Source organism: Limosilactobacillus reuteri (genome assembly GCF_002254085.1).
GTDB lineage: Bacteria > Bacillota > Bacilli > Lactobacillales > Lactobacillaceae > Limosilactobacillus > Limosilactobacillus reuteri_K.
This window is the reverse complement of sequence record NZ_NGPY01000092.1, coordinates 1-57,671: the sequence shown is the minus strand read 5'-3', so window position 1 is coordinate 57,671 and position 57,671 is coordinate 1. Positions and strand designations below refer to the sequence as shown.

Sequence of the window (57,671 nt, the reverse complement as noted above, 5' to 3'; positions counted from 1 at the left end):
ATGACAACAGTTGATTGGCAATCGGTTAAAAATTATTCTGAAATTATTTTTGAACGAGCAGGAAAGATTGCAAAAATTACAATGAATCGTCCAGAAAAGATGAACGCCTTTACCCCCGTTACAATTCAAGAAATGATCGACGCGTTTACCATCTGTCGTGATGATAGCACAATTGGGGTGATTATCCTAACCGGTGCCGGTGATAAGGCTTTCTCATCTGGTGGTGACCAAGGAGTTCGAGGTAACGGCGGATATGTCGGTCCCGATAAGATTGCCCGTCTCAATGTCCTTGACTTGCAGCATTTAATCCGGATTATCCCTAAACCAGTCATTGCAATGGTAAAAGGCTGGTCAGTTGGTGGCGGAAACATCTTGCAACTTGTCTGTGACTTAACAATTGCTGCTGACAATGCTAAATTTGGGCAAACTGGTCCCAAGGTCGGCAGTTTTGATGCTGGCTATGGATCTGGTTACCTTGCCCGCGTGATCGGTCACAAACGGGCAAAGGAAGTCTGGTTCTTAAACCACTTCTACAGTGCCGAAGAAGCCTACCAGATGAACTGGATTAACAAAGTTGTGCCATTAGACCAAGTTGAATCGGTTACCTTGGACTGGTGTAACGAAATCTTGAAGAAGTCACCAACGGCATTACGGTTTATTAAGGCTGCCATGAATGCTGATACTGATGGACTAGCTGGCCTCCAACAACTCGGTGGTGATGCGACGATGCTCTTCTACACCACTGATGAAGGTAAAGAAGGGCGCGATGCCTTTAACGAAAAACGGGACCCTGATTTTGACCAGTTCCCTAAATTCCCATAAAAAGAGGCAATTTAAATGGAAACACAAAACTGGCTATTAAAGCAAGCGGCAACTCAGCCAAACCAGATTGCAATTGATGACGGTAATGAGCGCCTATCATTTGCTGAATTAAAAAAACAAGTAGAGGTACTTGTGGGAAAAATTGACCACTTTAATCCTGGTTCGCGGGTAGGACTCCTAGCTACTAATACTCTGATGAGCTATAAATTAGCATTAGCAGTCATGTGTAGTGGCCGCACGATTGTCTGGTTGAACTGGCGGCTTGCTGGTGAAGAGCTTGAACGACAAATTAAAGATAGTGGCCTTCAATTGTGCTTGGTTGAAAATTCTCTCTGGCAATCAGGAATGACGAATCCTTTTAAGTCTTACAGTGCATTCTTGATAACAAATGCCGATCCAGGAGAGTTGATTCCGGTATTTAAATCAGACTGGGCAGCCAGCATCATGTATACTTCTGGGACGACCGGTAAGCCGAAAGGAGTTTTGCAAACTTTCGGCAACCATTTTTATTCAGCAGTCTCTTCTGCATTGAATTTGGGCTTGTCGTCCGCAGATAAGTGGTTATGTGTAGCACCGATCTTCCATATTAGTGGCTTTTCGATTATTATGCGGGGATTAATTTACGGGATGACTGTTCGCTTGGTTGAGAAGTTCGGTGCTGAAGAAATTGAACGGATTTTAGCAAATGAAACGGTCACCATTATGTCGGTTGTGCCTTTTATGCTGAAAAAGCTCATTCAGCAGCAAAATAAGACTAATACGCACTATAATTCAGCATTTCGTTGTATGTTACTTGGGGGCGGAACGATTGATCGAGAAACGCTTAAAACGTGTTTGCAACGGTCAATTCCTGTTGTTCAATGTTATGGGATGACGGAAACATGTTCCCAAATTATTGCATTACGGTCGGCCGATGCACTCCTAAAATTAGGATCAGTTGGACAACCTCTATTCTCAACCCAACTAAAACTTAGTAAAGATGGTGAAATTCTGCTGAAAACACCGGCTCTAACTCCTGGCTATCTTAACCTGCCTGATAAATTACCTTCTAAGATGATTGACGGTTGGTACCGGACGGGAGATATTGGTCATCTGGACAAAGAAGGGTACCTCTATATCGATGGTCGTGCAGATGAAATGTTGATTTCGGGTGGCGAAAATATTTTTCCCCAAGAAGTTGAGCAGGTCTACCAACGTTACCCACAAATTAATGAAGTGGCAGTCGTTGGCCAAACTGATCCTGTCTGGGGACAAGTACCAGTTGCCTTTGTTGTCAGTGATCGTCGTCTTTCTACAACCAAGCTAATGAATTATGGTTATGAACATCTGGCGCGCTATAAGGTTCCTCAACACTATATTTTCGTTTCGGAATTGCCGAAAAACGCGAGTGGCAAGATTCGCCGGTTTATGTTACGAGAAAAATTGAATAATCAATAAAAAATCTGGAGACATGGAATGAACAAATTCCACACGTCTCCAGATTTTTATAATTGCTTTTTATTCTTTGCCAGCTTTTTGATTTCACAATCGTAGTCACAAGCTGCACATCTACCCTGCTTGCCTCGTTGAAAAGTCTTAACAAGGAGGTAAAAGGCTAACGCAATAATTGCAGCAATAATAATAACGTTAATAATTAATCTCATTTTAAATCACCCAATAAACAATCGACCAACCTGAAAGATAATAAATGCAAGCCCATATGCAACGACTAAACTGGATGCAACAGAATAAAGCATCCACTTAGTCGAACCAGTTTCTTGTTTAATAGTTGCTAACGTTGCGAAACATGGTGCATATAAGAGAATAAAGACTAGTAACGTGTAAGCCGAAAGCGGAGTCATAAACTGACCAAGTGAAGCGATGAGGAATGCTTTACTGCTTGTATGGAACATTACCATCATACTAGAAGTAATAACCTCTTTGGCAAGGATCCCTGTAAACAAAGCACTAATTGGCTGCCACTGGTCAATACCAATTGGCTTAAAGATCGGAACAAGGATGTGTCCAAGGTCGGCGGCAAAACTATTAGCCGAATTAGTAACAAAACCACTAGTACCAAAACTTGATAAGATCCAGATTAAAACAGTTCCGGCAAAAATAATTGTTCCAGCTTTTTTAATAAATCCCTTACCTTTATCCCATGTGCCATGCCAAATTATATCAAGGCGGGGAAGATGGTAGTGCGGAAGTTCAACTACAAAAACTGAGCTTTCTTTTACCTTAAAGATTACTTGATAGAATTTTGCCATTGCTAAAGCCACGACAATCCCTAAGAAGTAGACTGATAAAACAATCAGTGCTTGGTGACGGGGAAAGAAGGCAGCAACGAATAAGCTATAAATCGGCAGGCGGGCGGAACAGCTCATAAACGGCATGATTAAGGTAGTAATCAGTCGTTCTTTAGGCTGCTCAATTGTTCGCGCGGCCATGATTCCCGTAACGTTACAACCAAAACCGATAATTAATGGAATAAAGGATTTACCGTTTAAACCAATCATCTGCATAACCCGGTCTGTTACTAAGGCTGCCCGCGCCATGTAACCAGAGTCCTCAAGCAGGGAAATACAGGCAAAGAGCATGAAGATTTGCGGAATAAAGGCTAAAACTCCTCCAACTCCGGCAATAATACCGTTAACGACTAGCGACCGTAATGCGGGAATTGCCCCTAGACTAGCTAGGGTTTGGTCGGCAGTAGTTGAAACCGGGCCTGAGATAAATTGATCAAGCATATCTGAAAGGGGCGTGCCAACCCAATCAAAGGACAGTTTAAACATTACAAAGAAAATTAAGACGAAAATTGGTAAGCCGAGAACCGGGTTAGTAACGATCTTGTCGATTCGACTTGTTATCTCAACTTGGCCACCGTTGTTAAGGGGTTGACCAGCCTGGTCGAGCGTATCCTCAATAAACTGTAATCGGACTTCAAAAATCTGGTCAGCAAACTTTTGCGCATCATAATATTTTTGTTGCGAAAGCAGGGGAGTTAGCTCTTTTTCCTGGGCAAATTTGCGGATTACTTTATTCTTACTTATGAATTGAATCGCTAACCAACGCGCAACTTGGGGTGCAAAAGAATAATCGCTTTCCAGCGCTGTACTTGCCTGCCTGATTGCCTGTTTGATCATCGGGGGATAATCTAAATCTAGTTGGGTAGGATAGAGCGAATTACAATTGATAGTTTCTTTTCGTAATTGATCAATTCCTTGGTGTCCGCGCGCATTTGTTGTCATTACTTTACAACTCAGCCTTTTTTCAAGCAGGTCAAGGTCGTAGTCGTACCCTGATCGACGGAGGTCATCAATCATGTTAAGAACCAATACAACAGGATAGCCGAGTTCCAATACCTCGATTGTTAACAAAAGGTTTCGTTTTAACTGACTAGCATTTGTAATATTTAAGACCATATTAGGTTGATTATGCATTAAGTAGTTAGTTACCACTGCTTCATCTTTTGTCAAAGGATCGAGTGAATATACACCAGGTAAATCGATGATAACAATATCTGTTCCCTTAAGCGTCCCTTGTTTCTTTTCAACTGTGACTCCTGTCCAATTACCGACATAGGCGTATTTATCAGTGAGCGAGTTAAACAGGGTCGTTTTGCCAGTATTAGGGTTTCCAATCAGCGCAACTGTTGTCATCTCACTTTGCCTCCGTAAGCAATGCGAAAACGGTGTACCGCAAACCGATTCGTTGGTGGTCATTTTCGATTATCACTGGGCCATGAAAGGGGTATTTTTGAACTACTTTAATCGGACACCCTTCACACAAGCCCATATCATGTAACCGGGCGGCAGTGGCTGTATTTAAACAGTCAAATGAGTGAAGAATATAATTTTGTTGCATTATTATTGCCACCTGCCTCGCTGAATATTCCTAAATTATATAAACACTATATTATATCTTCATTATACACTCAAAATATTTTTTGAGGAAGCGCTTAAAATAAATTGAGATGAATAGTTTTATTTTTTTATTATTCGGATATAATAAGAATGTAAAGAATTTATTGATATTTATGGAATATTTACCGAGAATATTTTGGAATATTTCGGTCAGGAGGATGAATTTTATGGCAACACTAGAAATAAAGGATCTTCACGTTTCAGTTAAAGATGAAGAAAGCAAAGAAGAAAAGGAGATCCTTAAAGGGGTTAACCTCAAGATGAAGACTGGAGAAATTCATGCGATTATGGGACCAAATGGAACTGGTAAATCTACTCTTTCTCAAACCATCATGGGTCATCCTAATTATCATGTTACGCAAGGAGATATTCTTCTTGACGGGGAGAGTATTGTTGATATGCCGGTTGATGAACGGGCACGAAAAGGCCTCTTTCTTGCAATGCAATATCCAGCTGAAATTCAAGGGGTTACTAATGCTGAATTCCTTCGTGCTGCGATCAATGCTCGTCGTCCTGAAGATGATCAGATTTCAGTTATGGACTTTATTAAGAAACTCGATAAGAACTTGGAATTACTTGATATGAGTCAATCAATGACTGAACGTTATCTTAATGAGGGATTCTCGGGTGGTGAAAAGAAGCGGAATGAAATTTTGCAGCTTTTAATGATTGAACCCAGTTTTGCGATTCTTGATGAGATTGACTCTGGACTTGATATTGATGCCCTTAAGGTGGTTTCAAAGGGCGTTAACTCAATGCGCGGCGACAATTTTGGTTCATTGATTATTACTCACTATCAACGCCTCTTGAACTACATCGTTCCTGATACAGTTCACGTAATGATGGGTGGTCGAATTGTTAAAACTGGCGGTCCTGACCTCGCGAAGAAACTTGAAGATGAGGGGTACGCTGGTTTACGTGATGAATTAGGTCTTGATATCAAACTTGTAGATGATGAAGACTAGGAGGCAGTTTGATGACAGAATTAAACTCAGCAAAAGAACAAATACTTGCTGCTAGTAAGGCAAATAATGAACCTCAGCAATTGATTGATCGCCGGCTTAATGCTCGTGAGCTAATGGAAAAGCTCCGTTTGCCACGGATGCAACGGTTCGATTTTCGGACTTGGCCCCTGATTGCGGATCAGCCATTGAAATGGATTAAATCAGACACTAACCTAGTTGAAAAACCTACCGCCGATGATGAAGTAATTAAGGTAACCCAGTTTGGGCAAACTTTGCTCCATGTTAACTTGCCACAAAAGCTTCAAGAGCAAGGTGTTATTTTAACAGATATCTTTACTGCTGCTCGCAAATATCCTGAACTTTTCAATAAGTACTTCATGACTGCAATCAACCCTGAAGAAAACCGCTTAACTGCTTATCATCTTGCTTACCTTAATGCTGGTCTCTTCCTCTATATTCCAAAAAACGTTGAAATTGAAAAACCAATTGAGGCCGAGATTATTCAGGATAGCACTCAAGACGAGCCCCTGATTTCGCATATTCTAGTAATTGCCGATCGTGGCAGCCGAATTAAATTTATCCAACACCTTACAACGGTTGGTGATCATGAAAATGCCGCTAATATGATGATTGAATTAATGGCGCAGGAAAATAGTGAGATCGACTTTTCTTCCTTAGATGAATTCGGCCCTCATACCCATACTTACTTTAAGCGACGTGCCGATATTGGCAAAGATGCACATGTTGAATGGGCAGTCGGCTTGATGAATGATGGTGCCACAGTTGGTGACATGGATTCCGAATTACTAGGTGATGGGGGTTATGCTAATTCAAAGATGATTGCCGTAACTACTCGTGACCAAGAAGTTGGCGTCAACAACCGCGTTACTAACCACGGCAAGCATACTACCGGATTGATAAACCAGCGAGGTGTCATTCTTGAAAAGTCTGAATTGATTTTTAATGGAATTGGGCAAATTATTCATGGTGCTCATGGTGCGAAGGCTGACCAACAAAATCGGGTATTGATTATGTCAGATCAAGCACGGGGGGATGCTAACCCAATTCTGCTGATTGACGAAAATGATGTTGAGGCTGGACACGCAGCTAGCGTTGGCCCGGTTGATCAGCAACAAATGTATTACTTAATGAGCCGGGGAATTCCGCGTGCACAAGCAGAACGAATGGTTATTCGAGGATTCCTAGGAGCAGTCTTGAGTGCAATCCCAGCAGCGGACGTCCGGAATAAGTTGATTACAATTCTTGAAAGGAAGCTCGCCGATGGACAACAATACGAATAATTATTTAGCTGATTTTCCAGCGCTTAATCAGCGGGTTAATGATGAACGCTTAGCCTACCTTGATAATGCTGCGACCGTTCAGCGTCCGCGTCAGGTAATTCAGGCACTTGTTAATTTTTATGATCAAGATAATGCAAATGTTCATCGAGGAGTTCATACCCTAGCAGAACGTGCCACTAAGGATTATGAAGAAGCGCGAAAAAAAGTGCAAAAGTTTATTAACGCGTCGAGTGCTAATGAGATTATCTTTACAAAGGGGTGTACGGATGGGTTGAATCTCGTCGCTACAACCTATGGCGAACAAAATATTCAGCCTGGTGATGAGATTGTCATTTCAATTATGGAACACCATAGTAACCTTATTCCTTGGCAACAATTAGCTAAGAAAAAGGGTGCTACCCTGAAGTATATTGAATTAACTCCAGATGGCGAACTTGATCTTGCAGATGCTAAAAAGAAAATTACCGATATGACAAAGATTGTGGCAGTAGCTCATGCCAGTAATGTATTAGGGACAGTGACACCCTTGAAAGAATTAGCAACGCTTGCGCACCAACATGGGGCAATCGTTGTCGGTGATGGAGCGCAAGCGGTTCCTCATATGCCAGTCGATGTACAAGACCTTGATGTTGACTTCTATGCTTTCTCTGGTCATAAGATGATGAGTCCAATGGGAATTGGGGTTTTATACGGAAAAGAGAATTTATTACGAGCGATGCCTCCTTACCAATATGGTGGGGAAATGATTAACGATGTTCACCGTGATGAGAGTACATGGGCTGATATCCCGTTTAAGTTTGAAGCCGGAACCCAAAATATTGCGGGGGCAGTTGGGCTAGGAGCCGCGATTGATTATTTAAATGGTGTTGGAATGGATAGAATTGTGCAAAAAGAACAGGAACTTGTTAACTATGTTTTGCCCAAGTTAATCGCTATTCCAGATGTCGAAGTTTATGGTCCACAATCACCAGCAAAGCATACGGGGGTAATTGCCTTTAATATCAAAGGCCTTCATCCCCATGATGTTGCTACGGCTCTTGATATGGATGGGGTAGCAGTTCGCGCTGGTCACCACTGTGCGCAACCGCTCATGGAAGACTTAGGAGTAGCGGCAACCGCGCGTGCCAGTTTCTATTTTTACAATACTAAAGAAGATGCTGATCAATTAATTAACGCAATCAAGGAAACAAAGGAGTTCTTTAACATTGGGACTATCTAAGTTAAATGGTTTATACCGTGAAGTGATTCTCGATTATGCTGATCATCCACATAATAAAGGGCAATTAGCAACTACTACGAATGCAATGACCCTTCATAATCCTACTTGTGGAGATACGATTAATCTTCAGGTCGAAGTAGAAGATAACAAAATCAAAAATATTGCCTATACTGGTGATGGCTGTACCATTAGTCAAGCATCGGCAAGCATGATGACCGATGCTGTTAAGGGAAAAACAACTGAAGAAGCCCTTGCGATGGCTAAAACTTTTTCTGATATGGCAATTGGTAAAGAACATTCAAAAGCTGATTTGGATCAACTAGGGGATGCCCAAATTCTTACCAGTATCATGGAATTTCCAGCTCGAATAAAGTGTGCCACGCTTTCATGGTGGGCATTACAACGAGCACTGTTGAAAGATAGCAAGGAGGAAGAAAATAATGAGTAATGATGCAGCTAGCATTATAAATAATAGTGACCAGTATGAATACGGCTTTCACGATGACGTTGAGCCGGAATATTCAACTGGAAGAGGATTAACAGAAGAAACCGTCCGCAAAATTTCAGCTGCTAAGCATGAACCTAAATGGATGCTAGATTACCGGCTTAAGGCCTACAAGATTTATAAAGAATTGCCGATGCCAAAATTTGGGCCAGATTTATCAGAGTTAGACCTGAAGAACATGCTTTACTACCAAAAGATGACCGATAAAAAGTTTCGCGACTGGGATGATGTGCCTGAAGATTTAAAACGGACTTTTGATCGATTAGGAGTTCCAGAAGCAGAACGAAAATACCTTGCCGGTTCATCTGCTCAATATGAATCCGAAGTTGTCTATCATAATATGAAAAATGAATTTGAAAAGCTGGGGATTATTTTTACTGATACGGATACAGCCTTAAAAGAATACCCAGAATTATTTAAGAAATGGTTTGGTAAATTAGTTCAACCAACTGATAATAAGTTTGCGGCCCTAAATGCATCAGTATGGTCGGGTGGCTCATTCATTTATGTACCAAAGGGCGTTAAGACAAAGACACCAATTCAATCATACTTCCGGCTTAATGCGGAGAACTCAGGACAATTTGAACGAACCTTGATTATTGTTGACGAAGGAGCAAGTGTTGATTATGTTGAAGGATGTACTGCTCCTAATTACTCTTCTGATAGTCTCCATGCTGCGGTTGTTGAGGTTAATGTCTGCAAGGATGCCTATTGCCGCTACACAACTATTCAAAACTGGTCTGATAATGTTTATAGTCTGGAAACAAAACGGGCTGCAGCGGCAGAAAATGCAACCATGGAATGGGTCGATGGGAACCTTGGCTCAAAAGTCACGATGAAGTACCCAAGCGTCTACCTTAATGGTGAGGGGGCACGGGGAACCATGCTTTCCATCGCAGTTGCCAGCGACGGAATCCACCAAGATTCGGGAGCCCGAATGATCCACAATGCTAAAAACACATCTAGTTCAATTGTTTCAAAATCAATTGCTAAGACGGGTGGCTCAACTGATTATCGTGGAACAGTCCGCTTTGGTAAGCACTCTGATGGCTCTAAAGCCCACGTTGAATGTGATACGATCATTATGGACGACCAATCATCATCAGATACGATTCCATATAATGAAATTGACAATGCCCATGTCGCAATGGAACATGAGGCTAAAGTATCTAAGATCTCTGAAGAACAACTTTACTATCTTATGAGTAGGGGGATTTCAGAAGCAAAGGCAACTGAAATGATTATTATGGGCTTCGTGGAACCATTTACAAAGCAATTACCAATGGAATATGCAGTTGAATTGAACCGTTTGATTAGCTTTGAGATGGAAGGTTCAATTGGTTAATTGAATTAACAAATAAGTTTGGAGGAACGTTTATGGCTGACGAAAAAGATACCCCCTTTTCACCAATTGAAAATAAAGTGATGGATGCTTTGGAAGAAGTTATTGATCCAGAATTGGGAATTGACCTTGTTAATCTTGGCCTTATTTACGATGTTAAGGTTGATAGTAATGGTGAATGTACGGTTACAATGACTTTAACGACAATGGGCTGTCCATTAGGCGATATCTTAAACCGGGATATTACCAATGCAGTTACTTCTGTTGAAGGTGTAACTAAATGTAATATTAACCTTGTGTGGGAGCCAGTCTGGGATTTGTCAAGAATGAGCAGATTTGCTAAAATTGCATTAGGAATTCACGGTTAGATATAGGAGGTCAGACATGGATATTAAACGCTTTGTTTATCAACGAAAAAGACTCGGCTACTCACAAGTTGCCTTAAGCAAGGGGATTTGTACCCAGTCGACCTTAAGTAAGTTTGAGAGTAATGGTCAGGTACCATCACTTACAATTCTAGCGCAGCTTTGCGACCGGCTAGGACTAACGATTGATGATTTAAGTAAAGACAATACGTCTTCAATTCGTTATATCCGGAGTTTGCTTGACCAGATTGAGTTAGCTTTAATGATTGAGCACTTTCCACAGGCAGTTAGCAACCTTAAGAAGATTCGGCTTGAAGGTTTGAAATCGCCGCAAGATCGGATGCAATATTATTATTTAAAAGGGATGATTTACACTTTAACTAATAATAACGCGTCGACAAGTCTCTTTAACTTTACTAAGATTTTAGATGAACTAGATGAGCAACATCGGACGATCTTTTCGCCATTAGCATATTTAGGATCAGGGATCTTATATGCACGGCAAAATTCAATGGAACATGCTGATTTCTTTTTCTCAAAGGTTATTGCATTCCTAAGATCAAAGGCAGATGAAGACTTAGCAGGTGTTGATCGAAACTATTATCTCCGGATTGTAACGATGATGTACTATGCTGCCGAGTACCATTCATTAAATAAGCGGCTAGAGGTTAGTAATCAAGTTTTGGAGGCTACGACAAAGATCTGTGCTAGCAATCATGTTACTTATTTCTTACCACGAATCAAATTACTAGAAGCAAATAATGCAATTGAGTTAGGAGAAAGCTCGAAAAAAATACGCCAACTTTTAACTGAAGCAGAGGTATTTGCTCGCTTCAATAAAAATAATGTTGTTGAAGTTCAAGTAGCTGCTCTCTTAAATAACTTTGATAAGACAATTAGTAATAAATGAAAATAATGGGAGCGAGGCAAAAGTCAGAGGTGACTTCTGTTTCACTCCCATTATCTATAGGTCTACTAATTGATGTTTAACTGCATAGTGGAGAAGTTCTGCGTGTGAAGCAAGATTTAATTTTTGCATAATCTTTGTCTTATGGGCTTCAACAGTTTTAGGGGATATAAACATCTTAGTAGCAATTTCTTTGTTAGTATATCCGAGAACAATTAACGGTAAGATTTCTTGCTCACGTTTTGAAAGAGCAATGTAATTTCCTAAATCGAAGTGTGGAGACCCGCCTTTGATAACTAATAAATCTTTCTTTGTTACCATAATATTATTGTCTAAGTATTTTTGACTATTAATAGCATGGCTTAGAGCGTGAACTAGTTCTTTTGGCGAGGAACTTTTAAAGATATAGCCATTTGCGCCATTATAAATTGCCTGATTGATGTATTGAGGTTCATTACGAGAAGAAAAAATAATAATTTTGATATTAGGGAAATGTTCGTGAATTCGTTTGATTGTGATTAGGCCATTTTCACCAGGGGGCATCGTCAAATCCATGATAACGATATCAATATCACCTTGTTCAACCCGTAATGAGGCATCTATTCCGGTTGCTTCTTCAGCAATTACTTTGAAATTATCCAGTTGCTCAACCAGATTTTTAACTGCCATTCGAATGATTGGATAATTATCCGCCACAAGTACTCTATACATCAATAAACCTGCTTTCATTCTTAAAGTTATCTCTTCTTCAGTATCTTCTTTTTGCTCATAATTATCAAGATACGAAGGTTATTTTTCACACTTGCTGAAATAGTTTCAATAAACGGCTGGAATAATTGTGAAAATTTATTGCAGAATAAAACTAATGCTGTAAAATAAAAGAGGATCATTGATGACATGACAACATCAATGGTCCACAGTAGAAGTATGTTGGCGAAAGTGATTGCAGAATCACCTTCGCCTTTTATTATACCAATTTTTTGTACTAATGTAATAAAGATTATCTTTTTATCTATAAATTATTTTATGAAAAGAATGGAAAAGGCAAGAAGAGCAATCAAAAAGCCGATTTTAATAATTTTATTAAGTTGATTGAAGAAAAAATAATAATCATCTAATAATTAATGCATTTATGGATTGTTTGATCTAGAATGTAATTATTAGCTATTCTTGAATCAGAGAAAGGTGAAGCATTGATGGCAGAAAAAACATTTACAACAACCGAGCTCGCTGAGTTCGATGGTCGAAATGGACATCCCGCATACGTTGCCGTTAAAGGGATTGTTTACGATGTCTCTAACGTTCCGCAATGGAAGGATGGTAAACACCATGGAAACCTTGCTGGTCGTGATTTAACTTCAGTAATGCCTCGTTCTATCCATCTGGAATCAGTTCTTGAAGGTATCCCTGTTGTTGGCAAACTAGTTGACTAGGAATAACTATGTAAAAAGCTAGGAATTGGTAGTTTTAAACTATCTCTTCCTAGCTTTTTATATTGTAACCTTAAAATAATCGCGTAAGTATTTTGCCAGCCCATTGTGTTCGTTATCAATTGGTGTCACATCATTGGCAATGCTCTTCAACTCAGGAATCGCGTTATGCATTGCAACACCACGTCCCGCTGCATCAAGCATTTCCAAATCATTATGTTCGTCACCAAACGCAATAATATTTTGGCGGTCAATTTGGTACTGTTTAGCAATATAGAACATTCCTGATTCTTTATGCGTGCCACGATGGATCAGTTCTAAGATGTTGTAAGGGCCACCCCATACTCGTGGTTCAACGAAATCGCCGTATTTTTTATTAACTGCCTTAATGATTTCTTCTTGGTGTTCCGGTTCATATTGGATTGTCATTGCAATTGGATTGCCTGATAAGTTAGCCGCAGTTAGGATTTGATCATCGCGCAACTTGTTTGGTAAGAATTCAGGTAAATCATTACTAGCTTGATTAGCCCATACATGATGTTTATTTTCAACGGTAATTGTTTTAATCCCTAGTTCTTTCCGGTGGGCTAGGAGGTCTAAGGCTAGCTCTCGTGTTAATTCAACATCATATTCTTTATCCCAGTGTTCATGAGGTATATGTGTTAAGGCCCCATTAAAGTTTACCATCGGGGTCTTAATTCCAATTTCATCGTAAATGTGTTTGGCAATCCGGTAAGGACGACCAGTAATGATGCTGACAATATGTCCATCCCGGGCAAGGGCACGTAAAGTTATAATTGTCTCATTTGTTAATTTTGATTGATTATTTAATGTTGTGCCATCAAGATCAAGCGCGATCAAGTGTTGATCCATTACCATCTCACTTCTCTTTCCATAAAAAATTCAATTACAATATTGTAAACAAAAACTTAACACTTTGCCAAGTATTTTGACTTAAAAAGACTAAAAAATACGTTACAATAAAGATATTACGATAAAGAGGAGCGAAAAATAACGTGCAATTACCAAATGAATTTGTCACGAAATACAAAAAACTAATGGGAGCAGAGGCCGATGAGTTTTTATCAGCACTTGCCCAGTCAAGTTATAGTGGTTTTCGCGAGAATCCATTAAAGAACGGACAACCAGTTGCAACAATTGAAAAAGCTACGGGGAAAGTACCATATGTGCCGACAGGATATTATGGCCAAGTGAATGGAAAATCATTAGACCATGTTACTGGATGGGTATATAGTCAAGAGCCGTCAGCAATGTTTGTAGGAGAAGTGGTTAACCCACAAGCAGGAGAACGTGTGCTAGACTTGTGTGCAGCTCCAGGAGGCAAAACAACCCACCTCATCGCTAAAATGAACAATCAGGGGCTATTAGTTGCTAATGAAATTTTCCCTAAACGGGCGAAGATTTTGGCGGAAAACTTGGAACGATGGGGTGCAAAAAATGCAGTTGTCACTAGTGAAAGTCCCGCAGATTTAGAAAAACAATTTCCCCAATATTTTGACCGAATTCTTGTTGACGCGCCTTGTTCTGGAGAAGGAATGTTTAGAAAAGAGCCCGCTGGAATTGAATATTGGTCACCAGAATACCCCGCTGAGTGTGCTAACCGCCAGCAAAAGATCTTAGCATCCGCAATGAAAATGCTAAAGCCAGGAGGAACATTAGTCTATTCGACCTGTACTTTTGCACCAGAAGAGGATGAACAAAACATTTCATGGCTGCTCAATAACTATCCAGACTTGAAACTTATCCCAATCGAAAAGGTGTCCGGAATGGATGATGGCCGTCCGGAATGGGGGGATGGCAATGAAGAGTTGAAAAAGACAGTCCGATTATTCCCGCACCATCTCAAGGGGGAAGGACATTTCATTGCTAAGTTAGTAAATGGTGAACCAGAGTCAACTGATAAAAAGCGCAAAAAGAAGAATAAGCGGAAAAAACAATCGATTGTTAAACCAGACAAAGAACAGGTCAAACTCTTTAACCAGTTTGCTACAAGCGTTTTTCCAGACTATCAACCACACCAACTGATTTTATTTGGTGACCAGCTCTATGATTTGCCATTAGAAGAGGACAAGATCGAGGGACTAAATGTACTCCGACCTGGACTTCACCTCGGCACTTTTAAGAAAAAGCGATTTGAACCAGCGTTGGCATGGGCTCTTGCCAGCTTACCACAGGAGGCAAACCGGATCATTGAACTAAGCCAGGAACAGTGGCATCAATATGTCCATGGGGATGTAATCAATATTGATGCTGACCTTCCGAATGGTTGGTACTTATTAGTATGTGAGGAACATACTACTGGATTTGGAAAGTTGGTCGGTAAAACAATCAAAAACTTTTATCCCAAGGGGTTACGTTTTTAAATTAGGAGGATTATCGAATATGAAGGAAAAAGTAGCCTTTCACGTTAACGGCTACCTCGGGTTACTCGGGGCGATTATTATCGGTTTAATTAGTCTCTGGTTGATGTTTGTTGGTTTTACGCGTAATTTTCCGGTGATTCTGACAATTGGAATTATTTTATTCTTGATTGTGATTCTTTTTAGTACATCATTGACAATTATTCAGCCAAATGAAGCCAAAGTTTTAACTTTTTTTGGTAATTATATTGGAACTATTCGTGATGCAGGCTTATTTATGACGGTACCATTTACAAATAAGGAGACTGTTTCTCTACGTGTTTGCAATTTTAATAGTCAGATTTTAAAGGTCAATGATTCAAAGGGTAATCCAGTTGAAATTGCGGCCGTTATTGTCTACAAAGTTGTTGATACCGCAAAAGCGCTATTTTCGGTTGATGATTATGAGCAATTTGTTCAAATTCAAAGCGAGTCTGCGGTTCGTCATGTTGCTAGTGAATATCCATATGATAGTTTTGAAGATCAAGATGCAATTACCCTTCGCGGGAATCCAACCGAAGTATCAGAGCGGTTAACTGCTGAACTGCAAGAACGGTTAAACGTAGCGGGGGTCAAAATTATTGAAACACGGTTGACCCACTTAGCCTACGCAACTGAAATAGCCAGTGCCATGCTGCAAAAACAACAGTCATCGGCAATCCTATCAGCGCGAAAGATAATTGTTGAAGGAGCTGTTTCAATTACTGAAGAAGCAATTGAACGACTAAGCAAGGAAGCCAACCTTGATTTAACAGATGAGCAACGTTTGCAAATCATCAATAACATTATGGTAGCAATTATTAGTGAACGGGGCACGCAACCAGTAATAAATACAGGGACACAAGGATAAATGATATATTTAACAATTTTAATGGCAGAGCGGGTTGGTTTAATTATTATTCTAGCGTTTTTGCTAGTTAGTGTGCCCTTATTCCGCCGCCTGTTATTTAATCAAACCATTAGTGCCAAAATTCAACTAACGATTCTTTTTTCTATTTTTGCTATTATGGCTAATATGACCGGAATAGAGATTGACGCAAATAACCAGTTGCATAACAAAATCATTCTTACGGCCATTTCAACAAATGACTCGATTGTTAATGCCCGAATTTTAGCTGTTTCAGTTGCTGGAATTATCGGTGGGCCATGGGTCGGTAGTTTAGTAGGGTTAGTAGCAGGGGTCCATCGGATTATTCAAGGTGCACCCCTGCAAGGTTGGTTTTATGTGCCCAGCTCAGTTTTGATTGGGGCGCTTTCTGGTTTTTTGTATCATGATCGAAAAAGTTATTTTAAGGTAATGACGCCGTGGCATGGTTTTATTGTGGGAATTTTGATGGAAAGTATTCAAATGCTTTTTATCTTACTGTTCAGTCCCACGGGATGGGTCTTAGTTAAATATATTGCCCTGCCAATGATCTTGGTTAATTCGCTGGGGACATCAATTTTCTTATCAATCATCTCAATGTACCTTCACCAAGAAGAAGAACTGCGCGCTATGCAAACTCATTCTGTCTTGCAATTAACAAATGAAACCTTGCCTTATTTTCGTCAAGGATTAAATAAAAGCTCAGCGCAACAAGTAGTCAAAATCATTAAAAAATATACTAATTTCGATGCAGTGAGTATCACCGACAGACAACGAATACTGGCGCATATTGGGGCTGGTGATGATCACCATATCCCAGGAAATAGACTAGAAACTTCTTTATCCAGTAATGTAATTAAAACGGGTCAAATAAAGATCGCAAATAATAGTAAAATGATTGGTTGTATCGATCCCAATTGTCCTCTAGAAGCCGCGATTGTTGCCCCTCTGCGAATTGGAAATGAAGTTATCGGAACGTTAAAAATGTATTATACTGATCAATGGCATTTAACACCGGTTGAAATTCAATTAACAATCGGTCTATGTGAGATTTTTGCTAACCAAATTGCATTGGGTGAAGCAGAAGTACAGGCGCAATTAGTTCGAGATGCTAAGATAAAAGCCTTACAAGCACAAATAAATCCGCATTTCTTTTTTAATGCTATTAATACGATCAGTGCAATTTTACGCCGGGATCAAGAGAAAGCGCGAGAACTTCTCCTTCAACTTAGTAATTATTTCCGGGCTAACTTAATTGGGGCCCGGGAGACCGAAATTACTTTGGGACAAGAGCGAACGCAAGTCGATGCATACCTTGAACTGGAACAAACTAGGTTTCCACAGAAATATAACATTACCTTTGATCAACAAGTCGAAAATGATGTTTACCTGCCGCCATTTACAATTCAAGTATTAGTTGAAAATGCGCTTAAACATGCTTTCGGAGCACGTAAAGACCATAATAATGTTCAAATAACAATAAAGAAGCTGGGAGCGCGGTTGGAAATTCAAGTAGCTGATAATGGGGAAGGGATTGCACCGGAACTTCTTCCTAAACTTGGGAAAGAACCATTGACATCTTCAAAGGGAAGTGGAAATGCGCTATATAATTTGAATCAGCGCTTAATTGGTCTATATGATGAGCGTAGTGCCCTTCAAATTACAAGCAGTAATAAAGGAACAAAAATTAAAATTTCTTTACCATATCACACTAAGGAAGGTGCAGACAATGAAAGTCTTAATCGTTGATGATGAACCGCTTGCTCGTGAAGAACTTCATTATTTAATTCAGGGAAATAGTGAAGTTACAGAAATACTTGAAGCAGATGGGATTTTTATGGCAGAGGAACAAGTAAAAAGTGAACACCCAGATATGGTTTTCCTAGATATAAAGTTATCTGATGGAAATGGGATGGCATTAGCTGAAAAAATAAAATCATTTGATAATAGTCCTCATATTGTCTTTGCCACTGCTTACGATTCCTATGCGTTAGATGCCTTTGAAGCAGATGCAGTTGACTATATTTTGAAGCCGTTTTCTGCTAAAAGGGTCAACGAAGCAATTATGCGTGTCGCCAAATTAATTTCGCCAGAGGATGATGCTACCAAAGCTAAGAGGGAATTAAGGCAGAATCCTCGAATTTCGATTCAAAACGACGAGCGAACGATTATTTTACAGAAAAAACAAATACTTTACGTACAGGCACAGCAAGGCTTTGTTTATATCTGGACTCTTAATAAGCATAAAATCATTAGTCGACAGACGCTCACTAATATTTATGACCAATTAAAATCTCCAGAATTTTTACAGATCCATCGTAGTTTTATTGTTAATTTGAATGGCGTAACAGAGCTTCAGCCTAGTTTCAATCATACTTATGAGCTGACATTAATCGATGGCAGTAAATTACCAGTAAGTCGATCATATGTTAACACAACCAAAAAAGCATTAGGTTTATAAAAAGGATTGGTGAATTGTTTATCTTTTCACCAATCCTTTTTTGCGTAAGGCATTTTAAGCTAACTGGAGGGCATTTTAACGCAAATTTAGGTTATTTAATAGTGAAAACGAATACAAATTAAGAAAAATTAGTAAAATAGATTGTGATAAATGGTATTAACGTTAATGCCTAAACATATTTATCATGTTTAGGAGGATTATTATGAAGAAAGAAGAAAAGAAGAAAGAAGCGCCCATTTTAGTTCAAATGGGAATCTTTGCTGCAATTTTATTCGTATCACAATTAATCTCTAATCTTTTTCCTAAGGGTTTCGTTGTTCCTACACCATTAATTGGAATGATTTTATTATATATTTTATTAGCTTGCCATATTGTTAAGTTGGAACAAGTTGAAAAGTTCGGAGATTTCATGATTAGTTTAATTGCCTTTCTGTTTGTCCCATCAGGAATTCAGCTTGCTGGGAGCCTTGGTTTAATGAAAAAAGAAGGGCTACAAGATGTAATTGTTATTATTATTTCGACAATTATTTTATTAGCAGTAATTGCTTATGTTGGAGCATTCTTTATTGGGGTACATCATAAATTATTCAAGACTAACAAGGGGGAAACTGATAATGACTAATGTATTTATTACAAATCTGGCGTTACCTTTTACCGGGGTATTTATTTCATTGCTGGTCTATTTAATTGGGATGTGGCTTTTCAAAATTAGTAATGGTTTCTTCCTCTTCACTCCATTGTTAGTCGGGATGGTATTAGGAATTGTAATCTTGGCAATCTGGGCCAAGGTCGCTAATTCAACGACTGCAATAGTTTATAAAAAATTTTACCAGCCAGGCGGAAATTTGATTTTTTGGTTCTTGAACCCAGCAACAATGGCATTTGCGATTCCGCTTTATCGCCGGAATGATGTTTTTAAGAAATATTGGGTCGATGTAATTCTCACATTATTTGTGGGTGGATTCATTTCATTATTTTTGATTCAAGGAACAGCTAAATTATTTGCTCTTTCCCGTGTTTCAACCGCCGCTATGCTTCCTCAAGCAGCTACTACCGCTGTTGCGATGCCAATTGCAAAGGGAATCGGTGGTGATCCCGCGGTAACAGCGATGGCATGTATCTTAAATGCAGTTATTATTTATGCCCTTGCCGAATTCCTGATTAAGGTCTTTAGACTAAAGAAAATTTCTAAGGTCGGAACTGGTCTTGGTCTTGGATCCGCTGGTCACACTGTTGGATCTGCTAAGGCGGTTCAACTAGGGTCAATTCAGGGAGCAATGGCCGCAGTGGCAGTTGTTATCGTTTCATTAGCAATGGACATTTTGGTTCCTATTTATGCTCATCTTTTTATGTAAATTTTAATTAGGGAGAGAAAAAGAAGTATGGCGACAGAAGAACATCAAAAGGTTGTTTTAATTGGTGATGGAGTTGTGGGGTCCGCTTATGCTTTTAGCGTGATCCAGCAAGGTTTAGCTGAGGAATTAGTTATTATAAATAAGAGTAATGAGCGAAGCGTTGGGGATGCGCTAGATTTGGAAGACGCAACGCCATTTACTGCCCCAGTAAAGGTCAAGGCTGGTAGCTATCAAGATTGTAAAGATGCTGATATTGTTACTATTTGTGCAGGCGCTGCGCAAAAGCCAGGTGAAACACGGCTTAAATTAGTTGAACGTAACTTAAAGATTATGAAGGAAATCGTTCAAGAAGTAGTTAATACCGGTTTTAATGGAATCTTCTTAATTGCTGCCAACCCAGTCGATATCTTGACATATGCTGTTCAAAAAATTTCTGGCTTTCCAGCACATAAAGTTATTGGATCGGGAACTTCTCTTGATTCAGCACGCTTAAGAGTAGCGATTGGTAAAAAGCTAGCTATTGATCCCCGAGATGTTCATGTTGATATGTTAGCGGAGCATGGAGATTCAGAATTTGCTGCTTATTCTTGTGGGACAATCGGTGGAACGCCTTTAATGGATTACGTTTTAGCTAATAGACTGACAAAGCAAGAATTGTTAAAACTAGAAGAACAAGTACGTAATAAGGCTTATGAGATTATTAACCGGAAAGGTGCAACATATTATGGAGTAGCGACTGCTTTAGCGAGAATAACAAAAGCAATTTTGTACGATCAAAATACAGTATTACCCGTGAGTGCATATTTAGATGGTGAATATGGGGAAAAGGATATTTACCTCGGAACACCGGCTGTAATTGATAAAGACGGTATTCAAAAGGTAGTAGAATTACCATTAGATTCGCGTGAACAAGAGGCTTTAATTAATTCAGCATCAGTTTTGCGTGAAACGACAGCAAATGGAATGACTAAAGCGGGTCTATTGAACTATCTTTGGAAATAAACAAAATGACTAAGATTGAGGAGCAACATTTTCCTCAGTCTTAGTCATTTTTACATTATAGTGACCGATGATGGTTATTTATTTGTTTCGATTAAGTGCTTAGCCAATGCAAAATTACCGAGAGTAGCTGAGCCATTTTCTGGAACAGAAGGGTTGACAATATATTCATCGAGCGATCCAACTGGAAGATAATCGTTCCATAACATTGCAAATTGCTTTCGAACCCGTTCAAGAAAGGCTGGGCGTGAGACACTTCCACCAAAGATAATTTTTTGTGGACGCAAAATGGCAGTTACCTGAACAGCAGCTTGTGCAACGTAATATGCCATGATATCCCAAACAGGGTGATTATCGGGAACATCTTCGCCACTAATACCGAGCCGTGCCTTGAAAGTTGGCCCAGCTACTAATCCCTCCAAGCAATCGTGGTGGTAAGGACAGATACCAGTAAAGTTCAGATCAGCTGGGTGACGTTGTAAGCGAACATGGCCCATTTCAGGGGTACTAATTCCCCCAATAAAGCGCCCATCTTGAATTGCGCCAGCACCCACACCAGTTCCAAGGGTATAGTAAACCAAGGCCGGATTATCATACTTATCTTTTAAATTGACATATTCACCGTAAACCGAACCATTAACGTCCGTTGTCCAGTAGACGGGAATATTGAGGGCGTCAGTCATTGTACCGACAAAATTGCAATTTTGCCACTTAACTTTAGGAGTATCAGTAATATAACCGTACTTTTCACTAGCCGGATTAGTATCAATTGGTCCAAAACTGGCAATTGACAGTGCAGTCAGTTCAGGGTACTGCTTAAAAAATTCAATTGAAGCCTCTAAAGTTTCTTCGGGGGTAGTTGTAGGGATGATTTTTTTATCAATTTCATTAAAATTTTCGTCACCGACAGCACAGACAAACTTAGTACCGCCAGCTTCAATACTTCCTAATAACATAATTAAAAACCTCATTTAATTAAAGTGAACGTTTATCAATCTGATAACCATGTTTGAGTATAAACCTTAGAAAACGGTATCACAAGCACAATTACTCTCTTTTTACTTATAAAACGTTTCACTAATTCAAATTAATTTCTGAACTTTCGCGCCAAGTGGCTTTGGCGGGCAAATTAATATGAATAGGGATATCATTCGGATTATTCAGACGGTGAACTAGTCTTTGAACTGCTATTTTACCCATTGAAAAACTTGCTGGATTGATCGATGAAAGGGACGGAACTAAATATTCAGCAATATCCGAATCATTATAGCTAATGATTTGAAGGTCTTGGGGGACTTTAAGCTGATGTTGCTTTAGAGCTCGATATGCCCCGATAGTTAGTTGGTCACTAGCTATTAAGACGACCTGAAAATTATCTTTCAAAAGAGCATTCATGCTATCAAAGCCATCTTTAGGAGTCCAACCATTAAGGGCAATCAATGGAGAAATATTATGAAGTCTTGTCCACATCAAATAGGCCTTAGCTCGAATATCTTGATACGAGTCTGTTGTTTCGCCATTATTATTCATGGGATGAATATTTCCACCGATAAAGGCGATTTTATTAAGGCCATTTTCTAGTAGCTGATCAAGAACGATTTGAGTAGCTTCAAAATACGAATTACGGATAATATCGTAAGCGGGGAGGTATCGATAGTCGTCAATTAAAACGATATGGGGATTGTTTTTAGCTAAATTAGCGTAGAATTCTTGCGTAAAAACTCCAGCGACAATTACGCCATCATATTTTTGAGCGTCAGTAAATTGAAAGGCTTTATTGGGAAAACGAACAAAAGCTTTGATTTGAATATTTTGCTTGGAAGCTTCCTGAATAATTCCATCATGAACTTGAATGAAATAAGGGTCATGAGCTTCTGTCTCGAGCGAATGAGTTGTGAGTACTAGAATTGAACGAGGAGTTATCGGCGGAGTAACAGGCATGTTTAGATGGGGATGGTAATTATACTTTGCTGCTACTTTTTTAATTCGTGCTCTTGTTTGTTCACTTACTGAAAAAGATGAATCATTGCTTAAGACACGTGAAACGCTGGCAGGAGATACACCAGCCTCACGTGCTATTTTTCTGATACCAGTCATAGGGAAACCTCCTTTTAATCAATTTCTAGCATAACATATTTTTAGTAAACGTTTAGTAACCTGCAATAACAGTAAAGTGTTGTCACATCAGTTATGAAAGCGCTTGACTTAAAATAACTAAACGTTTATTATAGAATCGATTTCAAGAAAGGGGCCACAGCTAATGATTACATTCGATGAACAACAACGTGTTTTTCACTTAAAAAATAAAGAGATTTCCTATTTATTTTCAGTAGAAGAGGGAAATATTCTCAGCCACCTGTACTTTGGACCAGCGATTCGTAGCTATCATGGTGAACGCCAATATCCACGAGTTGATCGTGGATTTTCAGGAAACCTTCCTGGATCGATGGATCGAACTTATTCTAAGGATGATTTATTACAGGAATACTCGGGAAATAATACCGGAGACTATCGCGTGCCCGCAATTATTATCAAAGCAGAAAATGGTTCACGATTGACTGATTTTCGATACAAGTCTTATAAAATCTTACCGGGGAAACCCAAATTAGCTGGATTGCCGGCATCTTACGTTAAAAGTGATAAAGAAGCAGAAACGTTAGAAGTTACTTTGGTTGATGAAACAATTGGCGCGCAACTTATTCTTTCATACACTATCTATAATGAACGGCCAGTTATTACGCGGAACGCACGATTAGTGAACACAAGCAATCAAGAATTACGAATTGAAAAGATCGCCTCAATGCAACTGGATTTAACTAAACATGATTATGACGTTATCTCCGTTCCAGGACAATACGCTCTTGAACGACAACCTGAACGGCAAGAATTGCGTCGGGGAATAACAGAATTTTCTAGCCGTCGAAATTCTAGTTCTCATCATATGAATCCATTTGTGGCCTTAGTTGACAAGAACACCGATGAATTTCAGGGAAACGCTTTGGGAGTGCTCCTTGTCTACTCTGGTAATCACCAGTTTACCTTGGAAAAAGATCAGATTGACCAGATTCGCTTAATAACCGGAATTAATGATTATGACTTTGAATGGGTTCTTGAACCAGGAAAAGATTTTCAGACACCGGAAGCAATCATGGGCTTTAGTCAGCAGGGTCTAAATGGGATGTCACAAGTATTCCACAAGTTATTACGGGACCGGGTTGCTCGCGGTAAGTATCAATATGCAGACCGCCCAATTGTTATTAATAATTGGGAAGCGACCTTCTTTGACTTTGATGATAAGAAGTTAGACCAAATTATTGATGAAGCAAAGCCATTGGGAATTGAAATGTTTGTTCTTGATGACGGCTGGTTTGGCCACCGAAATGATGATAATTCATCGCTTGGTGATTGGTTTGTTAACCAGGATAAGCTTACCGGTGGATTGAAGCGAGTAGCAGACCGGACCCACGAGCATGACATGAAATTCGGCCTCTGGTTTGAGCCAGAAATGATTTCAGTCGATTCTAAGTTATATAAGGAACATCCAGACTATGCCTTACATGAACCGAACCGTGGCATGACACTTTCTCGTAATCAATTAGTACTAGACTTTAGCCGTAAAGAAGTCGTTGATAATATCTACAATCAAATGTGCTTAATTTTAGATAAGGTGCCGCTTGACTATATTAAATGGGACTTCAACCGTAATCTTACTGAGGTTTTCTCTAACGCAGCGGATGCAGAACATCAAGGAGAAGTTAGCCACCGTTATATTTTGGGTTTATATGACTTAATGGAGCGGTTGGTTACCCGTTATTCTAATATCTTGTTTGAAGGTTGTTCAGGTGGTGGTGGCCGTTTTGATGCTGGTATTCTTTACTACATGCCGCAAAGTTGGCCATCAGATGATACAGACGCGGTTGAACGGTTAAAGATTCAATACGGAACATCTTTAACTTATCCAATCTCATCTATGACGGCGCATGTATCGGTTTCACCTAACCAGCAAACTGGCCGTTCTACCAGTTTTAAGATGCGGGGCGATGTTGCCATGAGTGGGGTCTTTGGATATGAACTTGACTTAGCAGATTTGACTGAAGAGGATCGACAAATGGTAAAGGAACAAATCAATTTTTATAAGGCTCACCGCCACTTAATTCAATATGGTAACTTTATTCGCTTAGAAAGTCCTTTTGATAGCAATACAGTCGCCTGGGAATTTGTCAGTCCGGATAAGTCAGAAGCACTGCTATTTATGTTTAAGCAGTTGCATACTAACCGTTTTGAAATTAATAATACCAAGATGGCAGGGCTTGATCCAACAATTGATTATCATGATGAAATGACTGATAAGACTTATGGTGGAGATGAATTGATAAATGTCGGTTTGTTCCGTGACCCAACTCATACGGGGGACTTCACTTCCGAAGTGCATTACTTTAAAGGCGAATAGTTTAAAATAATAAAAATCCGAGAAAATTTTCTCTCGGATTTTTATTATTTTTTACTTTTTATTAATGCATCAATCGTCCACATCCAGATTGCATGTCCTAAAAATTCAGAAACATGTTCTTCAAGTGGTTGATCTTTTGCAGCAGGCACTGTTCCCATTAATGGCATTAACTTGAGATGGAAGAAATCCCAAACAGCAATCCCGAATGGTACTCCATCACCTTTTTTGATCCACGGTGCCAACTGTCCGCCAATACTATAGAGAACTCCAAAACCAGCTGAGAAACTAAAGTGAACAACATAGCTTACCCATGGCAACTGTTGGCCGGAATAGGTATAAGTAGCATGTGTAATCTGTGCTGGAACGCCAAATTGTTCAAGCATTTTTTGTGGTGGGTTTGTTTGATCTCGCTCTGGTGTCCGTGGTGGGAGAATATTTTCCCAACCAAGTTTAACAAGGCCGGCAACAAGACCAGCAGTTATACCAACTGTAATTGATTTGCCCCAATTAATTTTATTCACTTCAATCACCATCCAAACTTTTAGTTATTAAATCAATTGTATCAATCTTAATAGGAATTTCAATTATTTAGGTTAGCGTAAGTGTCGCTGACGAGCATATGATAGTAAGTCTGTTCCTAAAACATATTCAACACGTGAAAGCTCGGTAAATGATGAGCAACCAAGGAGCGCGAGCAAGCGTTTGACAATCACTTGCCATTCACCGAGCGTTTGGTCTAATGCTTCATAGCCTTCATTTTGAAGAATATTGAGGAAGTAACCAGCAACACCAACTGCCCGGGCGCCTAATACACCAGCCTTGATAACATCGAGGGGAGAAGTAATTCCGCCAGAGGCAATAATTTCAGTTTTACCGCGCCGAATTGAATGAGCTTCCAATAGTGATTCGGGAGTTGTTTGTCCCCAGTCCAATAAACTCTCAAAATTAATATCATGGTTACGCCGATTCTCAATCGCCGCAAAGTTTGTTCCACCACGTCCACTAACATTGATGAGGTGAACGTCATGGGTTTGCAGTTTGGCAATCGTCGTTTTGCTCATTCCAAAGCCAACCTCTTTTACAATAACTGGGACTTCTAGTTCACTGACAAGGTATTGGATGTTATCCAACCAATTAAAATCGCGATCACCTTCAGGCATAATTAATTCTTGAGCCGCATTGATATGCAGTTCAAGGGCATTTGCCTTCAAAAGGGAAATAGCATTTATCGCTTGGTCAAGACTGGCATTTGCACTTAAATTTGCAAGAATAATGCCATCTGGATTTTCTTCGCGAATTATTTCAAAAGATGAAAAGGATTGGGGGTCTTTTGAAATAATACTGAGAGATCCAGTTGCCATTGCCAAATGGTGCTTGTGAGCTAATTGAGCAAGTTGTTGGTTGATTTTAAGGGCTTGATCACTTCCGCCAGTCATTGCCTCAATATAAAAAGGACATTCAATTTCTAAATTATCAGCTAATTGGACATGCAAATCAACATCATCTGTCGTCATTTCAGGTAAGCTATCATGAATTAGACGCACTTGATCAAAATAATGGTGTTGATGAACCTGGTCATAATATTTGGCAGCTAATGAAAGGTGTTCGTTTTTTCGTTGGGCATGACGCGATTCCATCATGGAGCCTCCTTTGATCTACTTGTGGATGTAAGAAAGATGGTGCTTAACAGATTTCTTGAAACTTTTTGCGTTATCGATAAAGTGTACGGATAAAGGAAGTTGTTCGATATGATTTTTGGCCCAACTCTTTAAGACATTCCCAAATTTAGAGTTGCGATCAATAGCGACGATCCCACAATCACCGCCACCGGCACCAGATGTCTTAGCGGCGCCACCAAAAGATTCAGCGATTTGGCAAAGCTTAGATAATGATTCGGTTTCGATGTTTACCCCTGAATTAGTACCCAGTTGTTTTAAGAGGTCACGGTTATAACGAATTTCGTTTTTAATCGCTTCAAGATCTTGACGATGAAAACCATCAACCATTCGTTGGATACACGATTTACTTTTTTCAAGAAAATGATGATATTCAGTTTGGCGACGAGCTTTAAAAAGAGAAATTTTATCAACAAGTTGGGAAGTTGATGCTGGTTTACCAGTCCAGCCAATTAAAAGCTCTAAGTTTTTGGGAGCGGTTAGAGACTCAATATTAAGATCAGGCCAAGGTAAGTCAATGATCGTCTTTAGGTCAAGGTACTTACGTTGTTGGGCAAGCCACTGCCGATCAAATGAATGGTAGGAAATCCAACCACCGTATACAGAAGCGGCAACATCCCCCAACGAACCATTTCCTTGAACTTCAAAATGGGCAATTGCAGCTAATTTAAAGATTTGGTCCTTGTTAACGGGCAAATTATAGAACCGACAAAGGGCCTTAACAGTTGCTACAGTAACAGCCGCAGAGGAACCAAGGCCATATTTTCGACCATTAGCACTGTCTAATTGACTGTCAATATGGATATTAAATATTCGTAAGTCGCGACTAAAAGTACGAGCATATTCTTCTGTAACCCTAATAGCAGAAAGAATGTAAGAAAAAGGATTGTCACGCTTATCAACTACCATTTGGTCTCCTAAGCGTCGCCAAGATAGTTGATCGTTATTATACTGGCGACTAATAATTTGGCCAACTTCTTGCACGCTTTCCTCAATCGTACAGGTAACAAACTGATCCAATGCAACTAAAATTGCAGGATAACCATTTTCAACAACAGCATATTCACCGGCAATATATAATTTACCGGGAGCTTTTTCAGTAATCAAAATTTAAAGTCCCCTTATCATTAAATTTTATTCATTCCAAATCTTTATTCCAGGTCCCGGTTGTGAAACCACCAACCGTTCTGGGCCAACGATATTGCTTAATTCTTCAACAATTTTGCTCCGGTTTTCTCGGTCATAAATAACTTTGACGTTTGGACCAGCATCCATCGTATAATAGCAGTTTACTCCCTGGTTGCGCAAGTCTTCCACGGCTTTAATGATGGTTAGCGTTTCACCATTAAAGTAGGTAAAACCGGGGTCAGCTGAAAAGGTAAGTGCGTGCATCCGAAGGGCATTTTCTTCAGCAATATGGCCGATTTGGTCAATATCCTTTGCTTTGATAGCTTTCTTTATAGCAACCATATCATTAGCTACCACTTGGCGCCAAGCATCATAGTAGGGTGAAGTTTCAACACTGGACTGCATTCCAGATCGACTCGAAACTTTTTTCTTTTTTGTATCAACTAAGACTACTAACATCTCGATTGGAAAATCAACATTTTCTAAAACTGGTTGTGCAAAGGACGAGTCATCGTCAGTTCCTTTTTGCCATTCAACCAGTCCACCATAAATAGACCTAGTTGCCGAACCGGATCCACGACGGGCAAGTCTTGATAGGTCACGACTTGAGAGATTTAAACCGGCCGCGGTACTGGCTGCTCCTGCTAAAGCGGCAAAAGCGGAAGCTGAAGAAGCAAGGCCAGCAGCAGTTGGAACATGATTAATTGAGTCTACCCGTGCGAAAGATTTTATCCCACTTAGTTGACGAACAATATCTAAAACATGAACTACTTTTTGGGCCTCTTTCTTACTAAGGATATGTTGATCGATGGCAACTAAGTCTGAAGTAAGATAGTTATCAAAATTTACGGTAGTTGTGGTATAAAATTCATTAAGTGTAAGGGAGAGACTGTCAGTTTGTGGAATGATTAAATCTTGATCCTTCTTTCCCCAATATTTAACAAGCGCAATGTTAGTATGTGCTTTTGCAGTTGCCATTAGTTATTACCTCGCTTATCAAGTGGTTGGAGCCAAATATCATGCGCGCCATTCTCTTTTAGAATGCTTGCAAGGCGGCGAGCCCCCATAGCTGTTTGCATTAAAGCGATCATGCAGCCACCACGACCGCCCCCAGTTAATTTAGCACCGAGAGCACCATTGTCACGTGCAACATGAATAAGGTGATCTAATGCCGGGTCTGACACGTTAAGAGCAGCTAAATCAGTTTGCGCAAAGTTAAGCGCGTCGCCTAGTTTGGCAATGTCGTTTTGCGCAAGGTAGTCTTTTGTTTGTTTTACTAATTCACCGAGGTGCTTAATATGTTCCTCAGCTTTTTCGCTGTTATTTTTCAGTTCACCTTTAACTGCCAAAATGGCTTCCTTAGTAGCACCTTTTTTTCCAGTATCAGCAATTACTAAAGAAGCATCAAGGTTCATTTCAATTGGTACCCCAATCCGCCCCTTAACATAAAAAAGCGGTTTATCTGAACTGACAGTAGCAGCGTCTAAACCGGATGGACTACGATGTGTAATTTGTTCCTCAACATCTGCAAGCTGAAGCAATAATGTTCGATCGAGTGGTTCATCATAATAGTCAAAAAATGCCCGAATAATTGCAATCGCACTGGCAGCAGATGACCCCATTCCTCGTTCAGCAGGTAATTGACTTTCGATTTTTAAGTCCCAACCAGTTTCGTGGTCATTAAATCTTGCAGATAAAGTGTCAATTAATTTTTTAATTCCGATCATGGAGGAAGGTAAATTTTCTAAACTACCATGATAATAACGGCTTTTAATAATTCGCTGGTTATCTTGGCGACTGCTGAGCGTAACTGATAATTGAACGCTTGGCAATGGTAAGGCTATTGCCGGCTGACCGTATACTACGCTATGTTCTCCCATTAAAATGATTTTCGCATGGCTAGTACCAATCCCTTGTTGTTTCACCATCGTAACCTACTTTCTACATAAAAATTCAAACTTAATCATAGCATAAAACAATGATTCTAGCTAAAAACGATTGTGGATGTTACCAAATCTAAACATTTTAGCACAAAGAAAGGCCGATTCGTGTAAAAATGAGAAATTTATAGTAGAATGGTGTATCATTTAGTTTAGAATATTTAGTAACTTATATAATAACTTCGGAGAAATATGGTGATAGTGTGACACAGCGTAGTAGTCAGCGCACAAAGAAGCGTGACAAGAAAGCGCCAATCTACTCAGTTGTTGATTTAGAAACAACCGGAACGAATGTTAATCATGGAGATCGGATCATTCAAATCGGTTGTGTTCTCGTTCAAGATGGCAAAATCATAAATCACTTTGAAACAAAAATAAATCCACGAGAGAAAATTCCGCACTCGATTGTTCAATTAACAGGAATTGAGGATAAAGATGTACGAAAAGCACCTCTATTTGAGGATATTGCTGGAACCATTTATAGTTTATTGGCTGAAACGACCTTTGTGGCTCACAATGTTAATTTTGACTTTCCTTTCCTAAATGCAGAATTAGAGCGCGCGGGATACCCTTCATTATCAATTCCGGCAATCGATACTGTAACTCTTAGTCAGATTCTTCTTCCTACTGCAAAGAGTTTCCGTTTACGAGACTTAACTAGTTCGTTGCACATTGAGCATGATCACCCTCATAGTGCAGTATCAGACGCTGAGGCAACCGCAGAATTACTTACTAACTTGCTAAAAAGGATTGAACAATTACCAACACTTACGCTTGAAAAGATTACTCAGTTGAAGCTCAACTTACCTCAACAAACAGCCGGGGTTTTTGATGCTGAGTTGCTGCGTCGACGTAAATCGCCACAGCCTTTAAGCGAAGAGTTGTATGTCTCTCACGGAATTGTTCTTCATAAGTCACGGCCGATCACCGCTAATGGTCAGCGGGAGCAGCATAAATATCCTTCCACTAAAAAGGCAAAAGAAAAATTATACGGGGAAACGTTGAAACTACGGCCTGTTCAAGCCAAAATGATGAACAGCATTTACAATAATTATACTCATGATGAACCCAAGAATATGATTGTCGAGGCTGGAACTGGGGTAGGGAAGACATTGGGCTACCTCTTTCCACTAAGTTATGTTGCATATCCTGATAAAAAGATTGTTATCAGCACAGCAACCAATATCCTCCAACAACAAATTATTGATACATCAATCGCGCAACTAAACAAGGTGTTGCCTTTTAAAATGAATAGTGTGATTATCAAGGGAAACGCTCATTATATTGATATTGCCCGTTTTGTTCATTCCTTAAGCGTGATTGAAGATTCGAAGCTCGTTCAGTTATTAAAAGCTAAAATTTTAGTATGGCTGCTTTCAACGCAAAGTGGGGACCTTGATGAACTTAATTTAAATTCTCAGCAGTCGCCATACTTTACTGAAATTCGTCATCAGGGTATTCGGAGCTTGAATCCAGCAAATGTCTTTTACCATGATGATTTTCTCGTTCGGCGGGAAAAGCGGCTTCATCAAGCAGATATTATTATTACGAATCATGCGTACTTAGTTGCTCATGCCCAGGAATTAGGGGATGGGACTCGCCGCCCATACTTAGTAATCGATGAAGCTCAGCACTTAAGCGAAAGTATCTTAAAGCGGTCACGGCGAACATTTAATTTTCAAAAATTGCGCACAGCAGTTCATATAATGTCTGGGTTAGTTAATAATGGCAATGACCGAAACTTAACCGATATTTTCGCTGAACAGGCACTAGGCAGTTATAATGTTGAATTGCTTCGTGGTGACCTCAATGCAGTAGAAGAAGCGGTTGACCTTTTCCAGCAAGCCCTTTACCGTCAATATATGGCAAGCGCTACTGGTAATCCTGATAATGAATTAATTGAACAACCACTGCAAAATGACCAGGTGATGTCTCTCTTAGATATTAGTGGACCCGTGATGATGAAGCTGGAACAAGCATTGAGTAGTGTGCAACTCCATTTTTCTGCTCTTAGCCATCTGTTTAGCAGTCAGCCAGACCGATGGTTATTAAGTGATCGTTACCTCATGAGCCAATTTCAGAGTCAGCTTGCAAAATTAATTGAGGCCGATCAGACACTAAATGAATTTAACGAAACACTTCAACAACAAGGAGAAGCTGCTGCTTTTTGGATTACTATTCGCCAATCAAGTGAACAAAGTGCCTTACAGCTTAGTGGGGGGCTATTGGAAGCGACGCATTACCTCATAAAGAATGTTTATCCATATTTTGCTCAACCATTATTTGTGGGGGCGACATTGTTTACATCGCCACGATCGCCGTATCTTTACTACCAGTTAGATTTAGAGCGCAACAATACTTTAACACGGCGCTTTGTATCCCCATACAATTACAAACAGCATGCTAAATTATTGATTGCAGAAGACGCACCAGTACCGAGCGCGCAAAATAACAGTGACTACATTAAATACCTCAGTGACACGATCTACCAATTAACGAAGAATGCTGATTATCAGACAATGATTTTATTCAACTCACTGGTGATGATTGAGCAGGTATACAGTCAGCTTCGCGAAACGGATCTGTTTGATCAGCGGGATATTTTAGCCCAAGGGATTACGGGTAATCGTGATAAAATCTTAAAACAGTTTAGTGGTGGAAAAAACTCGATTCTTCTTGGTGCTTCTAGTTTTTGGGAAGGGATTGATTTACCAGACTCTGCCCTTGAACTCTTAATCATTACGCGTTTACCGTTCGACTCACCTGATGAAATAATGAATCGGTCTCATAATAAATTACTCCAGCAACAGGGTAAAAATCCGTTTTATCATTCAGAATTGCCCAAAGCAACGATGCGGTTACGGCAGGGGATTGGACGATTATTACGGACGGAAGATGATCATGGGGTGGCAGTAGTCCTTGATCCACGACTGCAGACAAGGCGGTATGGAAAGACGATTTTGAGTAGTCTACCTACTGATTTACCGGTTAGTGGCAAAAAAACTGCTGAATTGATTTCGATTACTCAGAAGTTTTTACAAAATGGTAAAGAGGACAAAGTTAATTAAACTTTATCAACTTTTAATTACTGATTTCTGGTATAATCAAAACGATTGCCATATAAGAATTTAAAAACTAAAGAGATAAGAGGGAAAAGATATGCAAAGTCGGCGTGAAGTTCAGCGTGAACAGAGTCGAGGTTCCTCAATGCGGACAATTCGTAACCTTTTGATTGCGATTTTACTAATCTTATTAATAGTGTGGAGTGTTTTTGCAGTTAGCAATCAGCCACGAAATTCAGCACGGCGGCAGACAATTTCACTTGCCGAAAAATATGCTCATCTCCAGTCTCCTGACCAATTTTATATTTATAATCGGGAGAATACTTACTATACGATTAGTGGCAAGAATCAGCAAAAACAACCGATCCTGGTTATGGTTCCCCAACATGGTGGCAAGATTAGGGTTCTAAAACAGTCGAGTGGGATTACTGCTGCGAGAGCACGAGCAATGACAAAAGCAAATCGCAATCCGCGAGAAATTTTAAAAGTTGCTCCTGGGGTATTTAATGATAAGACTGTCTGGGAAGTAACATATCGTAATCAAAAGGGAAATCTCTGCTACGATCTGATTAATTTTAAGACTGGACAATATGTTCAAAATATTAATAATCTTTAATAAAAGCTGAAACTAATAGAGGCTGGGATTACTCAGTCTCTTTACTTTTGCAAAAATATTTTGCTAAGAGAGGAGCTGATTAAATGACAGATGCAAGCCTTTTACAGCATTACTTGCAAGCAGGTGAAACAAATATAAGTAATTTATTGCTCCATCATTATAAAGAATTAGGGATGACAACCTCTCAATTTGTCTTATATCTTCAGTTCAAATCTTACCAGGATCGAGGAATAATGAATCCGGATGTTCGGACAATTGCAAAGAACTTAGGAACAAAAGAGCGACAGGTGTTTGAACAACTTCACCAGATGATGACAAACCATCTTGTTGAGCAGAAGATGCGAAAAATGGAAGATGGCAAAGAAGATGCGATATATGATTTTTCGCTCCTCATCAACAAATTAGCATTGCTCAATGAGAATGACCAAGAGGAAACAATTAAGGTTGAAAATACTAATAGTCGGGTTGAGACATTTAATCAGCTAGAAGCCGAATTTGGCCGACCTCTCTCATCAATGGAATTACAAATCGTTAATGACTGGTTAGATAAAGATAATTATTCAGCAATAATGATTAAACTTGCTTTACGGCAGGCAGTAATGAATAGTGCGCTAAATCTCCAGTACATGGACCGGATTCTACAAAGCTGGGATCGTCAAGGCTTACGAACCGAAAGAGATATCAATGAGCATGAAAAGAGGTTTGAACAGCGAAAAGAGGCTGGACAAAAACCAGAAAAGAAGACATTGAAAAAGCCTAAAATACCGATTTATAAATTAGGCGAATAAAATTAAATAAAGGGTGGTTGACATGGAAAAATCTTCTTCTCAAGTAATGAAGGGAATTATATGGGCAGCGGTTGCCTCTGCTATGTGGGGAATATCCGGAACCGTTTTGCAACTCATCTCACAAAATTTAGCAATTCCTGCTACGTGGATGCTTTCGATGCGGACTTTTTCAGCAGGAGTAATTTTATTAGTAATTAGTGTATTTTTATATGGGAAAAAGATTTTTAACGTATTTAAGACACGAGCAACAACTATTTCAGTTATTAGTTATGCTATTTTAGGGTTGATGGCAAACCTACTTACGTTCTATTATGCTATTCAAACAGGAAATGCCTCAGCAGCAACAATTCTTCAATATCTTTCCCCGCTTTTTATTGTATTAGGTGGAATTGTTTTTATGCATCGTCGTCCGTTCAGGAGTGATATTATTGCATTTGTTGTTGCTTTGATTGGGGTGGCATTATGTATTACACGTGGTAACTTTACACAATTAGCTTTACCATTTGTATCCCTTCTCTGGGGCTTGGGCTCTGGGATTACAGCTGCATTCTATGTTGTCCTTCCACAACGTGCTGCTGATGAGAATCCGCCAATTGTTGTCCTCGGCTGGGGGACGATGATTGCCGGAGTTCTATTTAACCTCTACCGGCCATTCTGGGTTAATCCGCCACATATTACTACCACATTAGTAGCATCTGTTGCGACAGTGGTGTTGTTCGGAACGATTTTACCATTTGGAATTTTGCTTCATGCAACTAGATATGCCCCATCTGATGTAGTTAGTATCATGGATGCCGTTCAACCAATTACAACTTCGATTTTAAGTGTGATCTTCTTTAAATTGAACTTGAATTGGGCAGAAATTTTAGGGATTATTTTAGTAATTATTGCCGTCTATATTCTACAAAATGGTCGGCAAAAACATACAATTCATTCTTAAAAAGTTGATAATAAAAAGGATTGCGGAGAAAAATTCCACAATCCTTTTTATTATCTTCAATTTTTTAAAAGATTTTATCATGGGTTAGCTGTGCTAGGTTGCGTAGCAGGGGCAGGGCTAGAACTTGAGCTTTGTGCGGGTGCAGATGCAGATGAGCTTGAGCTAGCCGGAGCACTACTTGACGAAGATTCAGTTGAAGTATTATTTCGTTCTTCTGTGCGATTTTCGCTGCTACTACTTGAAGCAGGGCTGGAAGAAGATGAAGACGATGATGATTCGCTTGAGCTAGAAGTAGAACTGCTATCACGATCAGCTGATGTATCTTCAGTATAATCGAATGCCCATTTTGAATCGCGAATTACAAGCTGACGTTTACCTTTAACTCGAACAGCCTCAACAGTATCTGGCATCGTCCAATCAGATGCGTGATTTTGGCTGTCAAGGTATTGCATTAAGTCCTTGTAAAGTAATTGTGCTGACTTTACATATTGTTCTGAAATACTGCCACCAGGTTCAAGTGGGTGGTCGTAACCAGTCCAAACTGCAATTGAGTAATTCTTAGTATACCCGGCCATCCAGGAATCCATTACGCCAGACTGACCAGAATTTCCAGGATAGTTTGTCGTCCCCGTCTTACCGGCTTGGTTAACACCGTCAAGTCGAGCGTCAGTTGCGCTTCCTTGTGAATCTGTGAAGACTCCCTTAAGCATATCAGTGATCATGTAGGCAGTAGCTTTATTCATTGCGCGTTTACCTTTAGGATTGAATTGCTTTACTGAACCATCTTGAGTAGTAATCGAGCTAATGTAGTAAGGTTTGTAGTAAGTACCACCATTAGCAAAGGCCGCATATGCAGCAGAAACCTGGAGTGGGGAGATATACAAAGCAATTCCGTTTTGTAAAGTATATGGTTGCTTTTGTGAAATTCCTAATCCATCAAGGAAAGAAGTAGCACGTTTAATTCCAACTGCTTGTAATGCGCGAATAGCAGGAACATTCCGTGATTGAACTAAGGCTTCACGCATTGTCATATTACCCTTGTACTTTTTGTCAAAGTCATGAAGAACAGTGTTGGTACCAGGAAAGACAAACCGCGTATCAGCAATTGATTTGAAAGTTGGCCATTGCAAGTATTCGATAGCCGGACCGTAATCCATTAATGGCTTTGCGGTTGACCCAGAACTACGATTACTTTGCACAGCTCGGTTAAGTCCATACACAACATTTCCTGTGTGACGGCCACCGAGCATGGCAATGATTTGTCCGTTGTGGGGATCGGTAACAGCTACCCCGGCTTGCATTTTATCGTTTTGGAACTGAACATTTTTATTTGCAGCATCATAAAGGTGTTGTTGAGCATCAAGGTCAAGATTGGTGTGCACCTTTAGCCCGTCACTGTATGGGTTATATCCTTGTGCTTGTAAATCAGCAAGAACCTGCTTTACATAAGGGTCAACAACTTTAGAATCTACAGCAGTTCCGCTTCCTGAAATATTACCATGATCAGGGTCTAAACCAGCAGTAACACTTTCACTTGCTGCTTGGTTAGCTTGGGATTGGGTAATGTAATTGCTGCGAACCATCGCATTCAATACTTCATTTCGCCGTTGTGTTGCATATTTCGTGTTGCTTACAAGTGGATTATAGTAAGTAGGCGATTGTGGCATTCCGGCGAGAAGGGCTAATTGGGAAAGGTCAAGATCGTTTAAATCTTTACCGTAGTAGTATTGAGCTGCTGTTTGCATTCCATAAATTCCATTGCCCATGTAAACCTTGTTAATGTAGAAATCAAGAATCTGACTCTTGCTAAAATGCTGCTCAACATTAATAGCAAGCCAAGCTTCTTGTGCTTTTCGTTTTAATGTTCGATCAGAGGCCGCTGTTGAGAAGACGGATAATTTAACTAACTGTTGAGTCAGTGTACTTCCCCCCTGCATTCCGGCTGAACGACCAAAAACATTAGAAGTGGCTGCTCCCAGAATTCGAATGGTATCAACACCATGGTGCTTGTAGAAGCGTCGATCTTCAATTGAAACAACAGCATTTTTTAGCTGCTTTGGAATTTGATTATCCTTGGCATATTCTCGTTTCTGTGCGCCTAAACGAGAAATTACTCGATTTTGATCATCGTAAATAGTCGTAATACTCTGACTTGTTAAGTCGCTTCTACTAATCTTAGGAGCGCTTGAGGCATAGTAGAAAAATAAAGCTGCAGATGCCACCATTAATAGAACGACGATTCCTGCTACCCATAGCAAGATTTTCTTTATTAAGCCGCCAACATTGCGCTGTTGATTGTCATTGTTATTATGACGCTCACTACGCGTTGACTGATTATCATTTGACATAGTAAACTCCTTTACGCTTTTGCAGCAATTATTTTATCAACAGCGTTTAAATATGGTAAACGCGGATTGAGTTGATAATGAATTTGATAGCCTTCTTTAGCGATATCAGTTCGTAAGATTGATTTACGGCCGCCACTTTGCTGTTGATCCCAATATTTAAATAGGCTGGAAGCGGGAAGCAGGTATAGCAGGTCAAGATCCGTAAATTTAATGAAAGCAAAACAAATTCCCCCCTGTGCTACACATTCACGCATATGCTGAATTTGGTGGGGATGAAAGTTCTTTAATGGAAAAGAATTTTTATTACGTGTTTCTTTAGCATCAAAATCAATGTAGTATCCACGGTACACCCCATTGTAATCAGTAGTTGATGGACGCCGAAAATATGCTTCTTTAATAACAGCCGCACTCCGCTTGGGGTAATCAACTTTTACAAGCTGAATAGGGGTAGGCTTTTTATGAATAACAGCAATGTGGCGAGCCAAATAGTACTGATTACTATGATTGATCTCATCCTCTAACGACATCCCACGTTTAGCATAAATAGATTGATGTGGTGTCGGTAATTCATTATGTGTATTATAGTGTTGTACAGGTTGCTGACCATTGGGATAGTGAATGGTCACGGCGATCACTCTCCTAACTAGAGATTTATTATACCAGACTAGTTGCATAATGATTGATACAAGATGATTACAAGTTTAAGTTAAGAGGCTTTATACCTGCTTATTTAGGGAGGATTTTATGAAGAGAGTGTGGATTACTGGCTATCGAAGTTACGAACTAAATATATTTAAGGATAATGATCCCAAAGTTCAAGTAATAAAAGAGGTTCTAAAAAAATATTTAAGAGCTCAATTGGAATTGAATGATGATGAATTCTGGGTAATAACTGGCCCACAAATGGGAACGGAAAGATGGGGACTCGAAGCTGCCTTAGAACTCCAAGCTGATTTTCCGCAATTAAAAACGGCTTTAATGTTTCCCTTTGCAGAATTTGGTAAGCAATGGAATGGAAATAACCAGTTAAAGCTGACGAGTATTACTCAGCAAGTTGATTTTTTTGCTAATGTTTCAGATAAACCTTATCAATCCCCGCAACAATTGAGAAATTATCAGCAGTTTATGCTTACACATACTGATGAAGCTTTTCTTCTTTACGACCCAGAGTATCAAGGAAAAACCAAGTATGATTATGAAACAATTCAAAAATATAAAGAAGAACGTGAATATTCAATGACTTTTGTTGATTTTGATGAACTTCAAGAAGAGGCAGAAGAATGGGCTGAGCGTCAAAGGAAAAAAGATAAATTTTAACCTTGCATTTTTTCTTTGATTTGGTATTATAGTTATTGGACTACGCAAACTAAACAATTGAGGTGTTTAAGTTGGATAACATAAAATTTACTCCACAAGATATTTTGCACAAGCAATTTAAGGAGAGAAATATTGGCAAAGGCTATGACGAAGCGGATGTTGATGCTTTCTTAGATGATGTTATTAAAGACTACGACACCTATAATAAAGAACTTGAACGTTTAAACGATGAAAATGAACGTTTGAGAGCGAAGGTTGACGAATTAAACCGTCAAGTAGAAGTTGGGTCATCTATGAGTAATCAAACTGCTTCTCGTCAACCTGTATCGAGCGCTACAAATATGGATATTTTAAAGCGTTTATCTAATTTGGAACGTCGTGTATTTGGTTCACAATTAGATGGTAACGATAATAATGACTCACATTTGCTTTAGTGCGTGTCGAATAGTTTATTAATAATTTTGCAAGTTTTGGGTAATTGAGCACAGCTTATGTTGTGTTAGGAAGGTCCATGCTCGCACAGGCTGCGATGCCTGTAGTGTTTGTGCTCGCTGAAAAAATAAGGCGGGGCACCATTTTATGGTGACGGCGGAAAAACGGACTAAGGTTTTAACTATGTCTTAGTATTCCTGAAAAGTGCCACAGTGACGATACAATATTGGAAACGATATTGGTGGAACGCGGTAAACCCCTCAAGCGGTAAACCCAAACTACGGTAGGGGAGCTTTGGATAACAAATTGAAGTGATTCCAGGGGAGAGTATTTTGGTACTCTGAGATAGATGATTACCTCGATATAATTATGCCTGATAATTATATTACGACAAAACATGGCCTACAGATACTTGCATACAGGCACCCGAGTTCGCTCGGGTTTTTTATTTTAAAAATCAGAGTATACTGTTATTGTTTTCTTTTACATAATGCGTTAACAATTACTTTTTGAAGCAAAAAAGTTAAACGGTGATAAATTGGATTTCGGGTGCTTGGGGTAAATGTAGCTTCAAAGTTCTTAAAATAGCAATAAGATATAAATAATTGTTTCATTTTATTCCAAGTGCGCCCCTAATGTTAAAGGGGTTAAAAATGAGTTATTTGCAAATTAGCTTATCTTTCGATTAATAAAATATCAGATAATGAAGTTAGGGAATTATGGATAATAAGAGAATAAAAGTTGTATATATGTCGTTTTCTGGGAATGTACGGTCATTCACCCATCGACTTCAAGAATACGCAACGCAACAGCATCATTTAAATAATGAGAATCCGTTAATTGAGTTATTGGAGATTTCAGAGGAGACACTCCCAACCAAAAGCGATAGTAAATTTTTTGTTTTACTACCAACATATATGATCGGTGGAAGTAGATTCACGCCGACGTTAACAGAAATCTTAACAACACCAATGCACGATTATTTGGAAAGCTATGATAATGTTAAACGTTGTGCGGGAATAATTGGCAGCGGAAATCTGACCTTAGGGAAGATGTATGTAATAACTGCCAAGACATACGCCAAAAAATACGATTTGCCTTTATTAGCAGCATTTGAATCTCGTGGCACCACTCAGGATATTGAACGCATTTACAAAATATTAACTGATAAAGCAAATAAGAATTCATTAATGTAGTTAGGTTAAAATAGACTACCATTTGTAAACAAAAGAGATTGCAACATTTTTAGTTTTGCAGTCTCTTTTGTTTCTTCTTGCGGCTTCTTTTCATTTTGAAGCAACATAAGGTAAAATATTAATAGGAATATGTCTAAAGGAGAGTTTAATGTGCAAACATATCAGTTAATTGCTACTGCTGCTGCAGGGATTGAAGCATTAGTAGGAAAAGAACTAAGAGATCTTGGCTATGAAGTTAAAGTAGAGAATGGTCGGGTGCGTTTTCAAGGAACAATGAAGGATGTTATTCGAACTAATCTCTGGTTACGGACAGCAGACCGAGTAAAAATTGTTGTGGGTGAATTCGATGCTCGATCTTTTGAAGAATTGTTTGATCGTACTGAAAATATTGCATGGGAAGATTTGTTGCCAATTGACGCGAATTTCCCAGTTGAAGGAAAAAGTCATAACTCACAGTTACATAATGTGCCAAGTGTTCAAGCAATCACTAAAAAAGCGATTGTTCAACGTCTCAGTAATGCATATCATCGTCGGACTCGCTTAGCTGAAACTGGTGCTACTTACCCATTAGAAGTAGCAATTAATAAAGACCATGTTCTTCTTACATTAGATACTAGTGGAGAGGGGCTTTTTAAACGTGGATATCGGAAAAATAAAGGTGGAGCACCGTTGAAGGAAAATATGGCAGCCGCCTTGGTAATGCTTGCTCACTGGTTCCCTGATAATCCATTTGTCGATCCTGTATGTGGTTCGGGAACGATTCCAATCGAAGCAGCATTATATGGTCATAATATTGCGCCTGGAATCAACCGTTCATTTATTAGTGAACAATGGGTTAACTTAGTTCCAGATGGTTTATCTGATGAAGTTCGGGATGAAGCCGATTCCTTAGCAAATTATGATATCGAATTAGGTATCCACGGATATGATATTGACCAGAATATGATTGATATTGCTCAAGAAAATTCTCGTGCGGCAGGATTAACTCATGATATTACGTTTAAACAATTGGCCGTAAAAGACTGGCAAACAAGCGAAGTTAATGGAGTTATCGTTGCTAATCCGCCATATGGTGAACGGCTAAGTGATAAGGAATCAGTTCATGAACTTTACCGGCAGATGGGTGAGTTATATCGTCCATTAACCACATGGAGTAAATATATTTTGACGGCTGATATGGAATTTGAAAAGTATTATGGCGCCCCCGCCACCAAGCGTCGTAAACTTTATAACGGTGCCTTACGAACAGATCTCTACCAATATTGGGGCAAAAAAGATCGTTCCAAGATCAAAGCCCTTAAATAGCAAGGGGTTCAACGAAAATTCTGCTTTTAAAAACGTCAAAAGGGGGGTAAAAGGGGGAATTTCTCCCAATAATAAAAGCCTTAGTAGAAGTTACATTGTAACGACCGCTAAGGCTTTTTCTCTGTTTAGTGGCTGATAGAACACGTGGATGATATAATTAAAACGATATGCTGTTTTCTAAAATCACTCTATTTTGTGGAGGGCCTGATTTGCTAAATTATGTGCTCCACGATTTTGGCTTTCTGGAATCCACTGGGTGACAACTGTTGGAAAGTGTTGGAGGAGAGGATTTAGTGCTGCTAATTCTTTTTGGTAATGTTTTGTATAATTTTTGCCGATTGCGTCACTTAAGATACGACTATCAGTATAAAATAGGATTGTTTCATTATTGCTAAAGTGATCAATTAAGTATTTAAATCCATAGTGAACTGCAGCAAATTCACCATGGTGATTGTCCATCTTTTCCTTATCTACTGGAATTGCAAGCTGAATTTGCTTATGATTGGTAATTATTATTATTCCTAAACCAGTAGGACCAAGATTCCCTTTTGTTGCAGCATCTGTAAAAATTTTGATCATAAAAACTACCTCTTTTCTGAAAGGATGACATTTATAATTATGGAAGAAGAAACTCGTTATTTTTACCAACCAGACCTTACGGGGACAATTATTAGCTGGTGCTGGACCTTTCTCTTCTTTATTGCCGGTCTTGTAATTTGGCTTGAAATTACCCATTTTCAGTGGCTCAGCGCGCTCTTTTTTGTAGTTTTTGTAATCCTTGCCTTATTAGAATGGCGGCGACGAACTGTAGTAATCACTCCAACTAAAATGGTATTTAATCGCTTGTTACAAAAGCAGTATCTCGTTATCCCAATCTCTGATATTCGTCAGCCAGAGTTTACCAAGCATACGGTGACAATTACCGTGAATGGAGAAGTGATGAGTTTTACCTTTACCACTAAAGCAATTGCACGTTTGAAATTAGCATTGAAACAACAGGGGGTTCAATAATTGTTACTTGGGATCGCTATTGGTATTATTTTAATTTTAACAATTTGTGACCAATTATTAAAATCGTGGGTTGCCTCATCAATTGTTCTTGGTGGTAGTAAACAGCTAATTCCTGGTATTATTGAGTTAACTTATTTACGAAATTCAGGGGCTGCTTGGAGCCTTTTTGAAGGGCAACAAACTTTTTTTACCATTATAACCATTATTGCGATTATTGTAATTGGTTACTTTATCTGGCAGTACCGTAAAAATACATCAATGATAATCGGATTAGCATTGATTATGGCAGGAACAATCGGCAACTTTATCGATCGGTTGAGACAAGGGTATGTTGTGGATATGTTTGAAACAACATTTATTAATTTTCCAATTTTTAATATTGCGGATATGTGCTTAACAATTGGCGTAATCTGGCTAATAATTTGCATCTTAAAGGAGAAAGACTAACAAATGTCTGAAGAATTAGAATTAACAATTAATGGTGAGATGGTGGGAAGGATTGATAAGCAGCTTGGTCATCACTTTGATCAATTTTCCCGATCACAAATTCAACATTGGATAGAAGATGGTCACGTCCTTGTTAATGGCAAACAGGTAAAGCCTAAATATAAGTTGCTTGTAGGTGATCACGTCCAAATCATTCCAGAAGAACCACAAAAAATTGATTTAGCACCTGAGGATATTCCTCTTGATATTGTATATGAAGATGATGATGTTATTGTCGTTAATAAACCGCAGGGGATGGTCGTTCATCCTGCACCAGGCCATCCAGACCATACGCTTGTGAATGCTCTTTTATATCATTCACCACTATCAACTATTAATGGAGAATTTCGGCCAGGGATCGTTCATCGGATTGATAAGGATACCTCAGGATTATTGATGGTAGCCAAAAATGATATGGCGCACCGTTCTTTGACAGCTCAATTAAAGGCAAAAACTAATAAACGAGAATATGTTGCGCTTGTGCATGGAGTTATAAAAGAAGATAAAGGAACAATTGATGCTCCATTGGGTCGCTCACTAAAAGACCGTAAGAAGCAGGCAGTTGTAGTTGATGGACGTCATGCGGTAACCCATTTTAAGGTTTTAGAACGGTTTAAGAATTACACATTAGTTGCCTGCCAATTAGAAACGGGACGAACTCATCAGATTCGCGTTCATATGAAATATATTGGTCATCCACTGGCAGGAGATCCGTTGTATGGGCCACGAAAAACACTTGCTGGCAATGGCCAATATTTACATGCTCGTTTGTTGGGCTTTAAACACCCCCGAACTGGTAAAGAAATGGTTTTTACGGCTCCATTACCAGCTTATTTTGTAAAAATGCTTGAACATTTACGCAAGACAGACCAATAAAATTATTGTGTTTAATTTGGAGAACGTTCATAATAATATTGATCAATTATTAACAAAGTTTTAGGAGAGTGGGACAGTGACAGCACGATACCTAATATTTGAAGATGGCTCAATTTTCGCTGGCGAAGGTTTTGGTTCACCAGCTGTTACTTTTGGTGAGGTTGTTTTTAATACCAGTATGACTGGTTACCAAGAAATCATCACTAATCAGGTTTACAATAACCAAATTGTCGTTTTTACCCAGCCAAATATTGGAAGTTATGGAATTCAACGTAATATCTATGAATCAATTGTACCGACGATTAAAGGAATTATTGTTCGTTCACTTGCCGATGCTGGGATTAATGATAATGGTCGCCAATTGACTCTTGATAAATACCTTCAACAAATGAACATTCCGGGAATTACTAATATTGATACACGGGCAGTAGTTCATAAATTAAGAAAAGCTGGCAAACCATTAAAAGGAAGCATTGTTCCAGTTCCAGATGACCACGCTTTTGACCAGCTTCATGCGACTGTTTTAACGAACCAGCAAGTTGCTCAAGTCTCTACTCCTAAACCATATCCTAATCCCGGAATTGGACTAAGCGTTGTTGTGATTGACTTTGGATTAAAGAATGGAATATTGCGGGAATTGAGTCGACGAAAATGCAATATTACTGTCTTACCATATACTGCAACGGCTGAAGAAATATTACGGTTAGATCCTGATGGGGTTGTACTTTCAAGCGGTCCAGGGAATCCCAATAACGTTCGTAAGTCAGTCCTGGAAATGATTCGTACTGTCCAAACTAAAGTACCAATGTTTGCTATTGGATTGGGCCATGAATTATTTGGCATCGCCAATGGAGCAAATGTCCAGCAAATTCCAGTTGAACATCATGGCATGAATCATCCAATTCATGAAATCATTACTGACCACATTGTCTATGCGACCCAGGCGGAAGGTTATCTGATTAATCGCAATTCGGTTGACCGCTCCCAGCTTTTTATTACATATGTTGACATGCTTGATAATAGTGTTCAAGGGCTTCGTCATCGTCGTTATCCAGCATTTTCAGTTCAATTCTTCCCCGATGGTGCACCAGGGCCTGATGAGACTGATGGCTTATTTGATGAATTCGTTGATACAATGAATAGGAGGGGGGATCGTCATTGATGGAAAAGTTGAAATCTGTATTAATTATTGGAGCGGGAGCCAACGATGTTCAACACGGTGATGAGCTCGACTCTGCTATTTACCAGGTCTCACGCGTTTTTAAACAAATGAAGATAAAGACTATCTTGGCAGACGATAACCCATTTTCGGTAAGCTTAGAAAACGTTGATCACGGTTGTATTGTCCCATTAAAAGTCGAGAGCCTAGTAGATATTATTAATAAGTTTCATCCAGATGCAATCTTGCCTACTTTAGGTAATCGTCGAGCTTTTGAGCTTACCCAAGAATTGCTAGAAAAAGGAATTATTCGTAAAGAAAATATTCAATTGCTAGGAGTCCCTGAAGCAACTATTCGTCAAATTAATAGTGCTGTTTTGCTTGAACGAACACTTCGACAAATGGAAGCACCAGTTAAGAAAATCGTAACGGTTAATAATTATCAGGATGCTTTGGATGAGGCAACTAAACTAGGGTATCCAGTTATTATCAGGTCAGTATTACCTAAGAGTAGCAGTACGCGTAAAATTGTGCATGATCGAAGCGAATTGGCAGATGCAGTAAAGGTTTGCTTGAGCCAGTCGCGGGCAGAACAAGTAGTAGTTCAGCAAAGTCTTGCCGGCTATAAGGAAATTGAAGTCGTCGTTCAACGTGATAGTTCTGGAACAATGATGATGTTGTCAACGATTGAAGATATGGACCCAATCGGTATCCATGCTGGTGATTCAATTGCCTTCAATCCTGTCCAGACACTTCGCGATCGACAGATTCAGGATATTCGGGATACGGCTTTTGCTATTACCCGCAAATTAAGAATTGTCGGCACGAACCATATTCAGTTTGCTCTTGATACAAACAGTGATCGTTTTTATGTCATTAAGAGCAGTCCATACTTTGATCGAATTACAGCGTTTGTATCGCAGTCGACTGGTTACCCAATTGCCCAAGTAACAGCACAATTATATGCAGGAAAGCATCTGCGGGACATTGATCTTAGTGAAAATTATGTTCATCATGCGGCTCTTATCGAACCAACAATGGATCATATTGCTGCACGGGTTCCAATCTGGGGATTCAACGATTTACCAAAAGCTAGTCGTTTACTTGGAACAGAAAAGCGGTCGGTGGGGACGGTTTTTGGTATCGGCCGAAGTACTATTGAAGCACTTTTCAAAGCTATTGAATCCCGTTATCACGAGCCAGCTGACTTTCATCTTGCCGCCCAAAAGCAATTGACTGATGATCAATTAATCGCCAAAATTGTCCACCCCGAAGCAGGCCGACTTTTTGTATTAATTGAAGCAATGCAGAGAGGGTACTCAGTTAATGAATTAGCAGAGATGACAAAGATTGATCCATTTTATTTTGAACAGATTAATAAAATGCGGTTGTTGATTCGTGAAATTGCTGATCATCCAAATAAAGAGCCGGTTTTGCAAAAAGCTAAGAGTTACGGCTTGAGTAACCAGCTTATTGCAAGACTGTGGAATACTACCCCTGAACAAGTTTATCAGATGAGCATAGACCACCAATTATTGACAAAGTATAAAGAAATCGAACCATCAGCTGGGGAGTTTGATCAGCATACTAATAGTTTTTACTCTGCTTACGAAGAAGAAAATGAAATTAGCCGAACTTCTCAACCAAGCGCCCTGGTGATTGGGACAGGGGGCTTACGATTAGGATTAAGTAATTCTGGTGATTACTTTGTTGCTATGATGTTAAAAGAACTTCATAATGAAGGCTTTAATAATGTTGTGGTAAATTCAAACCCTAGTTCCGTCACTTTTGATCCAGAGTTAGCTGAAAAGCGTTATGTTGAACCGGCAACAATTGAAAATATCTTGCAAATATTACGGATAGAGCAACCCCAGTATTTATTTATTCCCACTAGTTATGATAAGTTACTAAAATCGTTGCAGAATTATGATCTGGATGTAAAAATTGTTATAATTCCAGATGAATTGCCAACTACTGCTGCTAGTAGCGATAGGCAACGTTACTCCTTCAATTATGTCTATGATGGCAATTATGCTTATCCATTAGGAACAATGACTGATCTTTTTTCACCAATTGCGTTAAACTATCAATCCACCGCTTTACGCTACCCGGCTGATCTTCCTTCATCAACTTACCAAAATCTCAATGACCAAGCTAGTGTTGCTGTATTAAAGATGGAACAGCCAGGGTTATACCAAGCAATTTTTGAAGAGGATGATGGGGAATTCAGTTTAATTAAAGTTCAACCATTGTCATTGCCAGAAGTTGCCTTTTTATCAAAAGCTCTTCATATTAGCTTACCAGGGATTTTTACTCAATTATTCACTGGTAAATTCGATAAAATGCTGGAGCCTAAACCGGTATCAGGGATTGTTAATTATCGTGCAACCTTCCCATTTAAGGCGTTGCGAGTTAAGGGAGGAATTCCTGCCCGTAACCGAGTCATTGGTGCGCAGATGCAATTTTTAGGAGAATAACTTAGAGATATAAAAAACTTCAGCCCGGTGTCTTGGGCTGAAGTTTTTTAGTTAGAAAGTTTATGTGGTGTTACATAAAGTGTTTTCTGACCTGTAAAAATAACAAAGCCAGGTTTAGCTCCGTTTGGCTTATGAAGTCGCTTGACAGGAAGATAGTCAACGGGTACGTTATCGGAATCGCGACCTTTAGAGAAGTATGCTGCTAACTGTGCAGCTTCTAGAATCGTATCTTCAGATGGGTTTGTTGAGCGGATTACCACGTGGGAACCTGGGATATCCTTAACATGTAACCAAATTTCATTTTTATTAGCTATCTTAAAGCTAAGACGGTCATTTTGTAGGTTATTTTTACCTACTAAAACTGTAGTGCCATCACTAGTATGAAACTCTTCTGGGGCACTTACCTTAACTTTTCGTTGCTTTTTCCCACTTTTCTTCTTTTTAATATAACCTTGCTCTTGTAATTCTAGTTTAATCTCTTGAATATCAGCAGGAGCAGCTAATTTAATCTGATTTTCAATGTTTTCAAAGTATTTGATTTCATCATTTGTCAGTTTTAGCTGTTCCTTTACATATTCGACAGAGGTTTTAAGCTTATTATACTTAGTGAAGTACTTTTGGGCGTTACGCGATGGTGATAATTCTGGAGTAAGCTTGATTTTCAGTGGCTTATTATCATCATAAAAGTTAGGAAGTTCGATTTCTTTCATTCCTGGAGTTAATTTACTAAGATAGGTAGTAAGGATCTCACCACAAATTCGGTACTGATCTGCAGTTGCTGCATCTTGTAATTGTTGTTGCAGTTTTTTTACTTTTCGCCGATCTTTTTTTAGCTCATTCTTCAATACCTTTAACACTTGCCCAGCTAATTCTTTGGAACGATCTTGCTCTGCTTTATTAGCATAAAAGGCATCGAGAAGGGCAGAGAGGGAGTCGAAATGTTGCAACTCACCATCAATATTTAATGGAGGGAACACCGCAAATTGAGACTTTCCATTAGAGTGGGTGATTAATACTGGCTCTGGATTTTCAAAGTGCTTAAGAAAGTGCTGATAGGCAGCTGGTAAACTATCACTTTGCAGTAATTCTGCAGCTAATTCCCGTGCGGAGTCTTTGCCAAATCCTTGATAATGCTGCTGTAACTGATGACTTAATTCTACTGTGTCATCGGTTTGTCTTACAAGATCAGAGTAGACCTGGTTTGGCAAGTAAGGGTTAACTTTATCTTGCTTTGGTGGCATGACAAAGGTAGCACCAGGTAATAACAGGCGAACCCGATTTTGATCTGAGCCAACATGCTTAATGGTGTCAATGATTTTACCCGTCTTGAGATTAACGAGTGAAATATTACTATGCCGGGCCATAATCTCACTCACGAGGACTAGTTGTTGACTATCACCTAATTCATCACGAGTGTCAAAAGTAATTTTGATAATCCGATCATTATCAATTTGTTCAATTTTATTGACGATTGCGCCTTCAAGGTATTTCCGCATCGTCATTGTAAAATTAGTTGGAACTGCTGGATTTTTGTATGGAATCTCAGTAATTTGGATTCGTGGGTATGTTGGATTAGCAGAAATGAGTAATGGATAATTGTGCCGGTGAGCACGGATCGTAATAATTAATTCTGCAGGGTAAGGTTGACTAACTTTGGCTACCCGACCAGTAGTTAATTTTTGATCTAGCTCATGGACAATTGCATGAGTAAACAAGCCGTCAAAAGACATTAGTGTAGCCTCCTAAATATTATAATTACAAACGAAAATAGCACTATTAATTATACAGTTTTACATCATTAATGAAAAGTAATGTTACTTTAGTGGACATATTTTTGGTTGGTTTAGGGCCGTCAATGTGGTATGCTTTTTGTATTATGTGGGTGAAATCCGCGTAAAAACGCAATTATTTTTAATTATACAAATTTAGAACATGGAGTTGATAAGATGAAAATTGCTGTTGTTACTGACAGCACTGCCTACCTTTCTCCTGAAGAGGCGGCGGCTAATAATATTCATGTTGTCCCAATCCCAGTGACATTGGATGGTCAAACATACCGTGAAGGTGTTGATATTTCCACCAGTGATTTTTATGAAAAGATGGCAAATTCAAGCTCTTTTCCAACAACTTCCCAAACGCCAATCGGTCAATTGATGGAAGTCTACCAAGGATTAGCTGATGATGGGTATGATGCTGTAATTAGCATTCATTTAACACGGGCTATTACAGGATATTTGGATACTGTTGAGCAACTTGCTGAACAGATGAAAGATACAATCAAGATCGTGCCAATTGATTCCCACTTAACAGTTAAAATGATGGGATATTTAGCCTTAGAAGCAGCTAAATTAGCTAGTGAAGGCGATGATTTAGATGACATTGTTAAAAAGGTAAAAGAATATCGTGATACCTTTAATAATGTATTTGTGGTTGATGACTTGCAAAACCTTGTTCGTGGTGGTCGTTTATCAAACGCCTCTGCATTTGTAGGCTCAATTTTAAAAATCAAACCCCTCTTGACTATGCATACTCCAACGCATGCCATTGAAGCGTTTGAAAAGGTGCGGTCAATGAAAAAGGCTAAACTTCGCTGTGAACAAATCTTTGATGAAGATATTGCCAAACTTGACTATCCAGTTAAAGCAATGGTTATTCATGCCAATGTTCCAGAGGAAGGTCAAAAGTGGCTTGATAAACTTCAAGCAGATCATCCTGATATTTCGTTTGAGTTGAGTTACTTTGGTCCGGTAATTGGCTCCCACTTAGGACAAGGGGCCTTGGCCTTAGCATGGATGCAAGACACAGCAAAGAAGCCGTTAGCATGAAAAAACAAACTTTAATTAAAACCCTTTTGGCAATTGCGGCGGGTATTTTGATGATATTAATATCATTTACTGGCTTTCAAACCATTTTACCGACCGGTGAGGCGTTTATGCCTTTAGCTGGCGTGATTGCAGTGGGGATAGCAGTTGCATTAGGAATTAATATTGCATTTATCGTGACGCTGGTTAGTGCCATAATCATGATTGTTTTAGGAACTGCCGACTGGGTAATATTAGTCGATTTTATTGTTATTTTGATTGTGGTTGGCTTGATTTTACGCAAACAGGTTCCATTATCTATTGATCTCAATCATTCACAATTATTATGGCTTGCTATTTTTACCGGCTTAGTTCAATTATTCTTTATCTCAATCTTTTATGGTTTAATTGGATTAGTCCTAACGGGGACGCCAACAGGTGGATTAACATTTGTTCAACTAATTATTCCTAACGCATTACTGACAGGATTATTGTATGGCTTCCTAGTAGCGCCAATCTCATTGATTTGTCGGTGGGTAGCGCGAAAAGCGTTGCATATTGATAATAACCATCATAATGATTCAGGTAACTCTGCAGGCGATAAGCAGGGCGGTTCGATTATTGTCGACTTAAGAAGTGCTAAAAATAAAAAAGATGATAAGTAAGCAAAATGCCATGGAAAAAACATTCGTGTTTCTTCCATGGCATTTACTATTTCCATAAACAATTTACATCTTTGCGTCCCATTCGGCATGAAACTCGTCAAGAAAATCGAGCATTACTTGTTGACGGTGATTTGCAATTTTCTTGGCAGTTTCAGTGTTCATCATGTCCTTGAGGTGTAAGAGCTTTTCATCAAAGTGATTAATGATAGTTTCATTTGCTAAATTACGATATTCTTCCCGGGACATATTATGACGAGGTTTAATAGCTGGATCGTATATTTTTTCATGATGACCACCTCCATAATAGATTGCTCGGGTAATGCCAATTGCGCCGATTGCATCTAACCAGTCGGCATCACGTACTATTTGTCCAATGATGGAGAGCTTGACTTCCTTTTTATCTAATGTATGAGCAAAAGAAATATTATTAATGACATCCATAATTATTTTGACTTGGTCATCACTAAAGTCATTTTGCTTTAAGTAATCAACTAATTCTTGTTTAGCTGCCTCAACGTTGTCAACTAATTTCTCATCAATTGTATCGTGAAGGTAGGCCGCTACAATCGGCAAAAATGGGTCAACTTTTTCGCCCATAGCTAACCGTTTACTCATTTTTACTACGCGGTTAATATGATCCATCCCATGACCAGTCTTGTCCTGACCTAATTTTTGAATGGTGTACTCTTTAATGGCAGTTAATTGTTCTGCTTGTTTCATTATAAAACCTCTATTCTTGATTGGTTCTTTAATTATTAAATACTGAATCGCAATCCACGTCAACGTTTTGTAAAATAAGATGTGAGGAGTGGAATGAAATGAACTTATTATTTTCAATTAACGACAAGTTTGTTACGCAATTAGCAACCGTTTTTATTATCAATTAAACTAAATACGCAAGCACAAGAATTTAATGTATATGTCTTACAAAAGGACAAATTGAAACGAACTGATGACTTGGAAAGAGTTTGTAAGCAATTAGGAATGAACTATTTTCCGATCAAAGTTAATGATCAATTATTTAGCAAAGCACCAGTTACAGACCGCTACCCGACAACAATTTATTATCGTTTACTAGCACACCGTCTTTTACCTCAAGATTTGCATAAAATTTTATACTTGGATGCTGATGTTTTGTGTATTAATGATTTTTCAAGTTTGTATGAGACTTCATTAGATGGATACCTATATGCTTCTGCCATCCATACAAACCTGACGAATACAACAGAGGTTATTAATAAGATTCGTCTGCAAAACTTTGATGCTGACGGGTATTATAATTCTGGCGTTCTCTTGATGAATCTTGATACTATCCGTAAAAAAGTAAAAGATACGGACATTTTTAACTATATCCGTACCCATACACTTTTACTCCCTGATCAAGACGTCTTGAATGCCTTATATGGACGCTATATTAAGTCTGTTCCTGATCAGTTATATAATTTTGATACTCGTAAGAGCGGTATTTACGAAACGATTTCCTTTGGCGAATGGACAAACGATTGGGTAATGCGTAATACCGTGATTCTCCATTATTGCGGGCGAGACAAGCCATGGCTACCAACTAAAAATAGTGGACGCTTCACTGCTTTATACAAAAACTACTTTCAAATGACTAATAAACTTATCAGTGGAGCACTATTACTTCCCCCAGAAGAAGTTAATTAAGATTTTATTGACTTGGGGGTTGTGATGAAGTAATTCGTGTTTAGCGTTTGGTCCGGTAATCTTAACTTCGCGGTATGAACGTGCGCGGTTATTAATAAGGTATTTAAGAGAAAGACATGAAGCGTTTGAAACTTGGCTATCGTTGTCATCTTTTAAGTCACCATAAATATTCAATAATTTAATTTGACGTGGGTAACGGTGACGTAACGGGAGTAGCTTTTGATAGGAATCATTCATTGCGGAAGGTTTTCCCGTCTTTTTATTCACTGTTAGATTGGCAGGCTCATTCCAGCCGATTGCACCATCAAAAGTTCCAGCCATCGCAACTTGTTTTTGAATTTGTGGAAGGTTATGGTTTCCGGCATTAGCAAGGAGAAAATACATAACTGCCATATTTCCCATGGAGTGTGCTTCAATATTTACCTTTTTAAAGTGATATTTAGCTTGCAGTTCTTCAAGAACGTTCTTAACCCATTGACCTTGTAATTCATAATTTGTGCTATGGTTATCATTAAAATTGACCATCACGAGCGGATTGACAGCGTTATGAGGAATATCTCCTTTAAGAGTAACGGTTCCATCGCCAGCAACGTCTGCGGTGATAACTGTTTTTGACACGCCTGCTTTCACAAATCCGTTTACCATATATTCTTCTGCATGGGCACCGCTTCCGTAGCCATGGAAAAAGAGAGTGGGGGTAGTAGAATGAATATATTTATTGGAAAGGTCTGCGTGAATTGGCTTTGCTGCTAGTCCATAAATAATTGTTAGAAAAAGTGCAGTAAATATTGTTAAAGTAAATTTAATAAATTTGGTCATGTAAAAACCTTCTTTTTCTTTTTAGTGCTATCATAGCATATTGAAGGGGTAACTTTTAATAGTTAACAGTTGTATTTAAAACGTAAAGTATGTTACAGTATTAGGGTTGTTTAACGAATAACACATCTAATTAATATAATGAGAAGGGAAGGTAATACGATGCAAATCAAACAAGCCAAAATGGATGATTTAAATCAAATTATGGAAATTCTGCGAGATGGTCGAAACCAATTAGCCGAACAAGGGATCGATCAATGGCAAGGAGATTACCCGAACGAAGAACATATCAAAGAAGATATTGAAAAAGGATTTGCATACCTTGTACAATCACAAGATGATGAAACTATTGGCGCATTATCAATTGTTGAAGCACCAGATCACTCATATGATGAACTTGACGGTGATTGGTTAATTGACACTGATCGTTATGTTGTTATTCACCGTGTGGCAATTCACTCCAATCATGCTGGAAAAGGATATGCCTCAGCATTATTCACTAGTGTAATTGATTACATTAAGAATAATCGGAAGGATATTAAGACTATTCGGATCGATACTCATGAAGACAACAAGATCATGCAACATTTGATCGACAAAAATGGCTTTACTAAAGTTGGTGAACTTCATGGGATTTACCGTCCAGAAGAAAATTCATATGTTTACGCCTTATTAACAGGTAATTAAACACTAAAATAGCGGGAGACTAGGGATTCCTAATCTCTCGCTATTCTTTTAAAATTAATTTTTGAAACTATGAATTGGAGCGGGAATAAGTCCACCATGGTTAATCATCGCGGTACTTGTGGCTTTATTGACTGCCATTACCGGGGCATATCCTAATAGACCACCGAATTCAACCGTATCACCAACTTTTTTGCCGGGTGCGGGAATCACGCGGACAGCAGTGGTTTTATTATTAATCATTCCAATCGCCGCTTCATCAGCAATCATTGCGCTAATGGTTTCTTTTGGCGTGTCACCTGGAATTGCAATCATATCAAGACCAACGGAACAAACTGCGGTCATTGCTTCTAATTTAGAGATATTTAGCGTTCCAGCGTTAACTGCCTTAATCATGCCAGCATCTTCAGAGACGGGGATGAATGCGCATGATAAACCACCAACATGACTGCAGGCCATAATACCGCCTTTTTTCACAGCATCGTTTAACATGGTTAGAGCAGCGGTAGTTCCATGAGTTCCAACCTGAGCAACGCTGATTTCTTCTAGAACTTCGGCAACGGAATCACCAGCGGCAGCAGTTGGTGCGAGGGAAAAGTCCACGATCCCAAATTGAACGCCCAGTCTTTCAGCTGCAACAGTTCCTACTAATTGACCCATTCGTGTCACCTTAAAGGCAGTTTTCTTGATCGTTTCAGCACCGACATCCATTATGTTTTGGCAGCCCTGTCTAAGGTTTTAGCATATTTAACATAGTCGTGATCTTGCGAAGCAGCGGCAATGAGGGAAATAGGAGTAACAGTTACTCGCTTGTTAGCAATCGGAATTCCATATTCGGCTTCAATTTGTTGGCCGACTTTAACAAGGTTCTTTGCTTTTGTCGTAATTTTGTCATAGATCTTTTGACATGCAACCGTACTATCACTATCGATACAATCAAGTAAAGAAATTCCCATCGTGATTGTCCGCACGTCGAGGTTTTCATTAGAAATCATGTGACTAGTTTCATAAATTTGTTGTGAATTCATTAAGGGATATTCCTCCTGTACATATTAAAGATTATGCATGGCATCGTAAATTTTGGCATTCCTAAGGTTAATTTCAACGCCAACCTCTTTACCGAGTTCTGTAAATTCATTAGTTAATTGATAACTATCAAGATTTTCAGGAATCATCACAGACATCATCATTACGAAATTGCCATCCATAATTGTTTGGGAAACATCTAGAATATTAATTTGTTTTTGGGCAAGAAGGGCACTTACCTTAGAGATAATTCCAACTTGGTCTTTACCTAGAACAGATACAACAGCTTTCATTAAAGAATCCTCTCTTTTTTTAATGATTTTAATTGTAGTATAATAATATGAACATTTCTAGAAAATTTTAGCTAATAAAAAAGGCATCACTCGTTTAGAGGTGCCTTTTATGGTAAAAGATATGAAATTGGTTGGATCAAAATGCGCCCGGCTTACCAATATAGTCATCTACACCGTCCGGATTTCCTGACCATTTGAACTTATCATACCAGATAGAATGCTTTTCTTGATCTAACTTGTCGATTTGCTTCATTTCATCTGGTGATAGGGTAAAGTCAAAAATTTCGGCATTTTCTTGCATACGTTGAGGATGAGTAGTCTTGGTAAGAACAACAAAGTCTTGCTGAATTTCCCAGCGCAGAATTACTTGGGCCGGACTCTTTTGGTGCTCGTCTGCGATTTGCTTAATAACATCATTGGAAAGAAGGCGACCATTACCTAGTGGCGACCAGGCTTCAAGCTGAATATCATTTTCTCGACAAAACTTTACAATCTTAGGTTGGTGAATTAGGGGATTGAATTCAATTTGATTAATTGCGGGTTTAATTTTGGCATGATCGAGCAAATCAGTCATTCGTTCAACGTTAAAATTGCAAACACCAATTGATTTTGCTTGACCATCAGCATAAATATCTTCTAACGCGCGCCAACTTTCATTGTATTTATCATTGACTGGCCAATGAAGAAGGAGAAGGTCGACATAATCAGTTTGAAGCCTCTTAAGTTGTGCTTCTACCGCTTGCCGAAGTTTATCATAATCTCCTTGATCACCATTGAAAATTTTAGTAGTAAGGAAAATACTGTCACGCTTACGACCAGTTGCTGCAAGACCGTCCTGTATACCTTGGCCGACAGCAGTTTCGTTACCATATTGCTTTGCCGTATCGATCAAAACATAATCATTCATAATAGCCTCTTTAACCATTTGCTGTGTTTCCGCAAGTGAGGCTTTCCAGACCCCTAAGCCAAGTTGGGGGATGAGGTGACCGTTGTTTAATTTTATCTTTGGTTGCAGATTTTGATTCATTTTAATTAAATTCTCCTTTCTAAATCAGTTATAACATTAAATACTTTAGGATTCTTAAATTTGTTCGTTAACAAACTGAAGAAATTTTTCGATTGCTGGAGATAAGATAGTATTTTTACGCTAGGCAAGGACATCTCCTGTCGATTTGTTAGGTACCAGGGGGAACAAAAACAAGGTTAGGATCATGAAAATTATTATAGACGCCCTTAATTGTCAGACCATAGTAATTACTATTTCTTAAAAGGGAAACAGTATTTCCAGGTAAACTGGTTGTCGTACGGATATTTAAACGCGTTTGATCTAATTTTAAAATATCACTAACTTCATCGCGAACAATACTACGGTGGGGAAGAATTAAGGGGATTTTGTAAAGATCTTCTTTAGTAAATGAAAAGTCATTATTTTCATGGCTGCGAAAATTATAATTCATTTTTTGAATAACTCACCATTTATAATAAGCTTTTTACATTCTTAATACTAGAGTTTATTATTAAACGTATCTGTCAAGTTTTCATAGGTAGCCTTTAAATATACAGTTTTAGTGGGTTAGTGCCTTAAAAAGTTGTCCCATTGGTCTACTTGTGGCCGTGTTAATCGGAATTATTCCTTGTACTGCTCCAATT

The 57,671-nt window shown here is 39.0% G+C and carries 55 protein-coding genes, 1 other RNA gene and 2 pseudogenes; 36 read left to right on the top strand and 22 right to left on the bottom strand.

Translation table 11 applies throughout. The features are described 5' to 3' along the window. Positions 1 to 822, top strand: coding sequence for a 1,4-dihydroxy-2-naphthoyl-CoA synthase (menB, locus tag CBG10_RS10855; RefSeq protein WP_035152559.1), 822 nt, complete (start codon positions 1 to 3; stop codon positions 820 to 822). 15 nt (positions 823 to 837) lie between these two features. After that, complete coding sequence (locus CBG10_RS10850) at positions 838 to 2,259, top strand: o-succinylbenzoate--CoA ligase (protein WP_094512580.1); 1,422 nt, start codon at positions 838 to 840, stop codon at positions 2,257 to 2,259. Between the two features lie 47 nt (positions 2,260 to 2,306). Here CBG10_RS10850 and CBG10_RS10845 read toward each other — a convergent pair whose 3' ends face one another. The 3 genes from CBG10_RS10845 to CBG10_RS10835 are packed head-to-tail and all read right to left on the bottom strand — an operon-like array spanning position 2,307 to position 4,668. Next, a complete protein-coding gene (locus CBG10_RS10845) occupies positions 2,307 to 2,465 on the bottom strand; it encodes a FeoB-associated Cys-rich membrane protein (RefSeq protein WP_094512578.1) in 159 nt (52 codons plus the stop codon). A gap of 6 nt (positions 2,466 to 2,471) precedes the next feature. Continuing rightward, positions 2,472 to 4,463, bottom strand: coding sequence for a ferrous iron transport protein B (feoB, locus tag CBG10_RS10840; protein ID WP_094512577.1), 1,992 nt, complete (start codon positions 4,461 to 4,463; stop codon positions 2,472 to 2,474). Between the two features lies 1 nt (position 4,464). Beyond that, positions 4,465 to 4,668: a FeoA family protein gene (locus CBG10_RS10835; RefSeq protein WP_003674151.1), complete on the bottom strand. Its 204-nt coding sequence runs from the start codon at positions 4,666 to 4,668 to the stop codon at positions 4,465 to 4,467. 226 nt (positions 4,669 to 4,894) lie between these two features. Between CBG10_RS10835 and sufC the strand changes: the two genes are divergently transcribed. The 7 genes from sufC to CBG10_RS10800 are packed head-to-tail and all read left to right on the top strand — an operon-like array spanning position 4,895 to position 11,334. After that, complete coding sequence (sufC, locus tag CBG10_RS10830; RefSeq protein ID WP_003666143.1) at positions 4,895 to 5,692, top strand: Fe-S cluster assembly ATPase SufC; 798 nt, start codon at positions 4,895 to 4,897, stop codon at positions 5,690 to 5,692. An 11-nt stretch (positions 5,693 to 5,703) separates the two neighbouring features. Beyond that, entirely contained in the window at positions 5,704 to 6,993 is a 1,290-nt protein-coding gene (sufD, locus tag CBG10_RS10825) for a Fe-S cluster assembly protein SufD (protein WP_094500841.1), read from the top strand. Beyond that, positions 6,974 to 8,212 carry an aminotransferase class V-fold PLP-dependent enzyme gene (locus CBG10_RS10820; RefSeq protein WP_094512575.1) on the top strand — a complete coding sequence of 413 codons (1,239 nt, stop codon included), beginning with the start codon at positions 6,974 to 6,976 and terminating at the stop codon, positions 8,210 to 8,212. The genes sufD and CBG10_RS10820 overlap by 20 nt, the downstream gene beginning before the upstream one ends. Further along, positions 8,199 to 8,660, top strand: a complete 462-nt coding sequence (sufU, locus tag CBG10_RS10815) for a Fe-S cluster assembly sulfur transfer protein SufU (RefSeq protein ID WP_003666149.1) — start codon at positions 8,199 to 8,201, stop codon at positions 8,658 to 8,660. Before CBG10_RS10820 ends, sufU begins: the two co-directional genes overlap by 14 nt. Next, positions 8,653 to 10,062, top strand: a complete 1,410-nt coding sequence (gene sufB, locus CBG10_RS10810) for a Fe-S cluster assembly protein SufB (protein WP_094512574.1) — start codon at positions 8,653 to 8,655, stop codon at positions 10,060 to 10,062. Before sufU ends, sufB begins: the two co-directional genes overlap by 8 nt. Positions 10,063 to 10,094: 32 nt before the next feature. Then, entirely contained in the window at positions 10,095 to 10,427 is a 333-nt protein-coding gene (locus CBG10_RS10805) for a metal-sulfur cluster assembly factor (protein WP_094500835.1), read from the top strand. Positions 10,428 to 10,443: 16 nt separating this feature from the next. Continuing rightward, positions 10,444 to 11,334, top strand: coding sequence for a helix-turn-helix domain-containing protein (locus CBG10_RS10800; RefSeq protein ID WP_094509522.1), 891 nt, complete (start codon positions 10,444 to 10,446; stop codon positions 11,332 to 11,334). Between the two features lie 54 nt (positions 11,335 to 11,388). On the opposite strand, the gene CBG10_RS10795 is transcribed toward CBG10_RS10800, so the two are convergent. After that, complete coding sequence (locus CBG10_RS10795) at positions 11,389 to 12,042, bottom strand: response regulator transcription factor (RefSeq protein ID WP_225359368.1); 654 nt, start codon at positions 12,040 to 12,042, stop codon at positions 11,389 to 11,391. A gap of 485 nt (positions 12,043 to 12,527) precedes the next feature. On the opposite strand from CBG10_RS10795, the gene CBG10_RS10785 reads away from it, so the two are divergent. Next, the gene (locus tag CBG10_RS10785; RefSeq protein ID WP_019251738.1) at positions 12,528 to 12,764 is read left to right on the top strand and encodes a cytochrome b5 domain-containing protein; all 237 of its coding nucleotides are present in this window, start codon (positions 12,528 to 12,530) and stop codon (positions 12,762 to 12,764) included. 57 nt (positions 12,765 to 12,821) lie between these two features. On the opposite strand, the gene CBG10_RS10780 is transcribed toward CBG10_RS10785, so the two are convergent. Further along, a complete protein-coding gene (locus CBG10_RS10780; protein ID WP_094512606.1) occupies positions 12,822 to 13,634 on the bottom strand; it encodes a Cof-type HAD-IIB family hydrolase in 813 nt (270 codons plus the stop codon). 143 nt (positions 13,635 to 13,777) lie between these two features. Here CBG10_RS10780 and CBG10_RS10775 point away from each other — a divergent pair, with 143 nt between their 5' ends. The 7 genes from CBG10_RS10775 (at position 13,778) to CBG10_RS10745 (ending at position 20,864) form a co-directional block, all read left to right on the top strand. Further along, entirely contained in the window at positions 13,778 to 15,145 is a 1,368-nt protein-coding gene (locus CBG10_RS10775) for an RsmB/NOP family class I SAM-dependent RNA methyltransferase (protein WP_094512573.1), read from the top strand. A 19-nt stretch (positions 15,146 to 15,164) separates the two neighbouring features. Next, complete coding sequence (locus tag CBG10_RS10770) at positions 15,165 to 16,031, top strand: SPFH domain-containing protein (RefSeq protein ID WP_003666162.1); 867 nt, start codon at positions 15,165 to 15,167, stop codon at positions 16,029 to 16,031. Continuing rightward, on the top strand, positions 16,032 to 17,795 hold the full coding sequence (locus tag CBG10_RS10765) for a sensor histidine kinase (protein ID WP_094512571.1): 1,764 nt from the start codon (positions 16,032 to 16,034) through the stop codon (positions 17,793 to 17,795). Further along, positions 17,776 to 18,507, top strand: coding sequence for a LytR/AlgR family response regulator transcription factor (locus CBG10_RS10760; RefSeq protein ID WP_003666167.1), 732 nt, complete (start codon positions 17,776 to 17,778; stop codon positions 18,505 to 18,507). Before CBG10_RS10765 ends, CBG10_RS10760 begins: the two co-directional genes overlap by 20 nt. A 202-nt stretch (positions 18,508 to 18,709) precedes the next feature. Further along, positions 18,710 to 19,129, top strand: a complete 420-nt coding sequence (locus CBG10_RS10755) for a CidA/LrgA family protein (RefSeq protein WP_094512570.1) — start codon at positions 18,710 to 18,712, stop codon at positions 19,127 to 19,129. Beyond that, on the top strand, positions 19,122 to 19,862 hold the full coding sequence (locus CBG10_RS10750) for an LrgB family protein (RefSeq protein ID WP_094500817.1): 741 nt from the start codon (positions 19,122 to 19,124) through the stop codon (positions 19,860 to 19,862). The genes CBG10_RS10755 and CBG10_RS10750 overlap by 8 nt, the downstream gene beginning before the upstream one ends. 27 nt (positions 19,863 to 19,889) lie before the next feature. Next, positions 19,890 to 20,864, top strand: a complete 975-nt coding sequence (locus tag CBG10_RS10745) for an L-lactate dehydrogenase (RefSeq protein ID WP_094512569.1) — start codon at positions 19,890 to 19,892, stop codon at positions 20,862 to 20,864. A gap of 74 nt (positions 20,865 to 20,938) precedes the next feature. Here the strand turns inward: CBG10_RS10745 and scrK are convergent, their stop codons facing one another. Together scrK and CBG10_RS10735 are read right to left on the bottom strand one after the other, a co-directional pair. Beyond that, entirely contained in the window at positions 20,939 to 21,817 is an 879-nt protein-coding gene (gene scrK / locus CBG10_RS10740; RefSeq protein ID WP_003666173.1) for a fructokinase ScrK, read from the bottom strand. Positions 21,818 to 21,938: 121 nt separating this feature from the next. Then, positions 21,939 to 22,958, bottom strand: coding sequence for a LacI family DNA-binding transcriptional regulator (locus CBG10_RS10735; protein WP_094500813.1), 1,020 nt, complete (start codon positions 22,956 to 22,958; stop codon positions 21,939 to 21,941). A gap of 163 nt (positions 22,959 to 23,121) precedes the next feature. Here CBG10_RS10735 and CBG10_RS10730 point away from each other — a divergent pair, with 163 nt between their 5' ends. Then, entirely contained in the window at positions 23,122 to 25,311 is a 2,190-nt protein-coding gene (locus tag CBG10_RS10730; RefSeq protein WP_094512568.1) for an alpha-galactosidase, read from the top strand. Between the two features lie 44 nt (positions 25,312 to 25,355). Here the strand turns inward: CBG10_RS10730 and CBG10_RS10725 are convergent, their stop codons facing one another. From CBG10_RS10725 to mvk, 5 genes are read right to left on the bottom strand one after another with little or no spacing between them, the layout of a single operon-like run. Then, a complete protein-coding gene (locus CBG10_RS10725; RefSeq protein ID WP_003666180.1) occupies positions 25,356 to 25,844 on the bottom strand; it encodes a DUF1440 domain-containing protein in 489 nt (162 codons plus the stop codon). A gap of 60 nt (positions 25,845 to 25,904) precedes the next feature. Next, positions 25,905 to 26,951 (bottom strand): type 2 isopentenyl-diphosphate Delta-isomerase, encoded by a 1,047-nt coding sequence (gene fni, locus CBG10_RS10720; protein WP_094512566.1) that lies wholly within the window; start codon positions 26,949 to 26,951, stop codon positions 25,905 to 25,907. Between the two features lie 15 nt (positions 26,952 to 26,966). After that, positions 26,967 to 28,094, bottom strand: a complete 1,128-nt coding sequence (locus CBG10_RS10715) for a phosphomevalonate kinase (protein WP_094509539.1) — start codon at positions 28,092 to 28,094, stop codon at positions 26,967 to 26,969. Positions 28,095 to 28,121: 27 nt separating this feature from the next. Further along, positions 28,122 to 29,093: a diphosphomevalonate decarboxylase gene (gene mvaD, locus CBG10_RS10710; protein ID WP_094512565.1), complete on the bottom strand. Its 972-nt coding sequence runs from the start codon at positions 29,091 to 29,093 to the stop codon at positions 28,122 to 28,124. After that, positions 29,093 to 30,043, bottom strand: a complete 951-nt coding sequence (mvk, locus tag CBG10_RS10705) for a mevalonate kinase (RefSeq protein ID WP_094512564.1) — start codon at positions 30,041 to 30,043, stop codon at positions 29,093 to 29,095. The genes mvaD and mvk overlap by 1 nt, the downstream gene beginning before the upstream one ends. A 215-nt stretch (positions 30,044 to 30,258) precedes the next feature. Here mvk and CBG10_RS10700 point away from each other — a divergent pair, with 215 nt between their 5' ends. The 4 genes from CBG10_RS10700 to CBG10_RS10685 all read left to right on the top strand — a co-directional run bounded on the left by CBG10_RS10700 (position 30,259) and on the right by CBG10_RS10685 (position 35,461). Then, entirely contained in the window at positions 30,259 to 33,123 is a 2,865-nt protein-coding gene (locus CBG10_RS10700; protein ID WP_094512562.1) for a helicase C-terminal domain-containing protein, read from the top strand. A gap of 91 nt (positions 33,124 to 33,214) precedes the next feature. Continuing rightward, positions 33,215 to 33,733, top strand: a complete 519-nt coding sequence (locus tag CBG10_RS10695; RefSeq protein WP_003666187.1) for a cell wall elongation regulator TseB-like domain-containing protein — start codon at positions 33,215 to 33,217, stop codon at positions 33,731 to 33,733. Between the two features lie 83 nt (positions 33,734 to 33,816). Further along, entirely contained in the window at positions 33,817 to 34,521 is a 705-nt protein-coding gene (locus CBG10_RS10690) for a DnaD domain-containing protein (RefSeq protein ID WP_094500801.1), read from the top strand. Positions 34,522 to 34,543: 22 nt separating this feature from the next. After that, positions 34,544 to 35,461, top strand: a complete 918-nt coding sequence (locus CBG10_RS10685; protein ID WP_094509545.1) for a DMT family transporter — start codon at positions 34,544 to 34,546, stop codon at positions 35,459 to 35,461. A 77-nt stretch (positions 35,462 to 35,538) separates the two neighbouring features. Here the strand turns inward: CBG10_RS10685 and CBG10_RS10680 are convergent, their stop codons facing one another. Together CBG10_RS10680 and recU are read right to left on the bottom strand one after the other, a co-directional pair. Continuing rightward, entirely contained in the window at positions 35,539 to 37,809 is a 2,271-nt protein-coding gene (locus CBG10_RS10680; RefSeq protein ID WP_019252541.1) for a PBP1A family penicillin-binding protein, read from the bottom strand. Positions 37,810 to 37,820: 11 nt separating this feature from the next. After that, complete coding sequence (recU, locus tag CBG10_RS10675; RefSeq protein ID WP_179225398.1) at positions 37,821 to 38,435, bottom strand: Holliday junction resolvase RecU; 615 nt, start codon at positions 38,433 to 38,435, stop codon at positions 37,821 to 37,823. Between the two features lie 118 nt (positions 38,436 to 38,553). Here recU and CBG10_RS10670 point away from each other — a divergent pair, with 118 nt between their 5' ends. The 5 genes from CBG10_RS10670 to CBG10_RS10650 all read left to right on the top strand — a co-directional run bounded on the left by CBG10_RS10670 (position 38,554) and on the right by CBG10_RS10650 (position 42,059). Then, entirely contained in the window at positions 38,554 to 39,126 is a 573-nt protein-coding gene (locus CBG10_RS10670; protein WP_094512560.1) for a DUF1273 domain-containing protein, read from the top strand. Positions 39,127 to 39,197: 71 nt separating this feature from the next. Continuing rightward, positions 39,198 to 39,560: a cell division regulator GpsB gene (gene gpsB, locus CBG10_RS10665; protein ID WP_003666193.1), complete on the top strand. Its 363-nt coding sequence runs from the start codon at positions 39,198 to 39,200 to the stop codon at positions 39,558 to 39,560. A gap of 32 nt (positions 39,561 to 39,592) precedes the next feature. Continuing rightward, positions 39,593 to 39,968: RNase P RNA component class B (gene rnpB, locus CBG10_RS10660), an RNA gene on the top strand. A 309-nt stretch (positions 39,969 to 40,277) separates the two neighbouring features. Further along, positions 40,278 to 40,754: a class Ib ribonucleoside-diphosphate reductase assembly flavoprotein NrdI gene (locus CBG10_RS10655; protein ID WP_094512559.1), complete on the top strand. Its 477-nt coding sequence runs from the start codon at positions 40,278 to 40,280 to the stop codon at positions 40,752 to 40,754. Between the two features lie 150 nt (positions 40,755 to 40,904). Then, positions 40,905 to 42,059 carry a THUMP domain-containing class I SAM-dependent RNA methyltransferase gene (locus CBG10_RS10650; RefSeq protein WP_094512557.1) on the top strand — a complete coding sequence of 385 codons (1,155 nt, stop codon included), beginning with the start codon at positions 40,905 to 40,907 and terminating at the stop codon, positions 42,057 to 42,059. Between the two features lie 183 nt (positions 42,060 to 42,242). On the opposite strand, the gene CBG10_RS10645 is transcribed toward CBG10_RS10650, so the two are convergent. After that, positions 42,243 to 42,638: a ribonuclease HI family protein gene (locus CBG10_RS10645; protein ID WP_094512556.1), complete on the bottom strand. Its 396-nt coding sequence runs from the start codon at positions 42,636 to 42,638 to the stop codon at positions 42,243 to 42,245. A 24-nt stretch (positions 42,639 to 42,662) separates the two neighbouring features. On the opposite strand from CBG10_RS10645, the gene CBG10_RS10640 reads away from it, so the two are divergent. The 5 genes from CBG10_RS10640 (at position 42,663) to CBG10_RS10620 (ending at position 48,068) form a co-directional block, all read left to right on the top strand. After that, a complete protein-coding gene (locus tag CBG10_RS10640) occupies positions 42,663 to 43,070 on the top strand; it encodes an EbsA family protein (RefSeq protein WP_094512555.1) in 408 nt (135 codons plus the stop codon). Continuing rightward, positions 43,071 to 43,517 carry a signal peptidase II gene (gene lspA / locus CBG10_RS10635; RefSeq protein ID WP_094512554.1) on the top strand — a complete coding sequence of 149 codons (447 nt, stop codon included), beginning with the start codon at positions 43,071 to 43,073 and terminating at the stop codon, positions 43,515 to 43,517. 3 nt (positions 43,518 to 43,520) lie between these two features. After that, on the top strand, positions 43,521 to 44,432 hold the full coding sequence (locus tag CBG10_RS10630) for an RluA family pseudouridine synthase (RefSeq protein WP_094512553.1): 912 nt from the start codon (positions 43,521 to 43,523) through the stop codon (positions 44,430 to 44,432). A 76-nt stretch (positions 44,433 to 44,508) separates the two neighbouring features. Beyond that, positions 44,509 to 45,594, top strand: coding sequence for a carbamoyl phosphate synthase small subunit (locus tag CBG10_RS10625; protein WP_094509553.1), 1,086 nt, complete (start codon positions 44,509 to 44,511; stop codon positions 45,592 to 45,594). Continuing rightward, positions 45,594 to 48,068, top strand: coding sequence for an ATP-binding protein (locus CBG10_RS10620; RefSeq protein WP_225361557.1), 2,475 nt, complete (start codon positions 45,594 to 45,596; stop codon positions 48,066 to 48,068). The genes CBG10_RS10625 and CBG10_RS10620 overlap by 1 nt, the downstream gene beginning before the upstream one ends. A gap of 47 nt (positions 48,069 to 48,115) precedes the next feature. Here CBG10_RS10620 and CBG10_RS10615 read toward each other — a convergent pair whose 3' ends face one another. After that, the gene (locus tag CBG10_RS10615) at positions 48,116 to 49,798 is read right to left on the bottom strand and encodes an NFACT RNA binding domain-containing protein (protein WP_094512550.1); all 1,683 of its coding nucleotides are present in this window, start codon (positions 49,796 to 49,798) and stop codon (positions 48,116 to 48,118) included. Positions 49,799 to 50,014: 216 nt separating this feature from the next. On the opposite strand from CBG10_RS10615, the gene CBG10_RS10610 reads away from it, so the two are divergent. Together CBG10_RS10610 and CBG10_RS10605 are read left to right on the top strand one after the other, a co-directional pair. Then, entirely contained in the window at positions 50,015 to 50,893 is an 879-nt protein-coding gene (locus CBG10_RS10610; protein WP_016496850.1) for a DegV family protein, read from the top strand. Then, the gene (locus tag CBG10_RS10605) at positions 50,890 to 51,534 is read left to right on the top strand and encodes a hypothetical protein (RefSeq protein WP_003666208.1); all 645 of its coding nucleotides are present in this window, start codon (positions 50,890 to 50,892) and stop codon (positions 51,532 to 51,534) included. Before CBG10_RS10610 ends, CBG10_RS10605 begins: the two co-directional genes overlap by 4 nt. 63 nt (positions 51,535 to 51,597) lie before the next feature. On the opposite strand, the gene CBG10_RS10600 is transcribed toward CBG10_RS10605, so the two are convergent. Then, complete coding sequence (locus CBG10_RS10600) at positions 51,598 to 52,254, bottom strand: HD domain-containing protein (protein WP_094512549.1); 657 nt, start codon at positions 52,252 to 52,254, stop codon at positions 51,598 to 51,600. A gap of 98 nt (positions 52,255 to 52,352) precedes the next feature. Here CBG10_RS10600 and CBG10_RS10595 point away from each other — a divergent pair. Continuing rightward, positions 52,353 to 53,202: pseudogene (locus CBG10_RS10595) on the top strand (glycosyltransferase family 8 protein). Here CBG10_RS10595 and CBG10_RS10590 read toward each other — a convergent pair. Then, positions 53,176 to 54,021, bottom strand: coding sequence for an alpha/beta hydrolase (locus CBG10_RS10590; RefSeq protein ID WP_094512547.1), 846 nt, complete (start codon positions 54,019 to 54,021; stop codon positions 53,176 to 53,178). The pseudogene CBG10_RS10595 and the gene CBG10_RS10590 sit on opposite strands and share 27 nt — an antisense overlap. A 159-nt stretch (positions 54,022 to 54,180) precedes the next feature. Here CBG10_RS10590 and CBG10_RS10585 point away from each other — a divergent pair, with 159 nt between their 5' ends. Beyond that, complete coding sequence (locus CBG10_RS10585; RefSeq protein WP_094512546.1) at positions 54,181 to 54,705, top strand: GNAT family N-acetyltransferase; 525 nt, start codon at positions 54,181 to 54,183, stop codon at positions 54,703 to 54,705. 54 nt (positions 54,706 to 54,759) lie between these two features. Here the strand turns inward: CBG10_RS10585 and CBG10_RS10580 are convergent. The 4 genes and pseudogenes from CBG10_RS10580 to CBG10_RS10565 form a co-directional block, all read right to left on the bottom strand. Then, positions 54,760 to 55,730: pseudogene (locus CBG10_RS10580) on the bottom strand (DUF711 family protein). 24 nt (positions 55,731 to 55,754) lie between these two features. Beyond that, positions 55,755 to 56,021, bottom strand: coding sequence for an ACT domain-containing protein (locus CBG10_RS10575; protein WP_094512545.1), 267 nt, complete (start codon positions 56,019 to 56,021; stop codon positions 55,755 to 55,757). A 136-nt stretch (positions 56,022 to 56,157) separates the two neighbouring features. After that, entirely contained in the window at positions 56,158 to 57,048 is an 891-nt protein-coding gene (locus CBG10_RS10570) for an aldo/keto reductase (protein WP_094512543.1), read from the bottom strand. Between the two features lie 148 nt (positions 57,049 to 57,196). Then, positions 57,197 to 57,478, bottom strand: coding sequence for a LysR family transcriptional regulator (locus tag CBG10_RS10565; protein ID WP_225361556.1), 282 nt, complete (start codon positions 57,476 to 57,478; stop codon positions 57,197 to 57,199). Between the last annotated feature and the right edge of the window lie 193 nt (positions 57,479 to 57,671).

What these genes read in the sequence shown, in the direction of transcription:
- CBG10_RS10690 (WP_094500801.1), top strand. Translation starts at nt 33,817, where the DNA reads ATGACAGATGCAAGCCTTTTACAGCATTACTTGCAAGCAGGTGAAACA.
- CBG10_RS10795 (WP_225359368.1), bottom strand. Translation starts at nt 12,042, where the DNA reads ATGTATAGAGTACTTGTGGCGGATAATTATCCAATCATTCGAATGGCA.
- feoB (WP_094512577.1), bottom strand. Translation starts at nt 4,463, where the DNA reads ATGACAACAGTTGCGCTGATTGGAAACCCTAATACTGGCAAAACGACC.
- CBG10_RS10800 (WP_094509522.1), top strand. Translation starts at nt 10,444, where the DNA reads ATGGATATTAAACGCTTTGTTTATCAACGAAAAAGACTCGGCTACTCA.
- mvk (WP_094512564.1), bottom strand. Translation starts at nt 30,043, where the DNA reads ATGGTGAAACAACAAGGGATTGGTACTAGCCATGCGAAAATCATTTTA.
- CBG10_RS10765 (WP_094512571.1), top strand. Translation starts at nt 16,032, where the DNA reads ATGATATATTTAACAATTTTAATGGCAGAGCGGGTTGGTTTAATTATT.
- CBG10_RS10850 (WP_094512580.1), top strand. Translation starts at nt 838, where the DNA reads ATGGAAACACAAAACTGGCTATTAAAGCAAGCGGCAACTCAGCCAAAC.
- mvaD (WP_094512565.1), bottom strand. Translation starts at nt 29,093, where the DNA reads ATGGCAACTGCAAAAGCACATACTAACATTGCGCTTGTTAAATATTGG.
- CBG10_RS10745 (WP_094512569.1), top strand. Translation starts at nt 19,890, where the DNA reads ATGGCGACAGAAGAACATCAAAAGGTTGTTTTAATTGGTGATGGAGTT.
- CBG10_RS10670 (WP_094512560.1), top strand. Translation starts at nt 38,554, where the DNA reads ATGAAGAGAGTGTGGATTACTGGCTATCGAAGTTACGAACTAAATATA.
- scrK (WP_003666173.1), bottom strand. Translation starts at nt 21,817, where the DNA reads ATGTTATTAGGAAGTATTGAAGCTGGCGGTACTAAGTTTGTCTGTGCT.
- CBG10_RS10770 (WP_003666162.1), top strand. Translation starts at nt 15,165, where the DNA reads ATGAAGGAAAAAGTAGCCTTTCACGTTAACGGCTACCTCGGGTTACTC.
- CBG10_RS10805 (WP_094500835.1), top strand. Translation starts at nt 10,095, where the DNA reads ATGGCTGACGAAAAAGATACCCCCTTTTCACCAATTGAAAATAAAGTG.
- menB (WP_035152559.1), top strand. Translation starts at nt 1, where the DNA reads ATGACAACAGTTGATTGGCAATCGGTTAAAAATTATTCTGAAATTATT.
- CBG10_RS10620 (WP_225361557.1), top strand. Translation starts at nt 45,594, where the DNA reads ATGGAAAAGTTGAAATCTGTATTAATTATTGGAGCGGGAGCCAACGAT.
- CBG10_RS10655 (WP_094512559.1), top strand. Translation starts at nt 40,278, where the DNA reads ATGGATAATAAGAGAATAAAAGTTGTATATATGTCGTTTTCTGGGAAT.
- CBG10_RS10565 (WP_225361556.1), bottom strand. Translation starts at nt 57,478, where the DNA reads ATGAATTATAATTTTCGCAGCCATGAAAATAATGACTTTTCATTTACT.
- CBG10_RS10750 (WP_094500817.1), top strand. Translation starts at nt 19,122, where the DNA reads ATGACTAATGTATTTATTACAAATCTGGCGTTACCTTTTACCGGGGTA.
- CBG10_RS10755 (WP_094512570.1), top strand. Translation starts at nt 18,710, where the DNA reads ATGAAGAAAGAAGAAAAGAAGAAAGAAGCGCCCATTTTAGTTCAAATG.
- CBG10_RS10605 (WP_003666208.1), top strand. Translation starts at nt 50,890, where the DNA reads ATGAAAAAACAAACTTTAATTAAAACCCTTTTGGCAATTGCGGCGGGT.
- CBG10_RS10630 (WP_094512553.1), top strand. Translation starts at nt 43,521, where the DNA reads ATGTCTGAAGAATTAGAATTAACAATTAATGGTGAGATGGTGGGAAGG.
- CBG10_RS10725 (WP_003666180.1), bottom strand. Translation starts at nt 25,844, where the DNA reads ATGGTGATTGAAGTGAATAAAATTAATTGGGGCAAATCAATTACAGTT.
- CBG10_RS10730 (WP_094512568.1), top strand. Translation starts at nt 23,122, where the DNA reads ATGATTACATTCGATGAACAACAACGTGTTTTTCACTTAAAAAATAAA.
- CBG10_RS10735 (WP_094500813.1), bottom strand. Translation starts at nt 22,958, where the DNA reads ATGACTGGTATCAGAAAAATAGCACGTGAGGCTGGTGTATCTCCTGCC.
- sufD (WP_094500841.1), top strand. Translation starts at nt 5,704, where the DNA reads ATGACAGAATTAAACTCAGCAAAAGAACAAATACTTGCTGCTAGTAAG.
- CBG10_RS10645 (WP_094512556.1), bottom strand. Translation starts at nt 42,638, where the DNA reads ATGATCAAAATTTTTACAGATGCTGCAACAAAAGGGAATCTTGGTCCT.
- CBG10_RS10610 (WP_016496850.1), top strand. Translation starts at nt 50,015, where the DNA reads ATGAAAATTGCTGTTGTTACTGACAGCACTGCCTACCTTTCTCCTGAA.
- CBG10_RS10600 (WP_094512549.1), bottom strand. Translation starts at nt 52,254, where the DNA reads ATGAAACAAGCAGAACAATTAACTGCCATTAAAGAGTACACCATTCAA.
- CBG10_RS10570 (WP_094512543.1), bottom strand. Translation starts at nt 57,048, where the DNA reads ATGAATCAAAATCTGCAACCAAAGATAAAATTAAACAACGGTCACCTC.
- CBG10_RS10615 (WP_094512550.1), bottom strand. Translation starts at nt 49,798, where the DNA reads ATGTCTTTTGACGGCTTGTTTACTCATGCAATTGTCCATGAGCTAGAT.
- CBG10_RS10585 (WP_094512546.1), top strand. Translation starts at nt 54,181, where the DNA reads ATGCAAATCAAACAAGCCAAAATGGATGATTTAAATCAAATTATGGAA.
- CBG10_RS10820 (WP_094512575.1), top strand. Translation starts at nt 6,974, where the DNA reads ATGGACAACAATACGAATAATTATTTAGCTGATTTTCCAGCGCTTAAT.
- CBG10_RS10685 (WP_094509545.1), top strand. Translation starts at nt 34,544, where the DNA reads ATGGAAAAATCTTCTTCTCAAGTAATGAAGGGAATTATATGGGCAGCG.
- sufC (WP_003666143.1), top strand. Translation starts at nt 4,895, where the DNA reads ATGGCAACACTAGAAATAAAGGATCTTCACGTTTCAGTTAAAGATGAA.
- CBG10_RS10785 (WP_019251738.1), top strand. Translation starts at nt 12,528, where the DNA reads ATGGCAGAAAAAACATTTACAACAACCGAGCTCGCTGAGTTCGATGGT.
- CBG10_RS10835 (WP_003674151.1), bottom strand. Translation starts at nt 4,668, where the DNA reads ATGCAACAAAATTATATTCTTCACTCATTTGACTGTTTAAATACAGCC.
- fni (WP_094512566.1), bottom strand. Translation starts at nt 26,951, where the DNA reads ATGATGGAATCGCGTCATGCCCAACGAAAAAACGAACACCTTTCATTA.
- CBG10_RS10780 (WP_094512606.1), bottom strand. Translation starts at nt 13,634, where the DNA reads ATGGATCAACACTTGATCGCGCTTGATCTTGATGGCACAACATTAAAT.
- CBG10_RS10680 (WP_019252541.1), bottom strand. Translation starts at nt 37,809, where the DNA reads ATGTCAAATGATAATCAGTCAACGCGTAGTGAGCGTCATAATAACAAT.
- CBG10_RS10845 (WP_094512578.1), bottom strand. Translation starts at nt 2,465, where the DNA reads ATGAGATTAATTATTAACGTTATTATTATTGCTGCAATTATTGCGTTA.
- sufB (WP_094512574.1), top strand. Translation starts at nt 8,653, where the DNA reads ATGAGTAATGATGCAGCTAGCATTATAAATAATAGTGACCAGTATGAA.
- CBG10_RS10760 (WP_003666167.1), top strand. Translation starts at nt 17,776, where the DNA reads ATGAAAGTCTTAATCGTTGATGATGAACCGCTTGCTCGTGAAGAACTT.
- CBG10_RS10590 (WP_094512547.1), bottom strand. Translation starts at nt 54,021, where the DNA reads ATGACCAAATTTATTAAATTTACTTTAACAATATTTACTGCACTTTTT.
- CBG10_RS10695 (WP_003666187.1), top strand. Translation starts at nt 33,215, where the DNA reads ATGCAAAGTCGGCGTGAAGTTCAGCGTGAACAGAGTCGAGGTTCCTCA.
- CBG10_RS10575 (WP_094512545.1), bottom strand. Translation starts at nt 56,021, where the DNA reads ATGAAAGCTGTTGTATCTGTTCTAGGTAAAGACCAAGTTGGAATTATC.
- CBG10_RS10640 (WP_094512555.1), top strand. Translation starts at nt 42,663, where the DNA reads ATGACATTTATAATTATGGAAGAAGAAACTCGTTATTTTTACCAACCA.